This is a genomic window from Saccharopolyspora elongata (genome assembly GCF_004348985.1).
Lineage (GTDB): Bacteria > Actinomycetota > Actinomycetes > Mycobacteriales > Pseudonocardiaceae > Saccharopolyspora > Saccharopolyspora elongata.
Genome location: NZ_SMKW01000060.1, coordinates 1 through 57,671, shown reverse-complemented (window position 1 = coordinate 57,671; position 57,671 = coordinate 1). Strand labels below are relative to the sequence as shown.

General features: G+C 67.6%; 49 protein-coding genes and 3 pseudogenes (1 of these 52 running past the window's edge). 37 read left to right on the top strand and 15 right to left on the bottom strand.

What is annotated here, in order from left to right; genetic code table 11:
- Positions 1 to 1,723, top strand: part of the annotated coding region (locus E1288_RS33285; protein WP_132492337.1) for a cation-translocating P-type ATPase (this coding region is incomplete at its 5' end). Its footprint begins 849 nt before the window's first position; 1,723 of its 2,572 annotated nt are in view.
- Positions 1,724 to 1,802: 79 nt separating this feature from the next.
- Here the strand turns inward: E1288_RS33285 and E1288_RS33280 are convergent.
- Entirely contained in the window at positions 1,803 to 2,054 is a 252-nt protein-coding gene (locus E1288_RS33280; protein WP_132492336.1) for a hypothetical protein, read from the bottom strand.
- 755 nt (positions 2,055 to 2,809) lie between these two features.
- On the opposite strand from E1288_RS33280, the gene E1288_RS33275 reads away from it, so the two are divergent.
- Entirely contained in the window at positions 2,810 to 4,051 is a 1,242-nt protein-coding gene (locus E1288_RS33275; RefSeq protein WP_132492346.1) for an ATP-grasp domain-containing protein, read from the top strand.
- Positions 4,052 to 4,090: 39 nt separating this feature from the next.
- Entirely contained in the window at positions 4,091 to 6,118 is a 2,028-nt protein-coding gene (locus E1288_RS33270) for a hypothetical protein (protein ID WP_132492335.1), read from the top strand.
- Between the two features lie 600 nt (positions 6,119 to 6,718).
- Here E1288_RS33270 and E1288_RS33265 read toward each other — a convergent pair.
- Together E1288_RS33265 and E1288_RS33260 are read right to left on the bottom strand one after the other, a co-directional pair.
- Positions 6,719 to 6,922 carry a cold-shock protein gene (locus tag E1288_RS33265; protein ID WP_132492334.1) on the bottom strand — a complete coding sequence of 68 codons (204 nt, stop codon included), beginning with the start codon at positions 6,920 to 6,922 and terminating at the stop codon, positions 6,719 to 6,721.
- Between the two features lie 617 nt (positions 6,923 to 7,539).
- Entirely contained in the window at positions 7,540 to 8,517 is a 978-nt protein-coding gene (locus E1288_RS33260) for a hypothetical protein (RefSeq protein WP_132492333.1), read from the bottom strand.
- Between the two features lie 123 nt (positions 8,518 to 8,640).
- Here E1288_RS33260 and E1288_RS33255 point away from each other — a divergent pair, with 123 nt between their 5' ends.
- The 5 genes from E1288_RS33255 (at position 8,641) to E1288_RS33235 (ending at position 15,394) form a co-directional block, all read left to right on the top strand.
- A complete protein-coding gene (locus E1288_RS33255) occupies positions 8,641 to 9,108 on the top strand; it encodes a MarR family transcriptional regulator (protein ID WP_207954692.1) in 468 nt (155 codons plus the stop codon).
- Positions 9,109 to 9,843: 735 nt separating this feature from the next.
- On the top strand, positions 9,844 to 10,335 hold the full coding sequence (locus E1288_RS33250; protein WP_132492332.1) for an SseB family protein: 492 nt from the start codon (positions 9,844 to 9,846) through the stop codon (positions 10,333 to 10,335).
- Positions 10,287 to 10,706 (top strand): hypothetical protein, encoded by a 420-nt coding sequence (locus tag E1288_RS33245; protein WP_235883972.1) that lies wholly within the window; start codon positions 10,287 to 10,289, stop codon positions 10,704 to 10,706. Before E1288_RS33250 ends, E1288_RS33245 begins: the two co-directional genes overlap by 49 nt.
- A complete protein-coding gene (locus E1288_RS33240) occupies positions 10,703 to 15,007 on the top strand; it encodes a putative T7SS-secreted protein (protein ID WP_235883971.1) in 4,305 nt (1,434 codons plus the stop codon). Before E1288_RS33245 ends, E1288_RS33240 begins: the two co-directional genes overlap by 4 nt.
- Before the next feature lie 42 nt (positions 15,008 to 15,049).
- Positions 15,050 to 15,394 (top strand): hypothetical protein, encoded by a 345-nt coding sequence (locus E1288_RS33235; protein WP_132492331.1) that lies wholly within the window; start codon positions 15,050 to 15,052, stop codon positions 15,392 to 15,394.
- Here the strand turns inward: E1288_RS33235 and E1288_RS50515 are convergent.
- Together E1288_RS50515 and E1288_RS33225 are read right to left on the bottom strand one after the other, a co-directional pair.
- Entirely contained in the window at positions 15,367 to 15,756 is a 390-nt protein-coding gene (locus E1288_RS50515) for an integrase core domain-containing protein (RefSeq protein ID WP_408014200.1), read from the bottom strand. The two genes, E1288_RS33235 and E1288_RS50515, sit on opposite strands and share 28 nt — an antisense overlap.
- 5 nt (positions 15,757 to 15,761) lie before the next feature.
- Entirely contained in the window at positions 15,762 to 16,133 is a 372-nt protein-coding gene (locus tag E1288_RS33225) for a hypothetical protein (RefSeq protein WP_132492330.1), read from the bottom strand.
- Positions 16,134 to 16,638: 505 nt separating this feature from the next.
- On the opposite strand from E1288_RS33225, the gene E1288_RS49170 reads away from it, so the two are divergent.
- Positions 16,639 to 17,007: a transposase gene (locus E1288_RS49170; protein ID WP_328592520.1), complete on the top strand. Its 369-nt coding sequence runs from the start codon at positions 16,639 to 16,641 to the stop codon at positions 17,005 to 17,007.
- Between the two features lie 5 nt (positions 17,008 to 17,012).
- On the opposite strand, the gene E1288_RS33215 is transcribed toward E1288_RS49170, so the two are convergent.
- From E1288_RS33215 to E1288_RS33205, 3 genes are all read right to left on the bottom strand, one after another.
- Positions 17,013 to 17,681, bottom strand: coding sequence for a hypothetical protein (locus E1288_RS33215; protein ID WP_132492329.1), 669 nt, complete (start codon positions 17,679 to 17,681; stop codon positions 17,013 to 17,015).
- A 241-nt stretch (positions 17,682 to 17,922) separates the two neighbouring features.
- On the bottom strand, positions 17,923 to 19,497 hold the full coding sequence (locus tag E1288_RS33210) for a 4-hydroxyphenylacetate 3-hydroxylase N-terminal domain-containing protein (protein WP_132492328.1): 1,575 nt from the start codon (positions 19,495 to 19,497) through the stop codon (positions 17,923 to 17,925).
- A 38-nt stretch (positions 19,498 to 19,535) separates the two neighbouring features.
- The gene (locus tag E1288_RS33205; protein WP_132492327.1) at positions 19,536 to 20,108 is read right to left on the bottom strand and encodes a flavin reductase family protein; all 573 of its coding nucleotides are present in this window, start codon (positions 20,106 to 20,108) and stop codon (positions 19,536 to 19,538) included.
- Positions 20,109 to 20,572: 464 nt separating this feature from the next.
- Here E1288_RS33205 and E1288_RS33200 point away from each other — a divergent pair, with 464 nt between their 5' ends.
- The 3 genes from E1288_RS33200 (at position 20,573) to E1288_RS33190 (ending at position 25,114) form a co-directional block, all read left to right on the top strand.
- Entirely contained in the window at positions 20,573 to 22,936 is a 2,364-nt protein-coding gene (locus E1288_RS33200) for an ATP-binding protein (protein ID WP_132492325.1), read from the top strand.
- Positions 22,937 to 23,496: 560 nt separating this feature from the next.
- A complete protein-coding gene (locus E1288_RS33195) occupies positions 23,497 to 24,315 on the top strand; it encodes an alpha/beta hydrolase (RefSeq protein ID WP_207954690.1) in 819 nt (272 codons plus the stop codon).
- Between the two features lie 196 nt (positions 24,316 to 24,511).
- On the top strand, positions 24,512 to 25,114 hold the full coding sequence (locus E1288_RS33190) for a GNAT family N-acetyltransferase (RefSeq protein ID WP_132492340.1): 603 nt from the start codon (positions 24,512 to 24,514) through the stop codon (positions 25,112 to 25,114).
- Here the strand turns inward: E1288_RS33190 and E1288_RS49165 are convergent.
- A complete protein-coding gene (locus E1288_RS49165; protein WP_328592519.1) occupies positions 25,047 to 25,241 on the bottom strand; it encodes a hypothetical protein in 195 nt (64 codons plus the stop codon). The two genes, E1288_RS33190 and E1288_RS49165, sit on opposite strands and share 68 nt — an antisense overlap.
- A 461-nt stretch (positions 25,242 to 25,702) precedes the next feature.
- Between E1288_RS49165 and E1288_RS33185 the strand changes: the two genes are divergently transcribed.
- Positions 25,703 to 27,013, top strand: coding sequence for an alpha/beta hydrolase (locus E1288_RS33185; RefSeq protein WP_235883970.1), 1,311 nt, complete (start codon positions 25,703 to 25,705; stop codon positions 27,011 to 27,013).
- Positions 27,014 to 27,136: 123 nt separating this feature from the next.
- On the top strand, positions 27,137 to 27,409 hold the full coding sequence (locus E1288_RS33180) for a hypothetical protein (RefSeq protein ID WP_235883969.1): 273 nt from the start codon (positions 27,137 to 27,139) through the stop codon (positions 27,407 to 27,409).
- A gap of 240 nt (positions 27,410 to 27,649) precedes the next feature.
- On the opposite strand, the gene E1288_RS33175 is transcribed toward E1288_RS33180, so the two are convergent.
- Positions 27,650 to 28,819 (bottom strand): MBL fold metallo-hydrolase, encoded by a 1,170-nt coding sequence (locus E1288_RS33175; protein ID WP_132492322.1) that lies wholly within the window; start codon positions 28,817 to 28,819, stop codon positions 27,650 to 27,652.
- Positions 28,820 to 29,189: 370 nt separating this feature from the next.
- Here E1288_RS33175 and E1288_RS33170 point away from each other — a divergent pair, with 370 nt between their 5' ends.
- The 14 genes and pseudogenes from E1288_RS33170 (at position 29,190) to E1288_RS33105 (ending at position 41,838) form a co-directional block, all read left to right on the top strand.
- Positions 29,190 to 30,206 carry an amidohydrolase family protein gene (locus E1288_RS33170; RefSeq protein ID WP_207954689.1) on the top strand — a complete coding sequence of 339 codons (1,017 nt, stop codon included), beginning with the start codon at positions 29,190 to 29,192 and terminating at the stop codon, positions 30,204 to 30,206.
- A complete protein-coding gene (locus E1288_RS33165; protein ID WP_132492320.1) occupies positions 30,203 to 31,018 on the top strand; it encodes an alpha/beta hydrolase in 816 nt (271 codons plus the stop codon). Before E1288_RS33170 ends, E1288_RS33165 begins: the two co-directional genes overlap by 4 nt.
- 10 nt (positions 31,019 to 31,028) lie before the next feature.
- Positions 31,029 to 31,910, top strand: coding sequence for an alpha/beta hydrolase (locus E1288_RS33160; protein ID WP_132492319.1), 882 nt, complete (start codon positions 31,029 to 31,031; stop codon positions 31,908 to 31,910).
- Positions 31,910 to 32,860 (top strand): LysR substrate-binding domain-containing protein, encoded by a 951-nt coding sequence (locus E1288_RS33155; protein ID WP_132492318.1) that lies wholly within the window; start codon positions 31,910 to 31,912, stop codon positions 32,858 to 32,860. Before E1288_RS33160 ends, E1288_RS33155 begins: the two co-directional genes overlap by 1 nt.
- Positions 32,861 to 33,001: 141 nt before the next feature.
- Positions 33,002 to 34,163 (top strand): annotated as a pseudogene (gene hsaA, locus E1288_RS33150) (3-hydroxy-9,10-secoandrosta-1,3,5(10)-triene-9,17-dione monooxygenase oxygenase subunit).
- Entirely contained in the window at positions 34,163 to 34,750 is a 588-nt protein-coding gene (gene hsaB, locus E1288_RS33145; protein ID WP_132492317.1) for a 3-hydroxy-9,10-secoandrosta-1,3,5(10)-triene-9,17-dione monooxygenase reductase subunit, read from the top strand. The pseudogene hsaA and the gene hsaB overlap by 1 nt, the downstream one beginning before the upstream one ends.
- Complete coding sequence (locus E1288_RS33140) at positions 34,741 to 36,357, top strand: 2-hydroxymuconic semialdehyde dehydrogenase (protein ID WP_235883968.1); 1,617 nt, start codon at positions 34,741 to 34,743, stop codon at positions 36,355 to 36,357. The genes hsaB and E1288_RS33140 overlap by 10 nt, the downstream gene beginning before the upstream one ends.
- Positions 36,354 to 37,166 (top strand): 2-keto-4-pentenoate hydratase, encoded by an 813-nt coding sequence (locus tag E1288_RS33135; RefSeq protein WP_132492316.1) that lies wholly within the window; start codon positions 36,354 to 36,356, stop codon positions 37,164 to 37,166. Before E1288_RS33140 ends, E1288_RS33135 begins: the two co-directional genes overlap by 4 nt.
- The gene (locus E1288_RS33130; RefSeq protein WP_132492315.1) at positions 37,163 to 38,110 is read left to right on the top strand and encodes an acetaldehyde dehydrogenase (acetylating); all 948 of its coding nucleotides are present in this window, start codon (positions 37,163 to 37,165) and stop codon (positions 38,108 to 38,110) included. The genes E1288_RS33135 and E1288_RS33130 overlap by 4 nt, the downstream gene beginning before the upstream one ends.
- Positions 38,107 to 39,129: a 4-hydroxy-2-oxovalerate aldolase gene (dmpG, locus tag E1288_RS33125; RefSeq protein ID WP_132492314.1), complete on the top strand. Its 1,023-nt coding sequence runs from the start codon at positions 38,107 to 38,109 to the stop codon at positions 39,127 to 39,129. The genes E1288_RS33130 and dmpG overlap by 4 nt, the downstream gene beginning before the upstream one ends.
- Positions 39,129 to 39,896, top strand: coding sequence for a 2-keto-4-pentenoate hydratase (locus E1288_RS33120; protein ID WP_132492313.1), 768 nt, complete (start codon positions 39,129 to 39,131; stop codon positions 39,894 to 39,896). Before dmpG ends, E1288_RS33120 begins: the two co-directional genes overlap by 1 nt.
- A complete protein-coding gene (locus E1288_RS33115) occupies positions 39,893 to 40,306 on the top strand; it encodes a RidA family protein (RefSeq protein ID WP_132492312.1) in 414 nt (137 codons plus the stop codon). The genes E1288_RS33120 and E1288_RS33115 overlap by 4 nt, the downstream gene beginning before the upstream one ends.
- A gap of 12 nt (positions 40,307 to 40,318) precedes the next feature.
- On the top strand, positions 40,319 to 40,840 hold the full coding sequence (locus tag E1288_RS33110; protein ID WP_132492311.1) for a 3-hydroxyanthranilate 3,4-dioxygenase: 522 nt from the start codon (positions 40,319 to 40,321) through the stop codon (positions 40,838 to 40,840).
- A 2-nt stretch (positions 40,841 to 40,842) separates the two neighbouring features.
- Entirely contained in the window at positions 40,843 to 41,838 is a 996-nt protein-coding gene (locus E1288_RS33105) for an amidohydrolase family protein (RefSeq protein ID WP_132492310.1), read from the top strand.
- On the opposite strand, the gene E1288_RS33100 is transcribed toward E1288_RS33105, so the two are convergent.
- Positions 41,835 to 42,773 (bottom strand): LysR substrate-binding domain-containing protein, encoded by a 939-nt coding sequence (locus tag E1288_RS33100; protein ID WP_132492309.1) that lies wholly within the window; start codon positions 42,771 to 42,773, stop codon positions 41,835 to 41,837. The genes E1288_RS33105 and E1288_RS33100 overlap by 4 nt on opposite strands.
- A gap of 220 nt (positions 42,774 to 42,993) precedes the next feature.
- A complete protein-coding gene (locus E1288_RS33095; RefSeq protein ID WP_132492308.1) occupies positions 42,994 to 43,584 on the bottom strand; it encodes an isochorismatase family protein in 591 nt (196 codons plus the stop codon).
- Positions 43,585 to 43,819: 235 nt separating this feature from the next.
- Here E1288_RS33095 and E1288_RS47345 point away from each other — a divergent pair.
- The 4 genes and pseudogenes from E1288_RS47345 to E1288_RS48260 form a co-directional block, all read left to right on the top strand.
- A pseudogene (locus E1288_RS47345) lies at positions 43,820 to 43,935 on the top strand (IS5/IS1182 family transposase); the annotation flags it as partial.
- Between the two features lie 109 nt (positions 43,936 to 44,044).
- On the top strand, positions 44,045 to 45,085 hold the full coding sequence (locus E1288_RS33090; RefSeq protein ID WP_132492307.1) for a hypothetical protein: 1,041 nt from the start codon (positions 44,045 to 44,047) through the stop codon (positions 45,083 to 45,085).
- 448 nt (positions 45,086 to 45,533) lie between these two features.
- Entirely contained in the window at positions 45,534 to 46,103 is a 570-nt protein-coding gene (locus E1288_RS33085) for a PadR family transcriptional regulator (RefSeq protein ID WP_165968393.1), read from the top strand.
- A 232-nt stretch (positions 46,104 to 46,335) separates the two neighbouring features.
- A complete protein-coding gene (locus E1288_RS48260) occupies positions 46,336 to 46,527 on the top strand; it encodes an AMP-binding enzyme (protein ID WP_207954688.1) in 192 nt (63 codons plus the stop codon).
- Between the two features lie 113 nt (positions 46,528 to 46,640).
- Here E1288_RS48260 and E1288_RS33075 read toward each other — a convergent pair whose 3' ends face one another.
- Entirely contained in the window at positions 46,641 to 47,297 is a 657-nt protein-coding gene (locus E1288_RS33075; protein WP_132492304.1) for a hypothetical protein, read from the bottom strand.
- Between the two features lie 75 nt (positions 47,298 to 47,372).
- The gene (locus E1288_RS49925) at positions 47,373 to 47,507 is read right to left on the bottom strand and encodes a hypothetical protein (protein ID WP_268951971.1); all 135 of its coding nucleotides are present in this window, start codon (positions 47,505 to 47,507) and stop codon (positions 47,373 to 47,375) included.
- 128 nt (positions 47,508 to 47,635) lie between these two features.
- On the opposite strand from E1288_RS49925, the gene E1288_RS50170 reads away from it, so the two are divergent.
- Positions 47,636 to 47,947 carry a LuxR C-terminal-related transcriptional regulator gene (locus tag E1288_RS50170; protein ID WP_207954687.1) on the top strand — a complete coding sequence of 104 codons (312 nt, stop codon included), beginning with the start codon at positions 47,636 to 47,638 and terminating at the stop codon, positions 47,945 to 47,947.
- Positions 47,948 to 48,182: 235 nt separating this feature from the next.
- On the opposite strand, the pseudogene E1288_RS49155 reads toward E1288_RS50170, so the two are convergent.
- Positions 48,183 to 48,639, bottom strand: a pseudogene (locus E1288_RS49155) (transposase); the annotation flags it as partial.
- A 130-nt stretch (positions 48,640 to 48,769) separates the two neighbouring features.
- Between E1288_RS49155 and E1288_RS33055 the strand changes: the two are divergent.
- The 4 genes from E1288_RS33055 to E1288_RS33040 all read left to right on the top strand — a co-directional run.
- The gene (locus tag E1288_RS33055; RefSeq protein ID WP_132492301.1) at positions 48,770 to 49,069 is read left to right on the top strand and encodes a hypothetical protein; all 300 of its coding nucleotides are present in this window, start codon (positions 48,770 to 48,772) and stop codon (positions 49,067 to 49,069) included.
- A gap of 246 nt (positions 49,070 to 49,315) precedes the next feature.
- Complete coding sequence (locus E1288_RS33050) at positions 49,316 to 50,521, top strand: cytochrome P450 (protein WP_235883967.1); 1,206 nt, start codon at positions 49,316 to 49,318, stop codon at positions 50,519 to 50,521.
- Between the two features lie 58 nt (positions 50,522 to 50,579).
- A complete protein-coding gene (locus tag E1288_RS33045; protein ID WP_165968392.1) occupies positions 50,580 to 55,256 on the top strand; it encodes a non-ribosomal peptide synthetase in 4,677 nt (1,558 codons plus the stop codon).
- Positions 55,235 to 57,671, top strand: a 2,437-nt coding sequence (locus E1288_RS33040) for a non-ribosomal peptide synthetase (RefSeq protein WP_165968391.1), incomplete at its 3' end; no start/stop codon positions are given. The genes E1288_RS33045 and E1288_RS33040, both read left to right, overlap by 22 nt.

The following is a 57,671-nucleotide window of genomic DNA, read 5'->3' as shown; positions in this document are numbered from 1 at the left end:
CGTCCCAGAAGGACTGCCCTTCCTGATCAACGCGGCCCAGCTCGCCGCGGCCCGCCGGCTGGGCAATCGCGGTGCACTGGTGCGCAACCCGCGCACCATCGAGGCGCTGGGGCGCGCTGATGTCCTGTGCTTCGACAAGACCGGCACCCTCACCGAGGGCACCCTGCAACTCGCCGCCGTCAGTGACGGCGGCGGGCTGCTGCCCAGCGACCGACTCGACACCGCGCACAAGGCCATCCTCGCCGCCGCGTTGCGCGCCACGCCAACTGTGCGTCGGGCCGAGCCGATGGCCCATCAGACCGATCAGGCGGTGATGGCTGGCGCCCGCCGAGCGAAGGTCTCTGCGCGTCGCGGCGCTGCAGGCTGGCGGCGCACCTCCGCGTTGCCGTTCGAGCACTCCCGCGCTTATCACGCCACCTCTGGAAGCGCTGCGCGAGGAGATCTGTTGAGCGTGAAGGGCGCCCCGGAAAGCGTGCTGCCGCGCTGTCGGCAGCGGCAGTCGAACGGAAAGCCGGTCCGCATCGGTGCGACCGAGAGGCAGGAACTCAACGCCACCGCCGAGGAGCTCGCAAGCTCCGGACAGCGCGTTCTCGCCGTGGCCGAGCGACCCCTGCAGCCGGACGAGGAGCTCAGTGACGAAGCTGTCGATGACCTGATCTTCCTCGGTTTCGTCTCGCTGGCCGATCTGATGCGCCCCGAAGCCGCCCCGGCCACCGCTCAGCTGCGCGAGGCCGAAGTGCACACCGTGATGCTCACCGGAGACCACCCCGCCACTGCCGCGGCCGTCGCGACCTCCGTCAGCGGCACCCCGGACCTGAACGTGCGCACCGGGGCGGAACTGGACGCCCTCGACGACGCCGAGCTCGAGGAGTTCCTGCCCACTGTGGACGTCGTCGCCCGATGCAGCCCACACCACAAAGTCCGCATCATCCACGCCTTCCAGCGCGCCGGCCGGGTCGTCGCCATGACCGGCGACGGTGCGAACGACGCCCCGGCGATCCGCCTGGCCGACGTGGGGATCGCCCTGGGGCGACGCGGCACCCCCGCAGCGACCGCAGCGGCCGACCTGGTCATTGGCGACGATCGGCTGGATACCATCGTCAAGGCCCTGACCGAAGGCCGGGCGATGTGGGCCTCCGTTCGGACGGCGTTGGCCATCCTCATCGGCGGGAACCTCGGCGAGGTCGCCTTCGGAGTGCTGACCTCCGCGCTGACGGGCAGCACCCCGCTGAACGCCCGCCAGATCATGCTGGTCAACCTGCTGACCGACCTCGCGCCGGCCGTCGCCATCGCGGTGCGCGCACCTGGCGAGGACGCCGAAGAATGGCTGCGGGAAGGCCCGGATCGATCGCTCGGCGTCGCGCTCACCGATGAGATGGTGCTGCGCGGGCTCACCACGACGTTGGGCGCCGGGTTTGCCTGGGGCGCCGCGCGCCTCATCGGCCCGCACCGGCGCGCCAGCACGGTCGGCCTTGCTTCAGTAGTGGGCACCCAGCTGGCGCAGACGCTGGTCAGCGGCGGTCTGGACCGCAACGTGCTGCTCGCTGGCGTCGGATCCGCCGCGCTGCTCGTAGGTATCATCCAGACCCCGGGCCTCAGCCAGTTCTTCGGCAATACCCCGTTGGGCCCGATCGGCTGGAGCATCACCCTCAGCTCGATCACTGCCGCAATGCTGGTCAACGTCGCGCTGCACCCGCTCGCCCGCACCTCCAGAGGTTCGTGAACGGCTCACGACAAGTAGCGGCGACCAGCTATCACTGGGAGTACTCCCACCTGTTCCCTGCTCCTGGACCTCCTCCGGGTCACGAGCTTGCAGTGCGGGGGTTATTCAGGTCTGCGTAGGCATCGGCACACCATTCCGCTCGGCCTGCTCCCTTCTCTGCTGTCGTGCGCCAGCGCTGGACGTGCTGGGCCCTGCCGACGGGGATTGTGCCGATCAAATCCAGTCGCGGCGTTTGAAGGCCGTACAGGCCGAGGTAGGCGACGATCACGAGGGCGAGCGCAAGCGGGTAGCCGAAGATCCAGCGCAGTTCGGGCATGTGCTCGAAATTCATGCCGTCGACGGTGAGCGATGATCGTGGGGCGAACAGGATCGCCGCCCATGCGGAGACCTTCTTGATTTTTGGTCCTGGTCGTAGCCGGCGCGCGAGAGGTGCTTCATTTCCTCGTTTTGGGCTTGGGCGACTAGCGTGGCGTTGACGGTGAGGATGAGTTGTCCAGCATCTGGCGGAATCCGCCGACGCGCTCGGCGACGGTCATGCCACGAGCTCAACATTCAGGTGACGGTGCGCATGTGCCGTGTTGCAGTGGATCGACTTCTGCCGCGGCTCTGGTCACCGGTCGTACGCCTCGGCTTCGGTCATCCTGTTCAGCATCGGCGGCCGACCGGCTGCCCATTCGAGCCAGCCCCGCGGGATCGCGTCCAGGGCCACGTCATCAGTGCCCATACCGTGAATCCGAGAACGACTTCGACGCCGAGGTACCAGGGCCAGTCGCCCATGAGGTCGAGCAGGGTCGGAGTATCCGGCTTGGCGTTCACATTTCATCGCGCGATGGCTCGCGGCACAGCCAAGGCATCGAGAACGGCACAACAGCTTGCCATCTGGCAAGCAAATCATCGTATCGAGCAGGCGGCGCTGTGGCTGGGCCAGCTCGGTCGGCTGCGGCGCTGCAGGCCGCAGGAGTACGAGGTTGGTGGTTGAGCGTCGGGGGATTTTTTGCTTCAGCACGCCGAGGAAACATCATCTCCGGGTACGGTTGTATCCGCGACGCCGTCGCAACTGAATGCGCCGATACGGAGGAGCGGTCCATGCCACAGCCCGAACCGGCCATCAAGAATTCGGACAAGGGATACGTAGCTCTTCTTGGGTGGAGTCTCAATGCAGTGGAGGCTCTCGACCGGTTCGATCGACGGTATGTCGTCGTGGCACCGGACTGGGCCGAGGAGTACTGCTCCGAGCACGACATTCCCTACGTGCCGTGGAATTTCGAGCGGCTCAACGACCGCTCCATGGAGATCGCCGAGACGCTTAAGGAGGAGGGTGTCGACGTTGCGATCCCGCTGTTCGAGGAGACGGTGGAGTGGGCCGGGGCGATCAACTCCGTCCTGCTGGACAACCCGCGCCTGTTCGGCCAGGCCATGCTGTTGCGGGACAAGGCGTTGATGAAGCGCCGCGCGCAGCTCGGCGGGATCCGGGTCGGGATCTTCGAGGAGGCCCACGACCGGGACGACGTGATCCGCTTCCTCAAGCGCGTCAACCAGACGCTGCTCAAGCTCGACGGCGACCCGAACGACCCGATCCACCTCAAGGCGTTCGACAAGGCCGGGTGTCTTGGGCACCGCGTCATCCGCACGCCCGATGAGATCGACACGATTCCGGATGAGGAGTTCCCGGTACTCATGGAATCGCACCTCGACGGCTGGGAGTTCGCCGTCGAGGCGTGGATCCACAACGGGAAGATCAAGTTCCTCAACATCTCCGAGTACGTGACGCTCGGGTACTCGGTGTTCGTTCCGGCGACCCCGGAACTGGAGAGGTACCGGCCGCAGATCACGGCGCAGATCGAGAAGCTCATCAAGACCTTCGACATCGAGTTCGGCTTCGTGCACCCGGAGTACTTCGTCACCAGTGACGGCGAGATGTACTTCGGCGAGGTCGCCTACCGGCCGCCGGGCTTCAAGGTCTTCGAGCTGCTCGAGCGGGCATACGGGTTCAACGCCTACCAGGGGCTGGTGCTGGCCTTCGACCCGAAGACGACCGAGGAGGAGATCGACGCCTTCTTTCCGCGCGAGGTCGTCGACGCGTCCGGGGTCGCGGGCTGCTTCGGTGTCTACCCGCGCCGCCGGGTTGTCGCCGATCTGCAGATCCCGGAGGAGACCGAGGACGACGACTACTATGAGTCGCACGACCTCGCGGCGCCGCTGGAGGAGACGGTCACCAAGAGGACCGCGTTCGGTAACCACTGGGGTCTGGTGTACTTCTTCGGTGACGACCCCTACCGGATGCGCGAACTGTTGAAGAAGCAGGAAGAGCTCGACTTCTACGTCTGACGACTCCGCGGAAGCAGGAGACCTACCCGAGGGAACCCTTTGAAGCCGACCGCCGACGTCACGGGTGAGGTCACGACGCTGGACAAGCGCGTGACCTCGCTCGACGCCGCCATTCAAGCCATGGCCGAGACCCGCGACTTCGGAAAGCACACGAAGCTGCGGCGGGTCCTGGAAGCGTTGCGGCGGGTGTTGCTGCAGCCGGGCGGCGCCGCGGCGGTCCAGGCCCGGGCGCAGGCGTTGGAGGAAGCCGGCCTGTTCGCGGGGACCGACTGGGCCTCCCCGGAGATCCTTCTCCCGTCACTGGTCGGCCCCGGGCTGCGCAGCGGAGACGCGGACACCGTCGTGGTGGAGGCGACCAGCGAGCTGCGGATGCTCGCCGTCGCCCGCGGCGACTTCGCGCACCCGAGCTTCTCCGCCGAGGACGCTCGCCAGTTCCTGTCCCAGGTGCTGGCGATGAACCTGGAGCTGCTGTTCACCCCGCCCAGTGAGGCGGAGCGGACCCGGCAGGGCCGGACCGCGCAGCTGATCCGGGACCTGTTCCGGCACCTCGCCGACGAGATCGGCTACGACAGCGTCCTGGACAAGCTGGTCGACGAGATCTGGCGGATCCTTCGCCAGCGCCCGATCCAGGTCGACCAGGTGCAGTCGCTGATCACCCGGATCGCGATCTACCGCGGCGATCCGGACGTCAACCTGGGCGCGTCGTCCGGGCAGGGCCTCGACCGGCTTATCACCAGCCTGTTCGGGACCACCGAGGCGTGCCGGGACGACCCTGGCCTCGACGCCTTCCGCTCCCGGCTGGAGGCGATGGATGCCGGCGGCCTGCAGTACGAGGCCACCGGGTTCGCCCGGGCGATGCACGACACCGGTCTGGTGTCGCCGTACCACGCGGAGCTGCTGCGGTTCCTGCTGCACGAGAGCGACTACCTCGTCGGCGAGGCACTCGGGTTGTCCGACACCGGCCGGAACTGCCTGCTGCGTTACCGCGACCTGGCGCATCGGCTGATCGAGGAGGCTGTGCACCCGCAGACCGCGCAGTGCATCTACGGGCTTGCGTTGTTGCTCGACCGCGGCATCCTCTACGAGCCGCCGGTGGTGCCCGCGCTGTGGCGCCAGCTGGCTCTGGACCTTTCCCCGGTCGCGCGGGAGCGGTTGGTGACGGTGTTCGGCGACCAGCCGGAGCCGAAGGCGCGGCTGATCGCGGGCGTGCTGTCGATGCTGGGCCAGCCGCTCGGCGTCGGGCAGGGCGATAATCCGACCTGCCAGTCGGCCCGCGCGCTGTCGATGTGGGCCTACAACGACCCGGACTACCTGCTGCAGGTGGTGGTCTGGGCGGCCCGCGACGACGAGATCATCATGCATTTCGAGGGCCAGCCGGTCTCGTCGAAGGACAGCGCGTCCGGGGTCGCGAGCACGCTGCCGATGGACCTGGACCCCGTGTCGTTGCTCGTCGTTCCCCACCTGGACCGGATCTACGCCGAGATGGGGAGGCGCTGCGCCGATCGGCCCGGGGACCCGCACCGGTGGGTCAACCCGGAGTTCCACGGCTGGTGGGCGGCCCGCGGGTTCTGGATCAACGTTGAGGTCGCGACCGGGAAGCTGGTCGGCCTCGACGCGTTCCTGCGGCAGTTCCATGCGAGCTATCACCCGTCCTACAACGGCGGGCAGCCGGTGATTCACCCGCAGCCGGCCGGCGTCGCCGTCACCGACAGCGCGGCACGCTACGTCGGCTGGCACGCGATCACGATCTTGCGGGTCGCGCCGGATCCGCAGGACGTCATGCGGGTGTACTTCTTCAACCCGAACAACGACAGCGGCCAGGACTGGGGCGACGGCGTTGTGGTCTCCACCGCGGGCAACGGTGAGCGGTTCGGTGAGGCCTCGTTGCCGTTCGACCAGTTCGCCTCGCGGCTCTACATCTTCCACGCCGACCCGCTCGAGCGCGGGGAGCCGGAGAGGGTGCCCGCCGAGGACGTCGTGCGGATCATCGGCTATATCGAACGCAGCTGGGGGGCCGACCGGTTGCCGGCGGGAAGGCTGCAGGCCTCGAAGGACCCGCAGTCCTGATCCGCATGCTCCTGGCCGTCGCGGCACGGGAACCGGCAAGAGCGTGGTGGAGAAGGCCAACCATTCCGCGGCGCAACGCTGGTGGGTGGCGCACCCTGAGCGACGACGCCACGATCGCCGCCGCGCAGTCCTCTTTGGACGCCCTGTGCGCACGTCTCGGCCGAGGGCGGCAGCGTGCTGCCGCGATCTCTAGGCCGGGTCGGGGGCGAACGGCATGCGCAATCGGCGCATCCCGGCATCGCTGTGGTCAGCGATTGGGTGTTGCTGCTCGGGGATGGCCCGGGAGTGTTCGGGTTCGGCGAATTGGACCGGACTCACCGTGCTCGGGCCGCGGGTGCACCCGCCGAAGGCCGGTTCCGGGTGGGAGACCCGGTCGGTGACCGGCAGATCGCGGTGCCGTCGGCGTGGGTGGTGAAGTGGTGTTGATGTGGTGATGGCATTCCTTCCTGTCCCGTGGCCGATCCAGTCCACCGCCTGGTGGCGGCAATGCGGATCGATGAGGGCAGTGTGCGTAGGGCGACGAGGCGGGGTGGTGCGCTCGCCGAAAGCTCCGGTGGCTCCCCACCCGGGTGGGGAGCCACCGGAGAACAGAGAGGGTTGTCAGACCACGCGCACGAGGTCGGCCTGCGGGCCCTTGGGGCCCTGGCTGACCTCGTAGGTCACCTGCTGGTCCTCCTCCAGGCTCCGGAACCCGCCGGCATCAATCGCCGAGTAGTGCACGAACACGTCCGGCCCGCCCTCGTTCGGAGCGATGAAGCCGAAGCCCTTTTCCGAGTTGAACCACTTCACGGTTCCGCTAGTCATGCGTGTCTCCTCCTGGGAGCTGGTGTATGACGGGCGACCACATCGTGCGGAGGCCCGGGCCGGGGGATCTCAGACGGCGGCTAACTCCAGCTGCGACCAAAGAAAGAAGCTCGCCCGCATCAACATCCTGCGAGCATGCACAAAACACGAACCCAGAAACAACGACCATCACCGACCCTACACGTTACTCGGCCGCCGTCAACCCAGACGCTGCGACGATCGCCGGCTGTGCGCTCAGGGCCCGGCTTTGGCGTGTTCGGCGAGTGGGTCTTCGAGTCTGGTGATCCGACACGCAGCGGCGCCCGGGGTGCGCTAGTCGACCCGTTGGCAGGCACGCTCTGGCCCGCCGCAGCTGACGGCGAGAAAGCGGCGACGTCCGCCCTCCGAGCGCTGCGGGACGGTGCCAACGGTCGCAGCGCTTCCCTGGCATGCTCAGGGAGCACTGGACGTCTCGGTGCGCGCAAGATCATGAATGCCCCTTGGCTGGGAAGCGGAGGTCGGCTTTGCTGTGCGCGAACGGCACCGCACTTGGAATGGTTGCCAATTGGCAACGAATCCAAGTGAGATCACAGTAGGATGCCTCGGGCGACGCTGGGGGTGTGCCCGAGGCGTTGTTGTCACGGGCGGCTCGTGTGAAGGGTGCCCTGGAAAGCCACGATGCCATGGGAAAGATGGCTGCTTGACCGGATCAGGGCCGCCGCCTTCGCCTCCAGGTCGCGGTGCTTTCGCACGGCAAATGACGTAGCGCGGAGGCCCTGTCCGGCGATATGCGAACCAACGGTGACCAACATCAGGAGATAGGCCTTGCAGTACTGGAGAACCGTGCTCGCCGTCGGGGGTGTCGCCGGCGGGGTAGCGGCTGTGCTGTTCGGCGCGTCGTTGGCGAGGACGGCCTGTGTGGCGAGGTTGGCTCCACTGCGACGGGCGTTGCGCAGCGCTGTGATCGCCAAGGTGGTCAGCATGGCCGCGGTGATGCTTTCTCCCATGCCGTTGGTGACCGCGACGGTCAGCGAATCGACGTCCTGGGCCCAGTCGAAGTTGTCACCGCGGACGGCGTAGGCGGGTTCGAGCTGGCCCGCAAGCCGATAGGCAGCGCATTCCACGGAACGCACTGGTAACAGCTGCCATTGCATCTCGGCGGCGAGCGTCAGTCGTTGCGGGCGCCGTGCTCGCCGATACCGATCGGTCGCCACCTCCGCGAGGATGATGGCGTGCGCGGCGAGCTCGGCTGCTTCCGCCAGTTCCTCACGCATCGCATCGTCGGGCGCATCAGGTAGCCGCAGCCAGAGGACGCCCAGCCGGTCGCCCCGCACGGTCATCGGCAGATGCAGCGCCACTTCCTGATCAAGCGGCTGTTGGACGTGCACCTGGTCGCAGAAAACACGCCCTTCCACGGTCGCCACCAAGGGAATGCCGGGGCCCTCGGGTTCGAGCACCGGCTCCAGAACCGCAAGCCTCAGGTCGACCAGGTAGATCTCCAACCCGGCAACGCCGAAATGGTGCCCCAGCACCGCTTCGAGCACCCCCGGTAACTCGTGCGCGGGAGCGTTCCGCAAGGCTCGCTCGATGGACTCCAGACGTGTGGGGACGGTCACCATTTCTCCGGCTTCACCTAGGCCCGCTCAGCTGCGGGCGATCTTGGATCCTGACGTGACAGAATGCGCCCGGGAGCCCGTACGCGAAGGAACGTGATGCACCCGGCTAGGAGGATTGCTCTGGTGCGCGAACCCGATTCTGTTTCCTCCGAAGCCCTGGACGACCTCGAAGCCAGCGTTGGGGCGCTCATGGTTGTCTGGGCGCGTAGCGCCGAACGCATCAAGCCCAAGGTCTCAGCGCCGCAGCTGCGGGCGCTCGTCGTCGTGGACAGGCACGGCGCCATCAACCTCATGAGCCTCGCCGACGAGCTCGGTTCGATTCCCTCTGTGACGAGCCGGCTGTGCGATCGGCTCCAGGCCGCCGGGTTCCTCGACCGGATCGCCAGCGAAGGTGACCGCCGCGAGGTCATGCTCCAAATGTCCAAGGACGGGCGCCGCCTTCTCCGCCAGTTCAGCCGGGAACGCCAAGCCGACCTCAAACAGGTGCTGGACGCCATGAGCCCCCGAAGCCGCAATGCCCTGCTCGCCGGCATGAGTGCCTTCTACGCGGCCGCGACCGAGCTCGGCCTGCCGGACGAGCTGCTCGCTTGACCTCCTGCCCGGTGTCGTCCGTGGCATACCGGGCCGGCCATTCCTGCCCGCCAGAACGGCGCGGCTGCGAACATGTCTTCGCCCCTCCCGCTTTACTTGTCTGAAGACAAGTAAAGTACCGGTTCTGCGTCAAACGACCACCACCGGGGCAGCGCTTCTCCGGCCCAGGTAGACAGCCTCTTCTGGGGCTGGTTGACGTCGTCCGAAGGCGGTTAAGCCTGTGGGGCTGTGGCGGTCGTTTGAGGTGAGGAGCAGGATGATGAGCGATGCATCGCGGGAACCGAACGTCGAGCAGGTGACTGCGTGGCGAAACGTTTTGGATGCCCTGGGGAAACTAAGTTCTTCCTGGGAGGGCGCGGTTGTCGTGGAGTCAAGTGCCAACCGTGGGCAAGGCACAGGTTCGCTTACTGACGATCTGGTCACGGCCTTCCTGCTCGCGGAGGAGCGTGGCGCTGAAGCGATGGCAGGGTTGTCGTGGTTCAAGCGGTCGGGGCAGTTCTTGAGGTGCTGGCGGTTTCGCAGCCTGTTCCGCGCACGACGAACCAGTCTCGTCGATGAGGTTGCGAGCCTGTACCCACCTCGACCAGGCGTCGCAGTACGCGGCGAGAACCTCCACGCAGGCGGTCCGCTACTAGTAGGACGACGGCATCATCCCGCCTGCTTGCCGTAGCATCCGGCGGAGGTCGAAGGCAGGCCAGCCAGCACGCTGCGGCTCGTTGGTCGGGCGAGTCGCGAGTGGTGGTGTCGATCACTGCGCTGCTGGCCGATGGCGTCGAGTTCCTGACAGTCGCCATGTTCCTGGGTAGGGTCCCGTGCGTGGCGCTTGCAGTGGGGGATGGGGAACCGGATTTGGTGGTTGTCGCGCGAGAGGTCCGTGCAGGTCAGCGCCCGCTTAAGGCGTTCTATGCGGCGTTCGCGCAGGCGGTGGTCTTTGCTCAGCGTCCGGAGAAGCCCGGTGTATTCGTGACTGATATCGGGCGCCGGGGCCGGTGGACGTTGGCGTTTTCAAGTTCGGAGCGGCTTGCCGCTCGTGCAGGTGAGTGCGACTACATGTCGATGCCGGGTGCGGACTTCTTGAAGTTGGTGCCGGCCGGTGTGGGCGTGATGGTGGATCCGGATGATGAGCATCGGTTGCCGTTGCAGCCGCGGGTTGACGATTTTTACGCGCTTGAGCGGGAGTGGAAACGTACGGCGTCGGCGCGGCAGGCAGCCTCGCGCAGGAAATGAACGATTCCTCACGGGTGGGTGCGGTGAGCTTGGACGGCAACGGCTTTCACGTCGAAATCGAGTTGTTGGAAACAGCGGCGAAGAACATGGATGAACTCGTTGCCGGGCAAGACAACTCGGAGTTGAGCGAGTTACCGGGCGATAGCGATTCGTACGGACACTCTGGTCTGCAGGCGGCATTGGCGGAGTTCTGCGACCGTTGGTCGGTCGGTTTGGACGCGTTGTGCGACCGTGCCACTCGGATGAGTTATTCGCTCGGTGAAGCCGCCAAGGCGTATCGGGAAGCTGATCAGGCTGGTGCGGATGCGCTGTCGGTTGATCCGGGGATCGATGTGGTGCAGCCGACGACGATCCCGGGGATGTCTCGATGACAGTCGAGTTGGGGCAGACCACTGAGCCAACGCTGCTGGTGCCCGGAGACCCGGCCGCGATCGAGTCGAACGCGCACTTTATCCGGGAGCGAGCGAGCAAGGCGTCTGAGACCGGACGAGCGCTGCAACGAATCGATGCGGGCGGGTGGAGCGGTGAAGCCGCTGACCTCTGGCACGAGCAGCACCAGACGGATGTTCCCCGCTGGTTTGATGGTGAGGATTCACTGGCAGCTGGGGCTGCCGCGCTCGAGGAGTACGCGCGCGTACTGCGGTGGGCCCAAGGCGAGGCTGCCGAGGCCGTTCGCTCGTGGGAAGAAGGGGAAGCTGCCACTCGGCAGGCGAAAGCGGACCACGAGCGAGCCGTCGCGGACGCACAAGGTGGTGAGGTACCGCCTTTCGCCGATCCTGGCGAGGAAAGGCGGCAGGCCGCCCGGGACATGCTGCGGTTGGCTCGGCAGGAGCTGATCGGAGCGGGCGATCGTGCCGCTTCGGCGCTGAGAGAAGAGGCGGCGGTAGCGCCCCAGGATTCCCAGGCGCAGATCGATGCGAACTTCTACGGGGCTATCTGGGAAGGTTTCGCCGGCACATTCACAGCGATTGCCGACGCGTTCGCCGATCCTGCGGCGACCGTGGCGGCGATGGCCCACGCCGTCACCCATCCCGTCGAAACGCTCAAGGCGATGGTCTCGTGGGACGATTTCGCCAACGGCCGCGGTGAAGTGGGGCTGGGCAGGATCACCGGCGAGGTCTTGGGGGGCATCCTCACCGGTGGGGTCGGCAAGGTCCTCAAGACTCTCACGAAACATCCAGATGCCCCCGAACACCGGGTTCCGGCTTCCGAGAGAACAACGACCGGCGACCCGATCGACGTCGCCACCGGTGGCATGGTGCTCGCACAGACCGATGTCGAACTCGCGGGCGTGCTTCCCCTGGTGCTGAAGCGGCTGCACATCTCGTCTTTCCGGGCGGGACAGCACTTTGGTCCAACGTGGACTTCGACGTTGGACCAGCGATTGGAGGTGGACGAGACCAACGTGTGCTTCGTCGCCGACGACGGCACACTGTCTCTCTTTCCTCAACCGGTGCCGGGCTCGTCTGCCGTCGCAGTGACCGGACCGCAACGGAGATTGGCGAGATCCGAAGACGGCAGTTACACGATCACCGACACGGTGCAAGACAGAACGCTGCACTTCGGTTCTGCAGGCGAAATCCTGCCGTTGATCGCGATCACGGATCGCAACGGTCACCGCATTGACGTCGAGCGCGATGCCGACCGAACGCCCGTCGAGGTGCGGCATTCCGGCGGTTACCGCATCCGTGTCGAATCCGGCGACGGCCTGGTGACCGCGTTGTACCTCTGCGCAGCGGACAACGGCGACGACGTGCAGTTGATGCGTTACGTCTACGAGGATCAACGGCTCACCGAGGTGATCAACACCTCCGGTCTGCCGCTGCGCTTCACCTATGACCAGGCGGGGCGCATCACGAGTTGGACCGACCGCAACGACAAGTGGTACCGCTACACCTATGACGGCCACGGTCGGGCCGTGGCGGTGGAGGGGTCCGGTGGTTTCTTCAGCGGCACGCTGGAGTACGACGACGAGAACCGGATCACCTACTGGACCAACTCCCAAGGCGCCCGCACCACCTACCACCTCAACGAAGCCGGTCAGACGCTCCGTGAGGTCAATGAGCTGGGCGGCGAAACTTTGTCCGAGTGGGACGAGTTCGACCGCTTGCTCTCCCGGACCGATCCGCTCGGCCGCACGGTCCGCTACGAGTACGACGATGACGGCAACCTGGTCGCGATCACGCGCCCGGACGGCAGCCAAGCCCGGTTCGAGTACAACGACCTCCGGCTTCCCACCACGATCATCGCCCCGGACGGAGCGGTGTCGCGGCGCGAGTACGACGAGCGCGGGAACCTCACCCGGGCGGTCGACCCGCTCGGAGCGGTCACCCGCTACGCCCACGACGAGCACGGCCACCTGACGAGCTTCACGGATGCGCTGGGCAGCGTGCGTCGGGTCGAGACCGATGCGGCGGGTTTGCCGGTCGTCCTGACCGATGCGATGGGCAATACCACCCGGTACGTGCGGGATGGGTTCGGCCGCGTCATGGAGGTGGTCGATCCGCTGGGCGGCACCACGCGGTTCGGCTGGACCGTCGAGGGCAAACCGGCGTGGCGAACCCTGCCTGACGGGGCGACCGTGCGTTGGTTGTACGACGGCGAGGGCAACCTCCGGACGTTCGTCGACGCCCTGGGGCAGGAGACCCGCACCGAGGTCACGCACTTCGACCTGCCGTCGGCGGAGATCCGACCAGACGGGACGCGCCTGCAGTTCGACTACGACACCGAACTCCGCCTGACCAGCGTCACCAACGAACAGGGCCTGGTGTGGCGCTACGACTACGACGTCGTGGGCAACCTGGCGCGCGAGATCGACTTCAACGGCCGTGCGGTCACCTACCGGCACGACGCGGCCGGGCAGCTGATCGAGCGCACCAACGGCGCCGGCGAAACCACGTCGTTCGCCCGCGACGTGCTGGGCAACGTGATCGAACGTCGCAACGGATCGATGACGTCGACCTTCACCTACGACCCGCTGGGCCGCCTGGTCGAAGCGATGGACAGCGATACCCAGGTCACCTTCCACCGCGACCCCGCCGGGCGGGTCCTCGCAGAAACCATCAACGGCCGCACCGTCGCCTCGGTTTACGACCCGCTGGGCCGCAGGATCCGGCGCCGCACGCCCTCCGGCGCGGAAAGCGTCTGGGACTACGACCCGAACGGTCGGCCGACCGCGCTGCACACCGCCGGACGCACCCTGCGCTTCGGCTACGACCGCGCAGGTCACGAGGTTCAGCGAGAACTGGGACCCGATGTTGTCCTGGCCCAAGCCTGGAACGCCAACCACCAGCTGCTCTCGCAAACCCTCACCGGCCCGTCCGACCAGCAGATCCAGAGGCGCTCGTACACCTACCGCGCCGACGGATACCTGACTGGGCTCGACGACAAGCTCGCCGGCCCGCGCACGTTCGACCTCGACCGCGCAGGCCGCGTCACCGCGGTCACCGGACCTGGTTGGACGGAACGCTACGCCTACGACACGGCAGGCAACCTCGCCCACGCCTCTTGGCCCACCAACGATGCCGAGGAACTCGGCGACCGCGAGTACAGCGGCACCCTGATCCGCCGAGCGGGCAAGGTCCGCTACGAGCACGACGCCCAAGGCCGCGTGGTGCTCCGCCAGCGAAAGCGCTTGTCCCACAAGCCGGAAACCTGGCGCTACGTCTGGGACGCCGACGACCGCCTGGTCCAAGTCCTCACCCCGGACGGCGCCCGCTGGCACTACCGCTACGACCCGCTGGGCCGCCGCGTCGCCAAACAGCGCCTCACGCCCGACGGTTCCCGCGTCCTGGAGCAGATCGAGTTCATCTGGGATGGAACGGTCCTAGCGGAACAAGCCCACACCGACGGTCTCCCCAACGGCCCCAGCCTGGCGGACGCCCGAGTCACGGTCTGGAACTACGAACCCGGAAACTTCCGCCCCGTCACCCAAGCCGAACGCTCAGCCCTCCGCAACGCTCCCCAACGCTGGATCGACGAACAGTTCCACTCGATCGTCACCGACCTCGTCGGAACCCCAACAGAACTGATCAACGACCAAGGCGCCGTAACCTGGCGCCAACGAACAACGTTGTGGGGCGCGACCACAGACCAACCCCGCACCGCGGCTTACACCCCGCTCCGCTTTCCAGGGCAGTACGCAGACCCCGAAACAGGGTTCAACTACAACTTCCACCGCCACTACGACCCTGTTACAGGGCGGTATGCGACCACCGATCCGCTCGGGCTGCGTGGTGGTCTCAGGCCGCACAACTATGTGCCTAACCCGAATTATTGGTTAGACCCATTGGGGTTGAAATGCGAAGATGGAATTGGTCAAGGTGAGCCCTACCTTTATCGTGGAGTCCCATATGGTCATCCTGGCTATGAGGATGCGCTGAACGGAAGAGCTTTGCCTTGGGGTGGGCACACTGATCCAGGTCTTCATAATGGTGGAGATACCAGAAGTGAATTCACATCATGGACCACAGATCTGGATGGGGTCGCTCGGGATGCCGCCGGTGACGGCAATGGGCCCGGAGTTGTACTGCGCATTCCAAATGCTGATGCGCCGGGCTATACTCGTGTAGAGAGTCAGGATATCTACGGCGAGAGTGAGGTTCTCATTCAGGGGCCTGTCAGTGGGGCGGAAGTCAGCGTCAACGGTGGCCCGTGGCGGCCTGTATATTGAGGGGGATATTTGCCGGTAGAAGAACTAACAAGGACTCGCCTGGTGGCTGCGATCGATGCGGCGATGAGGTCTGACGAGGCTGTTCGGTTGCTGAAGGATGAACTTTTGCTGCCCGGTGCCCCTGATGTATACGCTATGTCCGTCGTTTCGAAGGCGAGCGTCCAGGAAATCTACAAGAAGCGATTCAGGCGCCCGGGATTTCGCCCGGAAAAGGTGATCGGATGGGATCGGTTGCTTTGCGATGTGGATAAATGTCGGGGTGAAATCCTGCGTTTAATCGCATTTTCTGGCCGGTATCACATGTTCAATATCTGGCTCGACGGTGACGCCAGTTCGTTGGTTGCTGTTACGGTTGGGCTTCACAAAGGCAGTATGGCGAGTGAATAGTTGTGCCCTGTGTCGCTCGAAAATACGATTCGGCCCTGTGAACCGGGGCAATGCCGTGCGGTCAGGCAGCGTCGTGGTGGTACTCGTTGATTAGGTTGTCGAGGATGGGTTGTCGCCGGATTCGGTGGACCTGGAGGTCGGTGACGGTGGCCGAGGCTGGTGGTGGTTCGGTGTTGTCCGGGGGTAGTTGGCGCCGGGGCTGGGGGGCGGTGCTGGTTGTAGTGCCGGATGTACTCGGTGAGCGCGTTCGAAGCGTGGGCCTCGTTGTAGATCAGGATCCGGTCGAGGAGCTCGCGGTGTAGGGTGCCCACGACTCGCTCGCAGATCGCGTTCGCTTTCGGTGCCTGCGGTGGGCTGAGCACGATCTTCACGTCGTCGGCTGCGAAGACGGCGTCGAAGGCGTGGGTGTATTTCGCATCCCGGTCCCGGAGCAGGAAGCGCAGCGGACCCGGGCGATCTGGCGGCGCAGCACCGCGTTCTCGTGCCGCAACGCCAACACCTCCGCATCCTTGGCCATGCGGTTGCGAAGTACAACAGCGGGCACCTTGATCAGATTTCGGACCAGCGCGGTGACGATCGACAGCGGCATCGAAGGATCATTCCAGGTGCTGTGGTGGCCGTTGCCCCGCGCGGAGAAGCTGCAGGCCAGACCCAGAATCGTATTTCCGAGCGGGACAGGCTGTTCGGGTCTGTTGAGCTGGTGCTGCGTCCCAGGTGTTGTGTGCTGGCGTTCCAGCACTGCCCTATTGGGTGGTGTTGGATGCGGGGTGCGCAGTGACCGAAGTAGACGGCGGGTCTTCTTACGAGCGCGTGTGCCCTTGATGTCGGTGATGGACAGCCTTTAAGGCGCGGGTTCCGGCCGCTGCCAGGCGATCGAGCCGTCGCGGGGCCTTCGATTTCTCCACCCGTTCCGCGCTGATCCTGTTGGCTGGTTTCCAGACTCCCGACGGCATCCGCGCCGCCAGCCCGGACGGGGTGCGTTCGTACCTGCGGGAACATCAGGCGCACAGTCGAACCGTTCCGTCCATCATGGACAAACCCTGGGCGGCTGCGGGTGAGTAAACCGTTTCCCTGTCTGTAGAAACGATCCTAGTCCCGCTGATCGCCCGGCTGGCCTGCCAGCTGTTGGGCCTGGGTCGGGAGATCAAAGGCCTTGACGAACAACTCCCCGAACGCTTCCAAGCCCATCGAGACGCCGAACGGATCACCAGAATCGACGGCTTCGGTCCGTTCCTGGGGCCTAGCTGCTGGCCGACACCGGCGGCGACCTGCTCGCCACCTTCCGCAACCCCGGCCGCCTGGCCGCCTACGCCGGCCTCGCACCGGTACCCCGCGATTCCGGCCGGGTGCGAGGCAATCTGCACCGCCCGAAGCGCTACCACCGCGGGCTGCGGCGAGTGTTCTACCTGGCCGCACTGTCGAGCATCAAACGGCCCGATATTCCCTCTCGTAGCTTCTACCAGCGCAAACGTGGTGAAGGAAAGGTCCACTCCCAGCCATTGATCGCGCTCGCCCGCCGCCTGGTCGACGTCATCTGGACACTCCTGCGCGACGGCCGCACATTCCAGATCACACTGCCCAACCAGGCTCAAGCGGCTAGACACGATCAATGAAACTCCTAATGCTCCGCGATGTCGTCGATCGCCGGCGCGGAGGTCGCCGTGCGCCACGGGCGTCCCAGCAGCTCTTCGGCGCCCTTGAGGTCACCGGCCGCCAGGCAGCTGCGTATCAGGGTGGAGGAGCAGGCCCGGCCGTCGTGGGCGACGAGCGGCACGGCGTCCAAGGTGAAGCCGAGCCGCCTTCCCGCGCGGCCGAGCAGGGCGGTGTCGCCACCGCCCCCTCGGCCGAAGCGGAAGTTCTCGCCCACCACCACGGCGCGAGCCCGGAGCGCGTGGCCGAGGACTCGATCGGCGAAATCGTCGGCCGCCATGCCGGCCAGCGCCGCGGTGAACGGCAGCACGAGTACGGCGTCGATGCCGAGGCCGTGGGCGAGGCGGACGCGTTCTTCGAGCGACGCCAACTGCCTGGGCGCGCGCTCCGGGCAGGTCACCGTGAGCGGGTGCGGGTCGAAAGTGAGCAACACGGACGGCAGCTCGTGCTGGGCCGCCCGCTCGCGCACGCGCCGGACCAGCGCGGCATGACCACGGTGGAATCCGTCGAAGACGCCCATGGTCACCGCGCCGCCTTGCCAGTCGGAGGGCACGTCGCGCAGGCCCGTCCACGTGGTACCCGAGGACCGGAGTGCCGACGCGAACTCCGGGAGGCTCGGGGACGATTGTGCTGTCACATCCGCATCCTTGGTCTCAGGCCCGTTCGAGGACGAAGTCGTACCGCCGCGCGAGGCCGCCTTCTCCGTCGGCCACGGGGCGCGGGATCAGTTCGGGCTTAGCCGCCCGGGTCACGTCGTGATGCACCGCGCCGAGCAGCGCCCTCACCCGTCGCGGTGAGGGGTGTCGAAGTTCGGGTGATGCTCATCGTGCTGTTCCGAGCTGGGCCGGGGCGGCACCGGACCGTCCCGGCAGCAGCGGTCAGCGGCGGTGGATGCTCACGTCTTCCGGGTTGATCAGGTCAGGCACGGTCCAGCCGTTCAGGTCGTACTCGGCCATGCACTGCTCCGCGAAGCCCTTCATGGCGTCGGCGGTGCCGGAAGCCTGAGCGGTGAAGAGCATCTCCGCGCGTACCTGCTCGTGGTTGCCGGAGTAGTTGCGCTCGTACAGCTCGTGCCGGCCGCCGAACTCGCTGCCGATGGAGTCCCAGATCAGCTTCATCAGCTTGACCCGCTCGACGGAGTCGTAGCCGTTGGACCCGCGCACGTACTTGTCCAGGTAGGGGCGGATCTCCGGGACGGAGAAGTCCTTGGCGTTGGAGTTGAGGTAGATCAGTCCACTGCCCAGGTCCTGCATGATGATTTCCTTGATCCGCGGGTAGCCCAGGGTCATGAACCAGCGGTAGGCCAGGCCGTAGTCGAGTTTCGGCAGGAGGGCGTCGTCCTTCCAGGAGTCCGGGTTGTTCGCCATGGCGTCGGTCAGGCCCCAGAACAGGTTGCGCCAGGCGATGACCTCGCCCACGCGGGTCTGGATGCCGCGGAAGTCCTTGGTGCCGGTGACCTCCACGCCCTTCATCAGCAGTCCGGCGATGAAGTCGAGCTTGACGGCGAGGCGCGTGCAGCCGTGGAAGGTGAAGCGGTGCAGGAAGCCCGAGCCGGGGAAGAACGTGCTGGCCTTCTCGGCGTCACCGTAGATGAAGACGTTCTCCCAGGGGATCTTCACCTTGTCGAGGATGAAGATGGTGTCGTTCTCGTCGAAGCGGCTGGACAGCGGGTAGTCGAACGGGCTGCCCATGACGTCGGCGTTCATCGCGTAGGAGTGCCGGCTGATCAGCTTCATGCCGGGCGTGCCCATCGGGACGGTGCAGACCAGCGCGAACTCCTTCTTCTTGATCGGCAGGCCGTAGTGGGCGATGAAGTTGAAGTGGGTGATGGCCGAGCCGGTGGCCACCACCTTGGCGCCGCTGATGACCAGGCCGTCGTCGCGTTCCTCGTCGACGTGGACGAAGATGTCCTTGACCTCGTCGGGGTTGCGGTCGCGGTCGACCGGCGGGTTGATGATGGCGTGGTTCCAGTAGAGGACCTTCTCCTGGGACTCGGCGTACCAGCGCCGGGCGTTGTCGCCGAAGGGCTGGTAGAAGTCGCTGTTGGCGCCGAGGGTGCCGAGGAAGGCCGCCTTGTAGTCGGGGCTGCGGCCCATCCAGCCGTAGGTCATCCGCGCCCACTCGGCGATCGCGTCGCGGTCGGCGATCAGGTCCTCGCGGCTGCGCGGCGTGCGGAAGAACGGGTGGGTGAAACCGTCGCTGCCGGTGTCGGTCGGCACGGTGAGCACCGACTGCTTGTCCGCGTCGTGCAGGGCGTCGTACAGCCGCGCGGTCATGCGCACCGAGTTGCGGAAGGCGGGGTGCTCGGTGACGTCCTTGACCTTCTCGCCATAGACCCACACCTCCCGTCCGTCGCGAATGGACTCGATGTACTCGTCGCCCGTCAGCGGGCGGGTCTTGCGGACGTTCACCGCGGGTGGGGCGGCCGGAGAGCGGGTGTCTTCCTGAGTCATGTCTTTCCTAGCTGATCTCGAAGGTGTGTGATTGGGAATTACGAGGCGTGCCGCGTGGCGTGCTTCGCGTGCATCGCGGTGAAGGCCGGTGCGCCGGTGAACCATCCGCTCTCGGGGCTGTCCAGGCAGGCGCCCCAGTGGGCGCCCGCGTCCCGCCGGTCCAGGTGGCGGAAGGTCCCGGCGTGGAACAGCAGCGGTTCCAGATCGGTGATGTCGGCCTCGACCACTTCGCCGATGACGATCAGGTGGTCGCCGCCGTCGTAGGTGCGCCACGGGCGGCACGAGATCGTGGCGGCCGCTCCCGTGAGCACGGGGCCGAGAGGACCGTCGGACCACTGGGGTTCCGGCTCCACGGGCCGGCCGGCGAAGTGCCAGGCGGTGTCGGTCTGGTCGGCTGCCAGGATGTTGACCGCGAAGGGCGTGTCCTTCAGATACCGGCACGCCTTGGACCGGCGGGTGAGGGTCACCTGGCACAGGGCCGGTTCCAGGGAGACGGCGGTGAACGCGTTGACCGTGGCGCCGTGGCGTCCGCCGTCGGAGGTGGCGCAGGTGACGACCGTGACGCCGGTGGCGAAGCGGCCGAAGGCGTTCCGGAGGTGGCGCTGGTTCATGTGGCCCACCCCGGAGAGCCGGCGGATGCGAGGCGCACGCTCTTCCCGCATCCGGTGCCGCCAATGGCGGACGCCTGGTCGGCCGCTCTTCCAGGTTCCTTCACCAAGCGGCTCCTCCTCGTATGTGACATTGCCCCGCTCCTGCCTGTGGAGGTATGGCACGCGGACCGGTGCCGTGCCCGCCACTGCACCGGTCCGCGTCGTGGTGATAGAAGACTGAACACGGGCGTGGCCGCGGTCTCGGGTGAGATGACCCCCTTCGGTACCCCCTCTGCCCGTGCGGGTACTCATCACTTCGAACCCGTGATCGCATTGATTCGCGGAAGATATGGGCTCTGGTCGCGGGACTATGAATCGGAGCGCTGGCCGGGGAAAGCCCGTGTTTCTCCGGGCGTGCGTCCTTGGCACGAAGTGTCCTTCGACATAGGGTCAGCGGAACGGCCGAGGCGAGGACATCGGAGACCATGGACGACGACAGTGGACGCGGTTGTCTGGTCGGCGCTGGCGGTCTCACCAGTTTCGTGGGGCGTCGGCAGGAGATCGCCGGCGTGCGCAGGAATCTGTCGGCCTCCCGGCTCGTCACGCTGACCGGTCCCGGCGGCATCGGTAAGACGCGGCTCGCCCTGGTGGTCGCGGACCGGGTTCGCAGGGCGTTCCGGGACGGTATTCAGGTCGTCCAGCTGGCCAGCCTCGGCGATGCGCGCGAGGTGGCCTCCGCGTTCACCTCGGCGCTCGCCGTCCTGGACCAGTCGAACCGGTCCGCGACCCAGCAACTGGTCGATCATCTGGGAACCCAGCAGGTGCTGCTGGTCGTGGACAACTGCGAGCACGTGCTGACGCCCACCGCCGAACTGCTGGCCGAACTTCTCGAAACGGCACCGGGCCTGCGCGTCCTGGCCACCAGTCGCGAACCGCTCGGCATCGCGGGCGAGCTTGTCACGGTGATCCCGCCCCTGTCGGTACCGACGGCCGAGCAGTTGCACGACGCCGCGAGCGTCGACCACAGCGAAGCCGTTCAGCTGCTGGTCGACCGGGCGCGCAGCGTCGCCCCGGACTTCGCCGTCACCGATGCCAACCGCCTTGCCGTCCAACAGCTGTGCGAACGGCTCGACGGGATGCCGCTCGCCATCGAACTCGCCGCCATCCGGCTGCGCACGTTGTCCGTCGGCCAGGTCGTCGAGCGCCTGGACCGCCGATTCGAACTGCTCACCGGCGGCAGTCGCGTGGCTCGGCCGCGACAGCAGACGCTCCGCGCACTGATCGACTGGAGCCACGAGCTGTGCTCCGATGACGAACGCCTGCTGTGGGCGCGGATGTCGGTCTTCCCGGGCGGATGCGACCTGACGGCGGTCGAGGAGGTTTGCGGGTTCGGCGACTTCGCCGCCGAGCGCGTCGTCGACGTCCTCGACCGGCTCGTCGCCAAGTCGATCGTGATAGCCGAGCACATCGGTGAACGGGTTCGCTACCGGCAGCTGATGACCGTGCGCGAATACGGCGCCGAGCGGCTCGACGAACTCGGGGAACTGCCGGTGCTGCGGCGCCGCATGCGCGATCACTATCTGCGCCAGGCCCGCTCCATGGTGGAGCGCTGGTGCGGGCCCGGGCAGCACGAGATGCTCGCCACCATGCGGCGCGACCACGCCAACCTGCTCGCGGCGCTGGAATGGTCCCTCACCACACCCGACGAGCGTCCCGCGGGCGGCCGGCTCGCGTCCTTCCTGCGCTACCACTGGATCGCCGGCGGCTCGCTCAGCGAGGGAAGGCGATGGCTGGACCGCATCCTCGACGTGCTGGACGGCGACACCGTCGAGCGGGGGTCGGTGCTGTGGGTGGCGGCCTGGGCGACGCTCCTGCAGGGGGATCGCGAGGCCGCCGCCGTCCGCCTGGCGGAGCTGGAGCACGTGGCAGTGGTGCTGGACGACCAGGAGCTGGCCGCGCACGCCGCGAACTGGCGGGCCCTGTACCACCTCTTCAGCGGCAGCCTGCCCACGGCGATCGGCCTGTACCACCGGGCTGTGCAGGGGCACCGGGCGCTCGGCAGCACCGGCGCGGTGCTCACCGCGCAGTTCCAGCTCGCCATGGCGCGCAACTTCCAGGAGCCCGCGGGCGACGCCCTGGAGACCTGCCGGGAGGTGCTAGCCGTAAGCGCCCGGCACGGAGAACGCTGGAATCACGCCTACGCCCTGTGGATCAGCGGCCTGCAGCACTGGCGCGCGGGCGACATGGCCGCGGCCAAGCAGGCCGCGACGGCGGCCCTGGAGATCCAGCGCGATTTCACCGACGGCGTCTGCACGGCCCTGGTGCTGGAGCTGATGTCCTGGATCGCCATGTCCAACCAGCAAGCGGACAACGCCGCCATGCTGGGAGCTGCCGCCGGAGCGGTGTGGCACCGGCTCGGCACCTCCATCGATGCGTTCGGACCCCACATCACCGCAGACTCCCTGCGCCTGGCCCAACAGGTCGTCGAAACGGTGGGCGCGGAACGGGTGGCGAAGGTCGCCCAGCGCCTGGCTCATCTGACCAAGGCCGAGGCGATCGAGCTCGCCCTGGAAATCGACGCAGCCGTCAAGCCCACCACCGCGACGTGTGTCGCCCGAAGCTGCCCGCTCACGGACCGGGAACTGGAGGTGGCGCGCCTGATCGCCACGGGACTGAGCAATCGCGCCATCGCCGAGAACCTGGTGATCTCGCCCCGCACCGTGGACGGCCACGTCGAGCGCATGCTAGGCAAGCTCGGCTTCGCCTCCCGCACCCAAGTCGCCTCCTGGATCGCGTCCCTCGACGAATCCGATGACGAAGCCCGCGCACATCGGGCTCCAGCGCCTTGACCCTCCGATGCCGACTGAGATAGGCAGACGAGGGCAAGGTCCTTCGTTGGTTTGGTCATGGCTGGGGATGTTGATGTCGCCCGGTGGGCTGGCGGGGCTGGCCCGCATGAGCGGTTCGTGTCCCGACCGGATCCAGCGGCTGCTGAACACGTGCGACTGGGAGGCCGACGAGGTGCTCGGTGACGTGGGGGTCCGCCCGGGTGACCGGCCTTCGGTAGATGCGGCTTCAGCCGCGCCCGTTCATCATTCGTGAGATCTCCCCGTCCCATGGACATGCCAACGACTCGAACCCGAGACGGTCACATGATCCACCGGACCGGCCCTTAGCGGGGAGCGGCATCAACTTGCCGGTCCGATCAGGACGACAGCGCTGCGGACTTCTCCAACTTCATCACCAGCTGCCTTCGGGCGGTGAAGATCGTCTCGCACGCGAACGTGTTTGCCGTCAACCGGCCTGCTGACACGACGCGGCTCGACCGCCGACCGTATGCGCCGGCGCGCCATGCGCCGGCGGCGCTTCGGTGAACAGTGTGACGGTCACTGGCGGCAGGCAGGCAGGGATGTCGCGCACACTGGGAGGTGTGCTGCGCGTCGTGCTCGTCGTGGTGCTGGTGATCGCCGTAGTCCTGGGGGCAGTCTGGGCGTTCCAACGAAGGCTGATCTACTACCCCTCCGGTCAGACGCCGCCGGTTGCCGCGGTGCTCAGTGGCGCCGAGGAGGTCGTGCTGCGCACGAGCGACGGACTGCAGCTGGGTGCTTGGTATCTGCCTGCCCGCGGCCAGCACCGCGGTGCGGGTGTGCTGGTCGCCAACGGCAACGCGGGAAACCGGTCGCTGCGGGCTCCGCTGGCCGACGCGCTCGCCGAACGCGGACTGGCCGTGCTGTTGTTCGACTACCGCGGTTACGGTGGCAACCCGGGCCGCCCGAGCGAGGAGGGATTAGCGAAGGACGTCCGTGCGGCGCTGCGCTACCTCGTCGAGGAAGCCGGCCTGCGACCGGATCGGTTGGTCTACTACGGCGAAAGCCTCGGTGGGGCCGTTGTCACCGAGCTGGCGACCGAGCACAAACCGGCCGGGCTGGTGCTGCGGTCACCGTTCACCGACCTCGCTTCCGTCGGCCAACGCCACTACCCGTACCTGCCGGTGAGGTTGTTGCTCTGGGACCGGTACCCGCTCGCGATGCACTTGCGCGACGTCCGGTGCCCGGTCGCGGTCGTCTACGGGACTGCCGACTCGATCGTGCCCCCGGAGGAGAGCCGAGCCGTCGCCCGGATACGGCCCGGCACGATCGAACTGGACGTTGCGAACGCGGGCCACAACGATCTCGCCCTGCTTGACGGGCCCGAGGTTGTCGAGTCGGTGGTGCGGCTCGCGAACTGACCGGTCCAGCGGCGAGGGCTGCTGCGGTCTGGGATGCGAGGTGCGCGATGCTCGAGGCAGACGGACGAGACCAAGCAGGGGTGGCCGGGCTGGGCGGTCGCAGGTCGCGGCGTCGGGGGAGTATGTAGGGTGGCATAGGTACCCGGTCAAATGCGTTGCCGAGGGAATGACCTGCTGTCAAGATCGCTTGGTGAACATGCCGCAGCACCAGAACGCCTCTTCCGTGCGTCCCATCACCGACGCCGACATCCCCACTGCGGTCGACACCCTTGCCCGGGCCTTCGCCGACTATCCCTTCACCCGGCACGTGATCGCCGCGGACGGTCACGAGGACCGGATCCGGCGTACCCAGGAGCTGTGCCTGACCCGCATCGGCATGGTGTACGGCCGCGTCTGGGTCGCCGCCGACGGCCGCGCCGTGGCGGTCTGGGCCATTCCTGGCCAGGATCCCTCGCCTGCTTTCGCCGAACTCGGGCCGATCCTCGGCGAACTCAGCGGTGACCGGGCCGCCGCTTCCGCGGCTGCGGACGAGACCATCGCCCCGTACCGGCCCAAGGAGCCGGGATGGTTTCTGGAAACCGTGGGAACCGCTCCCGAGGCCCAGGGGAAGGGCCTCGGCAGTGCGGTGCTGATTCCCGGCATCCAGGAGGCCGAGCGCGCTGGGTATCCGGCGTTCCTGGAGACTTCCAGCGAGGCGAACGTGCGGTTCTACGAGCGCCTCGGCTTCAAGGTCACAGCCGATGTCCAGCTCCCCGACAACGGCCCCCGCACGTGGTGCATGCGCAGGGACCCGCGCTGAGAGCCTGAAATCTCACTTTCGGCCCGGGTAGACCCAGGTGCCCGGCGGCGCGGGCTGCGGTGGCGAGGTAGTAGTCGCACGACGTTGCCACGCAGTCGAATCCCAGCACCGTCTGCAGTTGTTCCAGGTGCTCGAAAAGCGTTGCTGAGTCATTGGTTTCGACGGTCAGGACGTTGTCGGCGCCGAGCAGCGGGTGCGGCCCAGATATGTCGTTGCCGAACGCGGGTGGTGCTGCAGTTGCGGGTAACGGAGCTGAACCGGTGCCCGCTCTCCCGGATGCCCCTCGGCGGGAGCGTGCTCATCGCACCGACCCGGCTCTCCACCAACAACAGGTGACCCACACGGACTTCCTCCACGGTTGTGCACAACGGTCGGTAATGATAATCGTTTTCTATTGGGTGGACAATCCGCCCATCCGGCTACCCCCGAAAGTGACGGCCCGTGACAAGATCGCTCCGAGTTGCGTTCGCTCTCGCCCTCTTGGCTCCGCTGCTCAGCGCCACTCCAGCCGGAGCTGCCCCCTTACGGTTCGGCCCGTGCCCATCTGAGGGCCCGGACGAACCCGGCGTCGAATGCGCCCAGATCGCCGTGCCGCTGGACTACAACGCGCCCGATGGGCGCACGATCTCGATCGCGATCTCACGAGTCCGGGCGTCGGGTTCGCCGGAGGAATACCGAGGTGCGTTGCTGGTCAACCCCGGTGGCCCTGGAGGCGCGGGGCTGAACTACGCCGTGGCCAAGCGCGGAAAGATGCCGGAGTCCGTCCAGCGCGCCTACGACATCATCGGCTTCGACCCCCGCGGAGTCGGTCACAGCAATCCGGTGGACTGTGGGCCGCTCGGTGGCCTGTTCGACCATCCTGGCCCCGAACCCGTTCCGAGCACCGTGCCCCAGGAACGTGACTACCTGAACCGCTTGCGCGCGATGGCCGGCGACTGCCGCGAGCACGCCGGTGCGGTGTCCGTCTTCATCAACACCATGAACACCGCGCGGGATATGGAACGCATTCGGCGGGCGCTGCACGAGCCCGTGCTGAACTTCCTCGGCGTGTCCTACGGCAGCTATCTCGGTGCCGCCTACGCCGCCGAATATCCGGGACACGTCGGGAGAATGGTGCTCGACAGCGTCGTCAGCCCCGACCGCTGGCACGACTTCGACACCCAACAGGCTTTCGCCATGCTGCGCCAGCGCGACGTGCTCTTCCGCTGGATCGCCGACCACCCGAGCCTGGATCTCGGTTCGACCCCCGAAGCCGTCCACGGCCAATACTCGCGCGCCCGCGCCGCCTTGGCAGAAAACCCGCTGCGCGGAACCTTCGGCCCCAGCGAGTTCGACCACCTCGTCTATCGAGTCCTGTCGCGGACCGAACGCTGGGAACCCTTCGCCCGCGCGCTCAGTGCCTACGTCCACACCGGAAACGGCGACGGATTCGCCCCGGAAATGCCGGAATCCGACCAGGAATCTCGCAACTACGAAGCGGCGCTGCGCACTGTCAAGTGCGCCGACAGCACTCGGCCGTCCACTGCTGAGGTGATCGGTGCCGTGCGCGCACTCCGCAGTGTTGATCCTCAGCCGGTGCTCACCGGGTTCGAAGCCGCCACATGCCGATACTGGCCGCAACCGCGCGAGACGGCCCGCCTCGGTCACCCCGCGATGCCGGCGGTCCTGCTCACGCAAGCGTCGCACGACCCGACCACGCCCTACCCGGGAGCCAAGAGGATGCAGGCGGTCTTGCCCGGCTCCCGGATGGTGGTGCTGCGGAACGGCTACTCGCATGGTGTCTTCGCCAGCCAGCAGAACCCCTGCGTCGACCAGACCACCGCCGCATACCTCGTCGCCGGGACGGTTCCACCAAGGGATGTCGACTGCCAGGGCCTGGGGCTCCCCGCGGTCAATTGAGACCGCCGCCTACCTGAAGCAGGAACCCGTTGCATTCGAGTCTTTAGCCTGCAGCGCATTTCATCGACTGGCTCTCGCATCGTCCCGGAGCTGTGTCCTCGTAGGGCGTGGAGGTGTATGCGCATGCGCTGCGAGAGGTCTGGGACCAGCCTCTGGCTGTTCGTCTCCGGTGTGGAAACCGACGTGGCCGACGTCGCCATTGCCCGAGCCATGACCGGCATGGGGCACGCGATGGGGCGCAGCTGCGTCGCCGAAGGCGTCGAGAACATCGGCCAGTTCCTGGTCCTCAGCGACCTCGGAATCGCAGGTAGCTCACTCCCGGCGCGCACGGCGGCCTCGTGGTGGCGAGGGCGTGGCGGCAGTGGGCACAGCGGCAGCCTTGGTCGTAGCGGGTGAGGCTGCCGTGTCCGAGCGGTGAAGTCTTGCTGATGAGAACTCCTCCGATGCCCCGGAGACTGCCGCTGCGGCTGGTGCGGGTCACGGCGACCTGGATGTTGCGCGGTGGTTCTGGGGGTGCAGGTGAGGGTTGGCGGCTGTTGTGACTGTGGCGGCATCGGACCGGGTGGCTGCTGCACGGAAGCCGAGCCCGGTCCGGTTCCGCCGGGGCGTACCGATCGCTCCGTTCCGAATTCCAGGTCAGGACGGGGTGCCGACGCCGGTCTCGTCGAGGTCGTGTCCGATGACGAGCGTTCCGGAGAAGTTGTCACCTGCTCGGCGCCATTCTTCCTCCGGCCACGCCGCTGGCGCGAGGTGCGAGAGGACGAGGGTCGCAACCCCTGCCTCGTCCGCGATCGGCCCGACCTCCTCGACGGTCGTGTGGGAGCTGAGCAGGTGTTGGAAGAGGCCTTCCTGCACGTCGTTTCGCGGTGGTGGGAGGAATGTCTCAAGCCACTTGGCTTCCATCACCTCGTGCACCAGTACGTCGGCTCCGGTTGCCATTTCGATCAGGTTCTCGCTGCGTGCGGTGTCGCCGGCGAGCACCACCGAGCCGTCGTCGGTGTCGAAGCGGAAGGCCAGGGCAGGGAAGACGGGTGCGTGTTTGACCAGCGTCGCCGACACGCGTACCCGGTCGTCCTCGTAGAAAGGCACCGGGCTCATGCGCGGGTGCGGGTTGCCGTTCGGGTCGCCGGTGTACTCGGCTGGGATCGGCACGTCGTGGGCGGTGAACATCTCGGCAGCAGGCGGTTTGCGGTTGTCGAAGGCGCGGTCGTTGTAGTCGGTGGCGAAGGCCCTGGTGAGGAGGTCGACCAGCTCCACCGTCCCAGGTGTCGGGTTCTCCGGTGCGGTCACCGCCGGTGCCGGCGGCGGCCCGAACAGCGGCGGGAGCTGTCCGCGGTTCCCGGGACCCCACACCTGGACCGGTTCGGGGTTGGCCTGCCGTCCGTTCGCGGGCAGCAGCAGGTTGTTCAGGTCGGAGACGTGGTCGCTGTGCAGGTGGGTCAGGAAGATGGCGCGCATGGCATCGAGCGGGCCCTGCTCGTCGTCCTTCCAGTTCCCCAGGCGGGCTTCCCGGATGCGCTGCCCGACGCCGTGTCCCGCGTCGACCACGTAGTAGCGGTCGCCGACCACCACCGCTGTGGAGATACCGCTGCGCTTGGACCCGTTCCACCACGGTGGCCCGCCAGCCGTGCCGAGCAGGACGACCCGGGTCCGGTACTGCTCGGCGACGGCGGATCTGGCGGACGCTCCGGCTTGCGGCGATGCGGCGGCACTGGTGCCGAGGGCAGCGGCGCCGGCGCCGAGTGCGGCCAGCATCGACCGGCGGGAGATCCCGGCGCGTAGCGCCTCCGACACGATGTCACACATTGTGCTTGTCCACCTCGGATCGAGTCGAGAGTTGTTCTGCCACAACGGATCTCCCCGCAGCCTGGGCGATGCGCGCCCGACGGGCGGATAATTCCCGGTCCGCTCAGCGGAGATCGTCGCCTTTCGCGAAGTCGTACGGGCGCGGCGCGCTTCGGTTGTGCGCGAAGCGGGCGAGCCGTCGACCTCGTGAGGTGGCACACAGCATTGCCCGCGCATCCATGAGCGACCAATACCTATCCCGGCGGCGGGCATGCCTTCTCGGCTATGCGTCCTCCGAGCAATAGCAGCGGCGGATAGCCATGCTCCACGGGTATACGTCCATCGGGAACAGGTATTGGTGCGGTTCGGGGCACGTGGCGACGATGGGCGCATGAGGCGAACCGTCATCGCAGGTGGACCGATCATCACCATGGATGCCGAGTACGGCGACCTGCCCGGTGGTGCGGTGCTGGTGGAGGGTGACCGGATCGCGGCCGTCGCGCGCTCCGCCGACGAGTTCGCCGGGGTGGATGCGGAGTTCATCGATGCCGCGGGCGGTTGCGTCCTGCCCGGCCTGATCGACACGCACCGGCACACCTGGATGGCGCTGCTGCGCGGCATTTCCGCAGACCAGTCGCTGCTGGAATTCCTCGCCACGACCTTCTACGGCATCGGCTCGATCATGCAGGCCGACGACCTGGCCGCAGCCGCGACGGTCGGTGCGCTGGAGGCACTCGATTCCGGCGTGACCACGATCCTCGACTGCTGCGACTGCGTAAACAGCCCCGATCACGCACGTGCCGGTGTCGAGGCCCTGCGCGCGGCGGGAATCCGGTCGGTTTACGCCTACGGAATGCAGGAATACGCGGTGCAGCCGCCGGCCTTCACCGCGCACGAGCAGCGGGTTGCGGATGCGTCGGCCCTGCACGCGGAGTACTTCTCGGGTGAGCACCCGCTTTCCCGGATGGGCATGTTGTACAGCGACTTCGGCACCGTTCGGTTCGAGGCGACGGCGACCGAGATCCGCACCGCTCGGGACCTCGGGCTCCTCGGTGCCTCGCACACCGGGGCCGCCACCGGTTCGATCCTGCTGCGCGGTCTGCGCGAGCTCCACGACCGCGATCTCCTGCTGCCCGGGCATCTGCACATCCACTGCCCGGCGCTCAACGACCAGGAGTGGAAGCTGCTCGCGGACACCGGCGGGAAGGTCACCATCGCTCCGGAGACGGAAATGCAGATGGGCATGGGGCACCCGCCGTTCCGGGCCGCTCTCGACCACGGCCTCGCACCCGCCATCAGCACCGACATCGTCTGCGTACGCGAGCAGCTAGCCGCATCGCCATACCCAGCCCTGCCCGGAAACCCCATCCGGCGGGCAATTCTCCGAACCAGAAGGGAAGTTCTGTGACCACGCCCCTCCTCAAGACGCTCGACGTCGACGGGAACGCGATCTCCTACGACGAGCACGGCGAGCGCACGGACCCGACGGTGGTCCTGCTCACCGGGTGGTGCCAGGACCATCGCCTCTTCGACCCGCTCGTGCCGCACCTGACCGCGGACCACCACGTCGTCCGCATCGACTGGCGTGGCCACGGCGCGGACCGCCGACCGGTCGCCGACTTCGGCCCGGCCGAGCAGGCGTCGGATGCGATCGCCGTGCTCGACTCCCTGGGCGTCGACCGGTTCCTGCCGGTGTCGACCTCGCACGGCGGTTGGGCGAACATCGAGCTCGCGGACCGGGTCGGCGCGACTCGGGTGCCGTCGCTGATCGTGATCGACTGGATCATGACCCCGGCGAGCCCCGAGTTCGTGGCGAGCCTCAAGGCCAGCGGCGACCCGGATGGCTGGCGCCAGGACCGCCAGGACCTGTTCGACATCTGGCTCAACGACAGCTCGAACGAGCTGGTGCGCAACCACCTTGACAACGAGATGGCCGCGTTCGACCACGAGATGTGGGACCGTTCGTGCCGGGTGATCGCCGAGGCCTACGAAACGTGGGGGAGCCCGCTGCCGCGCATGGCGGCGATGCGGGAGAACCGCCCCATCAAGCACCTGTTCTCCCAGCCCACCGATCCCTCCTACGAAGCTGCGCAGGCGCACTTCCACGAGGAACACCCGTGGTTCAGCCACCGGAACCTGCGCGGTGAAACGCACTTCCCGACGCTGGATTCACCGCAGCTCGTCGCCGACGAGATCCGCGCCCGCGCGACCGGCCGCTGAGGGCTGAACCGTGTCCGATCCGAACATCGACGCCGCGTACAACGTCCGCAACACGGTTTCGCCCGAAGTGTTCGATCACGTGATCGCCGAGTACCGGAGGCTTTCGCAGGTCGCGGTCGAGGGGCTACGCGGCTTCACCGGCGTGGCCTATGACCCGCTCAGCGAGCAGAAGCTCGACATCTGGGGCGTCGGGCAGCACCCGCGCCCGGTGTTCGTGGTCATCCACGGCGGTTATTGGCGGATGCTGGCGCGCGAGGACACCGCGTTCATGGCGGGTGTTCTCGCCGACGCCGGAGTCGCCACGGTCAGCATCGACTACGGGCTCGCGCCAGGCACCCCGATCGAGGAGATGGTGCGCCAGGTGCGTACGGCGATCGCGCACGTCCATCGCTACGGACACCGGTACGGTCTGGATCCGGAGCGGATCACGGTGGGCGGTAGTTCCGCGGGCGGCCACCTGGCCGCCTGCACGATGGTCGCCGGCTGGCAGCAGCAGCTCGGCCTGCCCGACGACGTGGTCAAGGCCGCGCTGCCAATCAGCGGGCTGTTCGACCTGCGCCCGCTGGTGACCTCGTTCGCCAACGAATGGCTCGGTCTCGACCTGGACCGGGCGGCTGCGGCGAGTCCGATGTGCCACGCGCAGCAGTCCGGTCCTCCGGCGCTGATCGCCGTCGCCGAGCACGACGGCACCGGGTTCTCGGCGCAGAGCGCGCGATTCCACCAGGAGTGGGCCGAGCATTCGCCGAGCGAGCTTTTCGCGGTACCCGGGCGGAACCACTACGACGTCTTCCTCGACCTGGCCGATCCGGACTCGGCGCTCACCGCGAAGCTGCTCGCGCTGATCGAGCAGAGCGGTGCGCGACGACGTTCGCCTCTCCCGCAGGACGTCTGATGGAACTGCCCCGCTTGCTTGACGGCCGGCTCAAGATCCGGCACCTGATTCTCGTGGATGCCCTGACCAAGCAGGGCAGCGTGGTGGGCGCCGCGGCGGCGCTGCACGTGACCCAGCCGGTGGCGACGCGGAGCCTCCACGAGGTCGAGGAGATCCTCGGCGTCACGCTCTACGAGCGCGGCCCGCGCGGCGTGACCCCCACGGTGTTCGGCGAGGCGTTCACCGAGCACGCGCGTGCCGTGCTCGCCCAGCTCGCCCAGGCCGGCCGCCACGTCGATGAGCTGGCCGGCGCGTCGCGCGGCACGACCGTCGTCGGCACGCACCTGGCCGGGTCGAACATGTTGCTGCCCGCGGCCATCGCGCAGCTGAAGGCCAAACGGCCGCTGCTCACGGTCGTCGTGCGCGAAGGCACACCGGAGAGCCTGCTGGTCGAGCTCGAAGCGGGTCGCATCGACATGATCGTCGGCCGGCTGACCGCGCCGAGCAACGAATCGGTGACCCGGACCAGCCTCTACAAGGAGTCGATCTGCCTGGTGGTGCGCGCGGAGCACCCGCTCGCGGCCGCGAACGTGCGCGAATTGTCGGAGCTGGTGGACTATCCGTGGATTCTGCCGGGCGTGGAGACGGTCTTGCGGCGCGAGCTGGAGCAGTTCTTCTCCCGGCACAGCCTTCCCATGCCGGAGAACCGCGTCGAGTGCACCTCGTTCCTCACGGTGCGCCACCTGCTTGTCGAGACCGATGCGATCGCGGCGATGCCGAGCTTGATCTCCCGCGACGACCTGCGGCTGACCGCACTGCCGTTCGCGTTGGAACCGGTTGGCCACAGCGTGGGGCTCACGGTCTCCAAGGGACGCAGGCTGAGCCCCTCCGCGATCGCGCTGGTGGACGAGCTGCGCTCGGTATCGACCCACATGCCCGGAAAACGGGAATCGGCTTCGCTCTCTGAATGAATCGCCAGGAATGCCCAACAGGCATTGGTGGCCGCTCGATAAGCATTTGTCCGATGTGGATCGCGGCGGGAAGCTGGTTCCAGTCGAACCCGGAAACACCGCCCGGGGCCACGAGAAATGCTTAACCTCAAAGGAAGAACAATGGCCGAGCAGGTACTCGACAGCATCCGCGACCTTCTGCCCGCGCTGCGCGAGCGCGCTCCGGAAGCCGAGAAAAATCCGGAAAGTTCCGGCGGAATCCATCGCCGACATCCAGGCGACCGGCTTCTTCCGGATGTTGCAGCCCGCGCGGTACGGCGGCACCGAGACCGACCTCTGCTCCTTCTACACAGCCGTCAAGTTGATCTCCAGTGCGTGCGGTTCCACCGGCTGGGTCAGCTCTGTGCTCGGTGCGCACAACTGGCACCTGGCCACGTTCCCGGCGAAGGCCCAGGAGGACATGTGGGGTGCGGACCCCGACGTCCTGATGTCCTCCGCCTACGCCCCCATGGGGCGGGCCACCGCCACCGCGGGCGGCTACCGGCTGAGCGGCACCTGGAGCTTCTCATCCGGATGCGATCACGCCGGCGGTGCCATCCTCGGCACCTTGATCGTGGGCGAGGACGGCAAGCCGCAGGACTACGTGGCCATGCTCGTGCCCGCCGCCGACTACCGGATCGACGACGTGTGGCACACCGTCGGGCTGCGGGGGACCGGCAGCAACAACATCGTGGTCGACGACGTGTTCGTGCCCGAGCACCGCGTCCTCGGCTTCACGGATTCGTTCCGCTGCGCGTGCCCCGGCCAGGAGGTGAACACGAGTCCGTTGTACCGGGTTCCGCTGTACTCGATGATGACCACGACGATCGCCACGCCGCTCGTCGGGATCGCGGCCGGCGCGTACGAGGCGCACATCGAGCACCAGCGGCAGCGCGTGCGGGTGTTCGCAGGGGAGAAGGTCAAGGACGATCCGTTCGCGAAGGTGCGCGTCGCGGACGCGGCCAGCGAGATCGACGCCGCCTGGCTCCAGCTGACCCGCAACATCGAGGAAGTCGAAGCCGCAGCCCGGAAAGGGGACGTCCCGATCACCCTGCGCGCCCGGCTGCGCCGCGACCAGGTGCGCGCGGCCGAGCGCGCGATCCACGCGGTCGATCGGCTCTTCGAGAATTCCGGTGCCTCGTCGATCTCGACCGACAAGCCGATCCAGCGCTTCTGGCGCGATGCGCACTCGGCCCGGGTGCACGTCGCCAACGACCCCGAGGCGGCGCTCAAGATGTTCGGGGACGTCGAGTTCGGGGCGACGATCGACGGCGGGATGCTCTGATGGCGACGGCCGGGACAACCACCACTGAGTCGACGACCACGCGCGGGGCGGTCGACCCGAATCGGTTCCGGCACGTCCTCGGGCATTTCTGCACAGGCGTCGCCGTCATCGCCACCGTCGAAGGGGACACGCCGGCCGGCTTCGCCTGCCAGTCCTTCTCCGCGCTTTCCTTGGATCCGCCGCTCGTCCTGTTCTGCCCGAGCCGGGCCTCACGGGCGTGGGCGGCCATCGAGCGCGTCGGCAGGTTCACCGTCAACCTGCTGTCCAGCGAGCAGCGCGAGGTGAGTGCGGTGTTCGGACGCCGGGGTGAGAACAAGTTCGCCTGCACCGGCTGGAGCTTGTCGCCGGGGCGTGGACCGGTGCTCGACGGTGTGCTCGCTTGGATCGACTGCGTCGTCGCCGACGTCCTCGACGGCGGCGACCACCACATCGTGGTCGGCCGCGTCACCGACCTCGACACGCCGGGACCGAACCGGCCGCTGCTGTTCTACCGTGGTGCGTATGCGGAGACGGCCGAGCCGCTCGACGACGGCGTCCGCAGATGGGCGGTGGAGCCTTTCTTCGACCGTCCCGACGGATGGTTCTGAAGGCCGTCTTCGCACCCACCTCTTCGCCCGGTACGCGGGCCGGGGCGAACCTCCGGGTATGCGGAAACCGTTATAGCTCGCGCCGAAAAGCGCATTTGATCGGCATGGTCGAGGAGTTCAGATTGGAACGCATGACGGCACAGAACGGGCTCTGGACGCGCAACTTCGTCGACGGGCGGTTCGTCGAACCCGACACCGATCGCGGTTTCGAGCAGATCGATCCGGCGACGGGAAAGCTGATCGCCCGGGTGCACGAGGCGGATGCCGCGCTCGTCGACCGCGCGGTCCAGGCCGCTCGCGGGTCGCTGGCCAACGGATGGGCGGACACCCCGGTGCGCGAGCGTGCGGCGTTGCTGCGCCGCGCCGCGGACCGGATCGAGGAGCGGTTCGAGGAGTTCGTCGCCGCAGAGGTCGCCGACACCGGCAAACCGGTCACCCAGGCGCGCGAACTGGACGTCACGCGGGCGCTGACGAACTTCCGAACCTTCGCCGATGTGGTGGCCGCGGCGGGACTGGAATCCTTCCTCACCGATCTGGCGGATGGCGGGCAGGCGCTCAACTACGCGGTGCGCAAACCGCTCGGTGTGGTCGCCGTGATCGTGCCGTGGAACCTGCCGCTGTTGCTGCTGACTTGGAAAGTCGCGCCAGCACTGGCGTGCGGCAACGCGGTGGTGGTGAAGCCGAGCGAGGAAACCCCTGCCACAGCGACTCTGCTGGCCGAGGTCCTCGCAGAGGTAGGACTGCCACCAGGCGTTTACAACGTGGTGCACGGCTTCGGCGGAGCTTCCGCCGGCGAGCATCTGGTCACGCATCCCGGCATTGACGGAGTGACGTTCACCGGGTCGTCGGCCACCGGCTCGCAGGTGATGAAGATGGTGGCGCCCAAGGTGCGCCCGGTGTCTTTCGAACTCGGTGGGAAGAACGCCGCGATCGTGTTCGACGACGTCGACCTGGACGAGGCGTTGACCGGGTTGACCAAGTCGGTGTTCACCAACACAGGTCAGGTTTGCCTGTGCACCGAACGGGTTTACGTCCAGCGGGGGGTTTTCGACGACATCGCAGCCGGACTCGCCGAGCGCGCACGCGGCCTGCGGCTGGGCTCGCCGGAGGCTCGCTCGACGACCACTGGTCCGTTGATCTCGCAGGCGCACCGCAAGAAGGTGCTCGACTACTTCGCACTGGCCGAACAGGACGGTGCCACCGTGCTCACCGGCGGCGACGTGCCCGAGCTCGGTGCCGAGCTAAGCGGGGGATCGTGGATCGAGCCGACCCTCTGGACCGGGCTGACGAACGCCCACCGAGCCGTGCGGGAGGAGATATTCGGACCGGTGGCCGCGCTGATCCCCTTCGACACCGAGGACGAGGCGATCGCGTTGGCCAACGACACCGACTACGGGCTCGCGGCTTCGGTGTGGACGAACGACCTGCGGCGCGGGCACCGGGTCGCGCAGCGCATGAACGTGGGCATGTCCTGGGTGAACACCTGGTTCCTGCGCGACCTGCGGTCGCCCTTCGGCGGTGTCGGCCTCTCGGGCATCGGCCGCGAGGGCGGCGAATCCTCACTTCACTTCTACACCGAACCGACGAATGTGTGCGTGCAGCTATGACAGTTCTCGATGCAGCGACCGAAACCCGGATCGACTCCGCCGCAACGCGGCTGATCGCCGCGGCCGCAACACGGACCCCGTGTCCACCGGTCCGCGATTTGCTCGGCGACACCGACGTCGACGCGGCTTACCAGGTGCAGCGCCGGGTGGCCGATACCAGGGTCGAGGCCGGTGCCCGGGTTGTGGGGGCCAAGATCGGGCTCACCGCAGCGGCCGTGCAGGCGCAGTTCGGCGTGTTCCAGCCGGATTTCGGCGTGCTGCTGGACGACATGGTGTTCGCCCACGCGCAGCCGTTGCCGAGGAGCCATTTCCTGCAACCCCGAGCGGAGGGCGAGATCGCCTTCGTGCTGGGCAGGGGAATCGAGGTTCCCGGCGCGACCGTTGCGGACGTGCTGCGGGCCACCGAATTCGTGCTTCCCGCGATCGAGATCGTGGACTCGCGGATCGCGGACTGGGATCTGACCATCACCGACACCGTGGCCGACAACGCGTCGAGCGGTGCTGTCGTGCTCGGAACCACGCCTTTTCCGTTGCTGGGCAAGGACCTGTCGCAGGTGGGCATGACGCTGGAGCGCGACGGGGAGCCGGTCTCGTTCGGTGCGGGACACGCCTGTCTCGGGTCACCGGTCGCGGCGGTGGCGTGGCTGGCTCGCGAGCTGGTCCGGCGGGGACAGCCGTTGCGCGAGGGTGATGTGGTCATGTCCGGTGCCCTCGGCCCGGTGGTGCCGATCGGCGGGCCGGGGCGGTTCCGGCTGGCGCTGGACGGGCTGGGCGAGGTCGAGGCAGTGATCGAAGAGGAACGAGCATGAGCACTGGCAGCATCCCGGTGGCCGTCATCGGATCGGGCAACATCGGAACCGATCTGATGTTCAAGGTCATGCGGATTTCGGAGACCTTGCGGATGGGCGCGATGGCGGGGATCGATCCGGACTCGGACGGACTCGCCCGGGCCGCCCGCCTGAAGGTCGCGACCACGCACCGCGGCATCGACGGCCTGGTCGAGCTGCCCGAGTTCGCCGGCATTAAGGTGATCTTCGACGCCACCTCGGCGAAGGCGCACCTGCGCAACGCGGAGATCGCCCGCGAGCACGGGAAGCTGGTGGTCGACCTGACCCCGGCCGCCCACGGGCCGTTCGTGGTGCCCCCAGTGAACCTCGACGAACACCTGGACGCCCCAGACGTCAACATGGTCACCTGCGGCGGCCAGGCCACCATCCCGATCGTCGCGGCGATCGCGCGGGTCGCCCCCGTCGCCTACGGCGAGATCGTCGCATCGATCTCCTCGAAGTCGGCAGGGCCCGGCACCCGCGCCAACATCGACGAGTTCACCGAGACGACCAGCGAGGCCATCCGGCTGGTCGGCGGTGCGGAGGTCGGCAAGGCCATCATCGTGCTGAACCCGGCTGATCCGCCGATCGTCATGCGCGACACGGTGTTCTGCATCGTAGAGGGAGTCGACGCGGAGCTCGACAAGGCCAAGATCGCCGCCTCGGTGCAGCAGATGGTCGAGTCCGTGCGGGAGTACGTGCCCGGGTACCGGCTCAAGCAGGACGTGCAGTTCGACGCGGTCGACGACACCTTCGTGCCCGCGCTCGGGCGCAAGGTCACCGGCGCCAAGGTCTCGGTCTTCCTCGAAGTGCTCGGCGCCGGCCACTACCTACCCGACTACGCCGGGAACCTCGACATCATGACCTCCGCCGCGCTTCGCACCGCAGAGAGGATCGCCGAACTCCGAGGATGGGTGTGCGCATGAAGATCTACGTCCAGGACGTGACCCTGCGCGACGGGATGCACGCCATGGGGCACATGTACACCGTCGAGCAGGTCCGGCAGATCGTCCGCGCGCTGGACGCCGCCGGGGTCGCGGCCATCGAAGTCGCGCACGGCGACGGCCTCGGCGGGTCGAGCGCGAACTACGGTTTCGGCGCCCACCCCGACGAGCAGTGGATCGAGGCGGCGGCCGAGGTCGTCGAGAACGCGACGCTGACCACCCTGCTGCTGCCCGGCATCGGCACGATCGAGCACCTGCGCAGAGCGCACGCGCTGGGTGTCCGGAGCGTTCGGGTGGCGACGCACTGCACCGAGGCCGATGTCAGCGCCCAACACATCGCGTGGGCGCGGGAGCACGGCATGGACGTGTCGGGCTTCTTGATGATGAGCCACCTGAACTCGCCCACCGAGCTCGCCGAGCAGGCATCGCTGATGGAGTCCTACGGCGCGCACTGCGTGTACGTCACCGACTCCGGCGGCCGGCTGACCATGGCCGACGTCGCCGAGCGGATCGACGCGTACCGGCAGGTCCTCGACGACAGCACGGAAATCGGCATCCACGCGCACGAGAACCTCTCCCTCTCCGTGGCCAACAGCGTGACCGCGGTCGAGCACGGCGCCTACCGGGTCGACGTCGCGCTGGCCGGGCAGGGCGCCGGTGCCGGGAACTGCCCGGCGGAGGCGTTCGTGGCGGTCGCCGACCTGCTGGGCTGGGCGCACGGGTGCGACCTGTTCGCGCTGCAGGACGCGGCCGACGACATCATCCGGCCGCTGCGGAACCGACCCGTGCAGGTCGACCGGGAGACGCTCACCTTGGGGTATGCCGGGGTGTACTCGAGCTTCCTGCTGCACGCCGAGCGGGCGGCGCGACGCTACGGGCTCGACGCCAGGGAAATCCTGCTCGAGGTCGGGCGCCGGCACATGGTCGGTGGCCAGGAGGACATGATCGTCGACGTAGCGCTCGACCTCGCCGCTCGGCGCGACGCAGTGGGGAGCAACTGATGATCACCACGGAGAAGATCGAGGCACTGGCCGAGCGGCTGCACGCTGCGGAGGAGAACCGGCAGGACACACCCAGCCTTGCCGACGACCACGAGATCAACGTGGCCGATGCTTACGCGATCCAGGACGCGCTGATCGCCCGCCGCAAGGCCCGAGAGGAAGCAGTGGTCGGGGTGAAGCTCGGCTTCACCAGCAAGGCGAAGATGGCGCAAATGGGAGTCTCCGACGTGATCGTGGGCAGGCTCACCGATGCCATGCGGATCGGTGACGGGGCCGATGTCGACCTCTCCCGCTTCATCCACCCGAAGGTCGAACCCGAAGTCGCCTACCGGCTGAGCTGCGATGTCCACCCGGACGATCCGACCACGAACATCGAGTCCTGCGTGGACGCGCTCGCCCCCGCGCTGGAGATCATCGATTCCCGCTACCGGGATTTCCGGTTCACCTACGCCGACGTCATCGCCGACAACACCTCGGCATCGGCTTACGCGGTGGGACCGTGGCGCCCGGTCGAAGACGTGTCGAACCGCGCGGTGCGGCTGCGGACCGGCGACACCGAGCTGGTGGGTTCGACCGCGGCCATCCTCGGCAACCCCGCCCGCGCTCTGCACGCCTTGCTGGGCATGTGCCGCCGTTACGGGATCCCGCTGCGGGCCGGGCAGGTCGTGCTCGCCGGTGCGGCGACCGCGGCAGCTCCACTGACGGCCGGGGTCGTGGAATGCCGGGTCGCCGGCATCGGATCGGTATCGGTGAAGGGACGAGCATGAACACCGCACGCGTAGTCGAAGGGCGCGCCACGCCACGGGGGCGCTTTCCGCACGTGAAGGCCGTCGGCGATCTGATCTTCGTCTCCGGCACGAGTTCCCGGAGGCCGGACAACACCTTCGTCGGCGTCGAGGTGGACGAGTTCGGCACGACGAACCTGGACATCCGCGAGCAGACGCGAGCGGTGATCGAGAACATCCGCGAGATCCTGCACGACGTCGGGGCCGACCTGTCCGACATCGCGCAGATAACCACGTTCCTGGTCTCGATGAACGACTTCGGCGGATACAACGAGGTCTACGGCGAGTACTTCGACGAGCAGGGCCCCACCCGCACGACGGTGGCCGTGCACCAGTTGCCGCACCCGCACCTGCTGATCGAGATCCAGGCAATCGCGCACCGGAAGCAATAAGGAGGAACTGGCATGACGAACCTGCCGAAGACGATCAACTTCCAAGAGTGGATCAAGGAGCACGAACACCTGCTCAAGCCACCGGTGAACAACCACACGATGGCGCTCGGAAAGGACTTCATCGTTCAGGTCGTCGGTGGCCCGAACCAGCGGACCGACTACCACTTCGACCCGTACGAAGAGTGGTTCTACCAGGTCAAGGGCGACATGCACGTCAACGTCATGACCGAGGGCGGGAAGGAGACGGTGCACATCCGGGAGGGCGAGACCTGGCTGCTCCCCGGCAACGTCCCGCACTCGCCGCAGCGGCCCGACCCCGACTCGATCGGCCTGGTCATCGAACGGGTCCGGGAGGAAGGAACGCTCGAACGCTTCCAGTGGTACTGCCTCGACTGCAACTCGTTGCTGCATGAGATCGAGTTGCAGGTCCGGGACATCGTCGAAGACCTGCCCCCGGTGTTCGCCGAGTTCTACGCCGACGAACAAGCGCGCACCTGCCCGAAGTGCGGCGCGCTGCACCCGGGCAAGGGCTGACCGTGGACGACATCATCGATGTGCACACCCATTACGTGCCGAACGGGTGGCCGGATCTGACGGCCGAAGCCGGACCGGACGCGCCCTGGCTGAAGGTCGAATCCGAGTCCGACGCGATGATCATGAGGGGCACCAAGGAGTTCCGCCGGATCCAGGCCGACTGCTGGGACGCCGGGACGAGACTGCTCGACATGGACGCCGACGGCGTGCAGGCGCAAGTGGTCTCCCCGACCCCGGCGTTCTTCAACTACGGCCGAACCGGCGATCAGGCGGCGAAGATCGCCCGCATCTTCAACGACCTGGCCCTCGACATCGTCGCACCCGCCACCGACCGGCTGATCCCGTTCTGCCAGGTCCCGCTGCAGGACACCGATGCGGCCTGCCGGGAACTGGAGCGCTGCTTGGCCAACGGGCACCGCGGCGTGGAGATCGGCAACCACGTCGGCGATCTCGACCTGGATAGCGTTGGGGTCGTCACCTTCCTGCAGCACTGCGCGTCCCTGGACGTGCCGGTGTTCGTGCACCCCTGGGACATGGCCAGCTCGCCGCGGCTTGACCGCTGGATGGCCCAATGGCTCACGGCGATGCCGGCCGAGACGCACCTGTCCATCCTCGCGATGATCCTCGGAGGAGTATTCGACCGGATCGACGACCGGCTGAAGATCTGCTTCGCGCACGGTGGCGGTTCCTTCGCGTTCTGGCTCGGCCGGATGGAGAACGCCTGGCACGGCCGCTACGACGTCATCGGAACGTCGGAGTTCCCGCCGTCGCACTACCTGGGCCGCTTCTACGTCGATTCGGTGGTGTTCGACGAACGCGCGCTCCGACTGCTGGTCGACACCATCGGTGCTGATCGCGTCATGGTGGGCAGCGACTACCCCTACCCGCTGGGCGAGCGACCGGTCGGCGACGTCGTGCGCAAAAGCGGATTCCTCGACGAAAGGGGGCGAAAGGTGATCGCCAGGGAAAACGCGCAGCGATTCCTCGGAATCCCCTAGTCGGCGCGGCCTTCCCGGTCAATGTCCGAGGAGACCTCGTAGAGCGTTTTCTTCAGGATCTCCGCTGACGGGCTGAGCGTCCTTCGTTTCGAAAAGGTCACCCCGACGCTGTGGCCGACCGGATCCAGCGAAACCGGCAGGCGGACGATCCGCGTGTCCTCGCCGGCGATGAGGCCCGGCAATGCCGCAATGGTGTCGGTCTCCAGCAGCATTTTTCGCACGATCAGGAAGGACGTGGTCTCGACCCGGTTGACCGGCAGCGCCGTGGAGTTGCGGGCGAAGAACTCCTCGAGCTCCCGGCGCAGCGCGGTCTCCGCACTGGGCAGGATCCAGGGGTACTCGGCGAGATCGGAAAGTGCGATGCCGACGCGGTCGGCGAGCGGATGCGACTCGCGGACGACCAGCTCGACAGACTCGTCGTACAGCTTGTGGCGAGAGAACTGCTCATCGGACGGCGCGGTGAGCCGGCCGACGACGAGGTCGATCCGGCCGGCCTCCAGCTCCACCAGCAACGCCTCCGGCGAGCCTTCCCTGACGATGACCGTCAGATGCGGGTGCTCCGCCTTGACGTCGGTTATCGCCAGCGGTAGGAGGACGTTCGACCCGGCGAGATGGGTGCCGACCACGACCGTGCCACGATCGGCATCGGCGAGTTCCGCGACATGACGACCCGCCTGGGTGAGCTGGGCGAGCACGGCGCGGGCATGTTCGGCGAACGCTTCGCCGAACACGGTGGTGGTCACGCCACGGGGACCGCGCTCGAACAGCGGGACACCGAGTATCTCTTCGAGTTCGTGCAGGCACCGCGTCGCGACTGGCTGCGTCACGTGCAGCTCGGCCGCGGCACCGACGACGCTGCCCTGCCGGACGAGAGCGTCGACGAGGACGAGATGCCGCAGCTTCAACTGGCCGTCCAGCAGGCGAGGCGTCTTCACCCGGCGGATTCTATCGACAGCGTCCCTGCCCAGGAAGATCTCCTGCGCAGTGTCCTATGTGACCATTGAGCGTGTTGTTCACTCCTGGGACGACAGATATTTGCACCAGCGACTTCGATCTACCTCGACCAGAAGGTCGCCGGTGAACCGCGCCGCCTGACGGCGGTGCGTTCCGGACCAGTCGTCTGCGCACTGTGCTGCTTTGTGCCCTGACGGCTGGTCAGTCGTTCGGGAGCACCGGGCTGCCGGTGAGCTTCACGCCGGCCTTGCGCAGCTCTTGTACGGCCGCGTCGGTGGTCTTCGCGGCGACGGCCGCAGTCAGGTCGAGCAGGACCTGCACTTCGAAGCCCTCGCGGACCGCGTCCAGGGCCGTGGCCCGCACGCAGTGGTCGGTGGCGATGCCGACGACGTCCACCTGGCGGACGTCGTGCTCGCGCAGCCAGTCGGCCAGCGGGCTGCCGGGCTCGTTCACGCCGTGGAACCCGCTGTAGGCGGCTGCGTGGTGTCCTTTGTGGAAGACCTCGTCGACGGCCCCCGATGCGACGACGGGCGCAAAGTTCGGATGGAACTCGCTGCCTTCGCTCCCCGCAACGCAGTGGCGAGGCCAGGAGTGCACGAAGTCAGGTCGCTCGGAGAAGTGATCGCCCGGATCGATGTGGTAGTCGCGCGTGGCGACGACGAAGTCGTAGCCGATTTGCCGGTCCACGAAATCGGCGATGGCGCCGGCCACATCCGCGCCGCCGGTCACCGGAACGCTGCCGCCCTCACAGAAGTCATTCTGCACATCGATGACGATCAAAGCTCGGCTCACGGGTATCCGCCTTTCATGGCAGGGGACGGGTCGGTGCGGGTTGGACGTGACGGGCACGTCCGCGCGATGCCGGGGCGGGCAACGCTCGGACCACAGCAAACAAATCTAAAGGAAAACTACGTACGGTGCTGAACAAGATGCACTAAGAAGCCCTAACAGAATGATCTTCGATGTGCTTTGATCTTGTGTCGTCGTCGGTTCGTCTGGTGGGGTTGGTGTGGCGCAGCGCAGGCCGTGGGAGTTTCTTCCGCAGGAGCTCGGATACGGCTCGGGCATGGCGTCTGGCGGCGGTTGCGGGACTGGACCGAGGCCGGGGTATGGCAGCAGTTGCACGAGGTGCTGCTGGCAGAACAAGATCAACCATGCTGCTTCAGCATGGGGAGCCGGTCCTGGAGTGCTGCTCGGGATCAGCGGTTTCCGGGCTGGGAGTGTCGAAGAGCGAAGGGTGCGGGGAGTGTCGATGGAGGGTTCTGATGAGGTTTCCGGCAAGCCGAGGCGGCTTCGCCGGTATCTCGTCATCGGTGCGGTGGTCCTCCTGGTGGCCGCTGGTGGATACGGGTTCTGGTTGCAGTACCCGGCGGCCATGGCTGGTAGGGTCTGCGCCGGCATGCTTCCGGTCGATCCGGTGCTGGATCTGTCGGGGAAGAGTCGGCTCAGCTTGCTCGGTTCCGACTTCGCGCTCGAGCGCCGCGGCGAGAAGACCGAGCATGACACCTTGAGCGTGCACTGCCTGGCGGGCAACGCAGACGTCCACATCGAGAACGCGGGCGACGAGTACAGCGGGGATCTAGCGTTCTACAACTTCCATGGGGAGGCGGACTCCTTCCCCGTTCCGCTCGGTGGCGGGTGGAGCGGATTCATCTCCGACCGCGACGGCGCCGCGTCCGTGCTCCTGGAGTGCACGAACTGGAGGCCGAACGACGGCGCCGGAATCCTCGTCACGATCAGCCTCTGGGAGCACGAACCCACGCCGGATACGCGCCGCAAGCTCGTCCGCGCCGTCACCGAGACGGCGCGGAGCGCGGCGGAGCAGACCGGGTGCGCGGGTCGGTTCGGCGATGAGGGGGAGCTGGCGAGTCCGGGTGGTGCGGACCGGATCACGTCCGCTGCCGAAGCGTCCGGGACTTGCGCGGGGATGACCTCAACGCCGACGGTTCGGGAAACTGATGCCGGGACGTCGCCCGTCGAAGAATGCGTGCTGGTCGGCGGTCTGGAACTGATCGCGATGTACGGCCCGTACGAAGGGGCGCACACGGATCCTCACCGCTTCGAGGATCCTTCGGGTGCCAACGCATATTTCATCTGGACCACGGCCGAGTGCGGGGGTCTGCTCGACCGCGCCCTCTACCGGGCGGTTCCAGTCGACGGCATCGACAGGGAGTTCACCACCGAGCCGCTCAACGAGCAGGAGCGTGCCGACCTGCAACACTTCGCCGAACAATCCGCATCCCGCCACGGATGTACCCCGCCGGTCCCGCTCTCCGCGCCGCAGTCGAGCTGATCAGGGGCGTTCTCCGCTGTCGTCGTGTGTCCGGGCCGTGAGCATTTTGCGGCGCTATGACGCCTGAAAAGGCGCACGGTGCTGGTGGCGGCGGGGTCAGGTGGTGGGGGTTCGCAGGCCGGTGAAGGTCAGCTGGTGCCGCACCAACCCCCAACCAGACGAACCGACGACGACACATGATCAAACGCGGGGGCTGGGGTGCCAGCGCCTGCAATGCCAGCGATGCCGACACCGAGCACGGTGAGTGCGATGGCCGAGGCCCCCAGACCAATGAGGACACGTCGTGACGGTGAGGCCCGGCGATTGATCGGCGTCCCGTCGTGGTTGTCCCGCATCGTGCTCGCTTCCCCTCGGTGGCACGCGCCGCCACATCTCGCGGAGTAGGCTGGCCATGTCAATATGAACGTGCGTAACTATGTGCGCGAGAATATATGAAGGTTGGGACCGAGTGCTGGACCACGTCATCCTCGGAATGCTCGCGTTGCGCCCGATCTCCGGATACGACCTGGGCAAATGGATGCGCGGCCCGGGGCGTTTCATCGGCTACCGGGTGCAGTTGCCGCAGATCTACCGGACCCTCGCCAAGCTCGCGGACCAGGGATGGGTCGAGTTCCAGGTCGAGCCCCGCGACGGCAAGCCCGACGCCAAGGTCTACCGGCTGACCGACACCGGAAAACAGGCGCTGCTGGACTGGGCCCACTCGCCCTACGAACCCGCACCCCGCCCCATGGACCCTGACTTCACCCTGCGGTTCCTCATCGCCGGCCAACTCGACCGCGACCTCGCCCTGTCAATCCTGCGCACAGAGCTCGACTACCGTCGTGAACAACAGCGCACGCCGACCCAGATCAAAGAGCTCACCGCCGCGATCGACCCAATCCCCGAGCTCGACCCCGCCTGGGCCACGCAAGTGATCACCCTCGCCCACGAACACGGCCGCCAAGCCGCCCTACAACACATCGATTGGCTCGAGTCCACCATCACCAACCTCGAAAACCAGGCCCCACCGCCAGACTAGTGATCGACCCGACCATTTTGTCCATTGTAGACAGCTAAAAGCGACCGCTCATCGGCGTTTCCTCTACGCAGACGTTGAGCACCTGCCCGACCGACGTCCGCCGCATCGCGCACGTGTCCCGGGCGAACTGATCAACAACGGCGCGGCGGACCGAGCTGCACGGCGAGCTGGGGGTCCGGGGAACTCCCCGGGCGGGGCCTGGGGGCGTACCCCCAGAAAAAATGACACCGCCGTGGTCGAGCTCAAGCCAGGGCGGAGCGCTACAGCTGAGGAGGTCAAGCAGCGCTGCCGCGACGCCTTCGGGCCGGTTCGCGCCCCGAAAGACGTACTCTTCGTCGACCAGCTTCCCCGAAGCGTCAACGGGAAGGTGCTCAAGAAAGACGTACGTGCACAGTTCTGGGCCGACCAGACCCGCGCGATCTAGTGCCGTGACCGCATAGGTTCGCCGGGTTGCCGGTTGGGACGGGTGGCCTGGTGCGCTCTCGCCGCGGTAAGGGCACGATCATCAGCCTGGCCGCGGCTGAAGCCGATCCGCTCCTATGACCGCGGTGTGCTGGCCCAGCGCCACGTGGTGAGACGAGGGTGCCCCGGCAGTTCGGCGCGGCCGGTGGCCCACAACAGGGTGAGCCAGGGATCTGCGCCGTCCGGAGCCTCTGGAAACAGACGGGCGAGCACCCGCGAGCAGAGAGCGGAGGGCGGGGTCCAGGCAAGCCCGAAGCCTTCCGCCAGATCGTGCATGTGTACCAGCGTCTCTACCACCCCCATCGCCGCGAAGCCTTCGGGGTCCGACACCCCGGCGCCGTGGTGGGCGCGGACCTGGGGCGGCGTGGTACGCACCATGGCGACCAGCAGCGCGCCGCACGCCTCCAGCACCTGCACCAGGCCTGCCGGACCCGCATCACGGTCCGCGAAGAGGAATTTCGCGGGTCCGTCCGGCCTCTTCTGGCTCAACACGAAAGGCACATGGGTGTCCAGCGGCGGGCTCTGCGGCCCCAGCTGCACGGCGTAGTAGAACAGGTCGTTGGCGAGGTGCTCGGCGGTCTCCCAGCAGTCCCACTCCAGCGAACCGGCCTTACCGCCCCACCCCTCCGGGGGTGCGTTCCGAAGGATGCCCACGGCGAGCCGCACGGCAAGGTCGACGTCGTCCGCGGTGACGGGAGACAAGACTGATTCGGTTTCGACTGATCGAGACATCGCAGCACCGTATCGCGAGGGAAGAGGGCAACCCCTTCCAGCTAGTGCGCTTTGAGGGTGGGCCGGTTGGGGTGATCAGGCTGCTTGGGCGCGGGGGCGGCCCCAGCGGATGCCCTTCTCGCTGCGGATGCGGGCGCGTTCGCGTCGTTGGGCGGTCAGGACGTCGGGGTGACGGGCGTTCTGGTTGCGCCAGCGCAGGTAGCGGTGCAACTGGCGGGTTTGGACGGTGTGGTTGGGTACTCGCGCAGCCCATCGTCGTCCGGGCGAAGCTCCAACCGCGGGCTCCACAGCATCAGACCAGCAAAGGGCCACGGATCTGGTAGCTCAGCGGGTGGCTCGTGTTGGTGCTGGCGGATCAAGGCACGGTGATACGTGCGGTGGGGGATCTGTTCGTTGATGTGTGGCGTAATGCGCGGCCGGTGGCGAAACCCGTCGACTTCGGCAGTCGGGCGCACACGGAGTTCGCGCAACAGGTGCTGAAGATGCTCTACGCCGGCCACACCGACGAAGTGGCCGCCCAGGAACTGGCGGTGTCGGTGCGCACGTATCGGCGCTACGTCGCGGAAATCGTGGAGTTGTTGGGGGCCAACTCGCGTTTCCAAGCCGGGGTGCGGGCCGCCGAGGTCGGATTGCTGCCCGCATCGCCGTGATCGGGCGGCTCCCCATGGCGTTTCCGGTGGCCTGCGAATGGTCGCTGTCCAGGCGAATGGCAGTTGTTTGCCATCGAGGTTGTCCGGCGGCATGCGAGTGACCGCGCATGGCAGCTTGTGGCCGCAGGTCTTGTTGTTCGAATGGGTCGGCAATAGCGTCTAAAGCCTGTCCCATAATGATCAAATATTGTTGGCGTGCATGGGAAAGCGTGGCTTGCGGCGTGGCGGGTGGTGTTCAGCGGGCCATGGTGAGGTTGCGCATGAGGGCTACGCCGCGTGCGGCGTGCCAGACGCCGTCGCGTTTGCGTCGGCAGTTGCGGAGGATGTTCCAGGACTTCATGTGCCAGGGCATGCTCAACGCGGGCTCGGACGCGCTTGTGAACGGTGTTGAGTTCTTCCTTCCACGGAGGAAGTTCGCTGCCGTCGCCGGGTTTGCGGTACGGCATGACCACTCCGGTAATGCCTTGGTAGCCGCTGTCGGCCATGACGTGTGCACCCGTGCAGTGCTGGTCGACACCGGATTCGGTGTAGGCCCGGCAGCCGTTGCGGTTGCCGGGCAGCGGCTTTCCGACTGCGACCGTCAGGCGGGTGTTGGCGTCGATGACCACCTGCAGGTTGGTCGAGTACCGGTAGTTCTTCGACGACGCACTCACGCTTCGGTCATGGGTGGGTACCAGGGTGCCGTCCACGATCAGCCCCGTGAACGCTGTCGAGCGGTGCCGGTCGCCTCGGGGTGCGGTGTTGCGGGACGTCGGCAGGGCAGTCGATTCCACCGCGCGAAAAGCTTCTCCCATCCAGTGACTCGCTCATGGAGGTGCGTCGATGTCCGGTCAGCAGGCTCGGGCTGATCAGCATCTGTTCGCCGAGCTCGGCCTTCGCACGCGCTTGTTCGCCCAAGGGGCGGTTGCCTGGCTGTTCGGCAGGGGAGGCGATCCGTTCGCCCGCTTGCTGCACTCCCCGTGGCGGGACAACCCGTACCCGCTCTACGCGGGCATGCGCGCGCAGGGGCCGCTGGTCCGCAGCAAGCTCGGGTTGCTGATTTGCACGACCCACGACTTGTGCGACGAAGTGTTGAGAGATAGGCGGTTCGGGGTGCGCAAGAGCGTACGGGTCCTACGGTGACCCCACCGCGGCCGCCGTCGACCTCCACATTTCGCTGCTCGAACTCGATCCGCCGGATCACAGCCGCCGAAGAGCCTGATCGCGCAGCTGGGCGAGTCCTGATCACGTTCCGCCCAACCAGGAAGTCGCGCCCGTCACCAGGAACACCCCAGAGCGGCGAACCCGCGGTAGCGCCGCGGCGGCGCGTGGTGCGGTTCGGTGAGTCGGCTCGCGCCAGCGCGACGAAAACTCGGGAAGGAGCCTGAATTGTCCGACACCATCGGTGTTCCCGTCGGTATTCCGACCGAACGCGACCGGATCTTCGAACTGCCCGTGGAACTGGAGTCGCTGCGGGATCGGAAGCCCATCGGACGGATGGTCTACGGGGACGGCCACCTGGGTTGGTTGGTGACGAGCTACTCGTTGGCCCGCGCGGTACTCGCCGACAGCCGCTTCAGCAGCCGCGCCGATCTCGCCCGCATCCCCGTCGAGCTGCCCGCCGAAGCAGAGCAGGCGCGCAAGGACATCCCGCCGGGCGTGTTCCACCGCATGGACCCGCCGGAGCACACCAGGTACCGCCGGCTGCTAGCCGGTCATTTCGCGGTGCGCCGGACGGATTCGCTGACCGAGACGATCCAGCGGATCGTCGACGAACGCCTGCACGCGATGGACCGTGGGGGCCAACCCGCCGACCTGGTGCGGGACTTCGCGAAACTCGTGCCGCTGAACGTGGTCTCCGAGGTCCTGGGCGTCCCCGAGGACGAGCGCGACCGCTTCGTGCGGCGCGTCTCAGTCCTGTTCGACCAGCACGCCGAGGCCGCCGACGTCGGGGCAGCGACCCAGGCGATCCACACCCAGTTCCAGGAGTTCGTCGACGCGAAGAAGCGGGCCGGGACCAGCGGTGACGTCCTCGGGCACCTGGCGGCTTCGGGCGAGTTGCCAGACGAGGAGATCGCCACCGTCGGAATGGTGCTGCTGACCGCGGGGTACGAATCAACGGCGAACATGCTGGCCCTCGGAACGCTCGCGTTGCTGGAACACCCGGACCAGCGGGCTCGGGCGCTTTCCAACTCGGCCCAGCTCGACAAGGCCGTCGACGAACTGCTGCGCTACCTCAGCGTCACCCACATCGGACCTATCCGCACCGCGCTGCGGGACGTCGAGCTCGGCGGCGAAACCATCAAGGCCGGTGACTCGGTGTCCATAGCCCTGCCGGCGGCCAACCGCGACCCCGAGCACGTCGAGTGCCCGGCCGCACTGGACATCGACAACTCGTCGGCCGGGCACCTCGCGTTCGGCTACGGCGTGCACCAATGCCTTGGCCAACACCTCGCTCGGAACATCCTGCGCACGAGCTATGCCGGGATCTTCCGGGAGTTCCCCGCCCTGCGGCTCGCCGTTCCGGCGGACGAACTCGAAATCTGCACCGAGATGCCCGTGTACGGGGTGTCCCGGCTCCCGGTCGAGTGGTGATGCGGGGACCGCGGTCGCCGTGTCCTGAGGCGCAAGCAGCGTGTCGATGGGTGGGATCATGGACCAACTGGCTGCCGACTCCGCTTTCCCGTTGTCGGACGCCCAACGGGAGATCTGGCTGGCGCAGCGGTTCAACCCGGATAGCCTGCACTTCCGCGTGGGCCAGTACGTCGAGATCGACGGGGCGATCGACGGCGCCGAGTTCGAAGCCGCGGTCCGCAAGACCGTCGCCGAGGTGGATGTGCTGCACTGCCGCGTCCACGAGGTGGACGGCGTTGCGCACCAGACCGTGAACCCCGTCCCCGACTGGGACTTCCCCGTGCTCGACTTCAGCACCGAACCCGATCCGGGTGCGGCGGCGGAGCGCTGGATGTACGAAGACCTCGCCGTCCCGATGGACCTGACCCGCGACCGGCTGTTCTCGTACGCCCTGCTCAAGCTGGCGTCGGACCGCTTCTACTGGTACCAGGGCTACCATCACCTGGTCACCGACGGTGCGGGCAGCATCCTGATCTCGCAACGCGCAGCGCATCTTTACACGACGAGCGTGCAAGGTCTGCCCGCGGAGCCCGCGCCGTTCTCGTCACTGCGGGAACTGGTGGCGGAAGACGCCGAGTACCGGAACTCCGGGGATTTCGAACGGGATCGGAAGTACTGGCTGGAGAGGTTCGCCGACCGGCCCAACGTGGCACGGATTTCCGCCATGACGGAGGATCTGCCGCGGAGCTTCCTTCGGCACACCAGCCATGTTCCGGCCGCAGCCGCGGACCGGATCAAGGCGGCCGCCCGAACCGCCCGCACGCACTGGTCGGTCATGCTGCTCGCGGCGACCGCGGTGTACCTCCACCGGCTCACCGGGGAGGAGGACATCGCGGTCGGTTTCGCAGTGGCTGCTCGCAAGAACGCAACGCTGCGCCGCAACCCGGGCACGCTGGCGAACGTGGTTCCGCTGCGGGTGAAGGTCGATGGTGGGACCACGGTGCACGAGCTCCTCCGGCAGGCCTCGCGGGAGGTTCGCGGGGCCTTGGCGCACCAGCGTTATCGCGCGGAGCAGCTGGCTCGCGATCTCAACCTGACGACCGGCATGCGCCACCTCATGGGCCCCGAGGTGAACGTGATGCCGTTCGACTTCGACCTGAGCTTCGGGCAGTGCGCCGCGCGGCTGCACAACTTGTCCAACGGGTTGGTCGACGATCTGTCCATCATGGCCTACGACCGCCCCGACGGTGGTGCTGTCCGGGTCGACTTCAACGGGAACGCGGACCGCTACAGCAGCGATGCCCTGGGCACCCATCAGGATCGGTTCCTCGCCCTGCTGGACGTGCTGGCCGGCGACTTGGACGCCGAAGTCGGTGAATTGGACGTGCTGACCGCCGCGGAGCGGAACAAGCTGCTGGGGGAGTGGAACGGCGCAGCCGCCGAGCTGACTTCCTCGGTGGTGCCAGAGCTGCTGGACGACCAAGTGGCGCGCAGTCCGGACGAGGTCGCGTTGGTGTGCGGTGGGAAGAGCCTCACCTACGCGGAGCTGCACGCGCGGGCGAATCAGCTCGCTCGCCACCTGGTCGAGCTGGGCGTTGGGCCCGAGCGAGTGGTCGGATTGTTGCTGCCGCGCACGGCGGACATGGTCATCGCGATGCTTGCGGTGCTGAAGGCCGGCGGTGCTTACCTGCCGGTCGACCCCACCTATCCCGCCCATCGCGTCGAATTCATGCTCGCCGACGCGAACCCGGTCCTGCTGCTGGCCACGACGGACACCGCCGGGCGCGTCGCGCAACCGCCCGTCGACATCGTGGTGCTGGACGACCGGCACGTGCGCCGCGCGCTCGCCGAGCAGCCGAGCTCCGAGCTCGGCGACGACGACCGCCGGTCGTCGCTGCGCGGTTCGCATCCCGCCTACGTCATCTACACCTCGGGTTCGACCGGCGTCCCGAAGGGCGTGGTGGTGTCCCAGACCAGTGTGGTGAACCTGGTGTCCTGGGCGGTTCGCGCCCTGGGGGAGCGGCTCGGCCGGGTGCTCGCGTCCACGTCGTTGAGCTTCGACGTATCGGTGTTCGAGCTGTTTGTCCCCTTGGCCTGCGGGGGCTGCGTCGAAGTGGTGCGGGACGGCTCGGCGCTGGCGGAGCGGTTGTCCGCGGGGCCGGCTCCGAGCGCGATCAGCGGCGTTCCGTCGGTGCTGGGCCAGGTGGCCGCAGCGGTGCGGGATTCCGGGTTCTCGGGTGTCGTCGTGTGCGCGGGGGAAGCGCTGCCGACGGGGGTGGTGGCCGCGCTGGAGGCGGCGTTCCCGGGATGCCGGGTGATGAACGCCTACGGGCCGACCGAGGCGACCGTGTACGCAACGGCGGGCTGGTGCGGGTCGGACGCGGACGGCGGTGGAATCGGTGGTCCGGTCGCCAACACCCAGGTCTACGTGCTGGACGACAGGCTGGCATTGGTTCCCCCCGGCGTGGTCGGGGAGTTGTACGTCGGCGGGCTCGGGGTGGCGCGCGGCTATTGGCGCCGGGCGGGGCTGACGGCGGAACGCTTCGTGGCCAATCCCTTCGGCCCGGCCGAGAACCCGGTGGCGGGGAGCGTGTCGGCGGGTGCCGGCGGTCGGTTGTACCGCACCGGAGACCTGGTGCGGTGGAACGACCGTGGCTGGCTGGAGTACGTCGGCCGGGTCGACGACCAGGTCAAGGTGCGAGGTTTCCGGATCGAGCCTGGCGAAATCGAGAACGTCCTGACCGAGCATCCGGGCATCGCCCGCGCCGCGGTCGCCGCCCGCGAGGATCGGCCGGGGGACAAACGCCTCGTCGGGTACGTGGTTCCCGCGCCGTCCGCGGAGCTGGACGTTCGCGAGGTGCGCGAGTTCCTGGGCGGCCGCGTGCCGGATCACCTGGTGCCGGCGGCGATCGTGCCCATGGACGCACTACCGCTGACGGCGAACGGCAAACTGGACCGCCGGGCCTTGCCTGCGCCGGAGTTCACGCGTGCCGCGTCGTCTCGCCCGCCGCGAACCCAGGTCCAGGAAGCGTTGTGCGGGTTCTTCGACCAGCTGCTCGGCGTCCCGGACGTGGGGATCGACGACAGCTTCTTCGACCTCGGCGGGGACAGCATCTCCGCCATCCAGCTGGTCAGCCGGGCACAGGCCGCCGGCATCACCTTCACCCCGCAAGACGTGCTGGTGCACCGGACCGTGGCCGGCATCGCGTCCGCAGCCGGCGTGCACGCGGATGCCGAGCCGGTTGAGGACGACGGCGTGGGCGCCCTCGGCTCGACGCCGATCGTGGATTGGTTCCAGGGTTTGGGTGGGCAGTTCGACGGGCTGTGCCAGGCGATGGTGGTGGCCTTGCCGACGGGGATTGACCGCCCGAACTTGGTGGCCGCCTTGGAAGCGCTGGTGGAGCGGCACGGCGCGTTGCGCTTGTGCGTAGACGACGGTGCCGAGCAGGGCTTGCGAGTAGCGCCCGTCGGGTCGTCGCCCGTGGCGGACCGCGTGACGCATGTGGACGTGCGCGGTCTTTCCGAGGACCAGTTGAACGCGGCCGCGGACGAGTACTTCGCCGCTGCACAGGCTCGTCTGGACCCGAGGTCCGAAACGGTGTGGCAAGCCGTGTTCTTCGATGCCGGAGCCGGAGGGGCGGGCCGATTGCTGCTGGTGATCCACCACCTGGCCGTCGACGGGGTGTCCTGGCGGATCTTGCTGGCGGATCTGGCCACCGCGTGGCAGGCGATAGCGGCTGGGCGAACCCCGTCGCTGCCGCCGCGTGGCACGTCGCTGCGCCGCTGGACGCGAATTCTTGCCGCAGAAGCGCGAAGTCCGGAGCGAATCGCCGAGCTAGACCACTGGAAGCGGACGCTGGCAGACGCCGTGCCCAAGCGCGGGGGAGCAGCCGGGCATCAGGAGTCCGGCGAGCTGACGCTGCGGTTGCCGGTGGCGGACACCGAGCCGCTGTTGAGGCGGGTGCCCGCCGTCTACCACGCGGACACCCACGAGGTGCTGCTCGCCGCGCTGGGAACCGCCGTTGCGCAATGGCGACGGCGGCTGGGGTCGTCGGCCCGGGCAGTGGTGGTCGATGTCGAAGGCCACGGGCGGCACCAAGAACTCGCCGATGGCGTGGACCTGTCGGGCACGGTCGGCTGGTTCACCACGCTGCACCCGGTGCGCCTCACCCCTGACCCCCTGGAACGCGAGGACGTTCGGCGTGGTGGGCCGGAACTCCGGCGCACCATCCAACACCTGAAGGAAGAGATCCGTGCGGTGCCCGACCACGGCCTGGGCTACGGGCTGCTGCGCTACCTCAACCCGGAGACGGCCGAGGAACTCGCAGGTCTGCCCAGACCCGAGATCGGGTTCAACTACCTGGGCCGGTTCTCCGCCGCAGATGACGCCGACGGGGACACCGCGTGGGCACCGCTCGCGGACGGTACGGGCCAACCCCTGAGGGTCGCTACTGCCGCCGGGCCGGGAATGCCCCCGGTCCACCTGCTGGACCTCAACGCGGCGGTGCTGTCCACCGCCGGGCGGCCGCAGCTGGTCGCGACCTGGTCCTGGCAGCCGCCACTCGACCGGGACCAGCTCACGGCGCTCGCGGAGATCTGGTTCGAGGTGCTTCGCGGCGTCACGACAGCAACCGACCAACCCGGCGCGGGCGGCCACACGCCGTCCGATTTCGGGCTGGTCAACCTCACCCAGCAGCAGATCGACCAGCTCGAGTCAGCGTGGAGGAGATCACGATGGAGCAGCCCGGATTCGTAGACGTGTTGCCGCTGTCCCCGCTCCAGGAAGGTCTGCTATTCCACGCCCTGCACCAGGGGAGCGGCCCGGACGAGTACGTCGTCCAGGTCGTCCTGGAGCTCGATGGACCGCTGCGCGCCGCCGAGCTGCGCGGCGCCGCGGAGGCGATCTTGCGACGCCACCCGAACCTGAGTGCCGCCTTCTGGTTCGAGGGGGTGGACAGCCCGGTCCAGGTCATCCCCCGCTCGGTGACCTTGCCGTGGGCGGAGTTCGACCTCCGCGGCCGCACCGTGGACGAGCAGCGCGCCGAGCGCGAGCGCCTGCTGCTCGAGCAGCGGGAGGCCGGCTTCGACCTGTTCGACCCCCCGCTGCTCCGGTTCGCGCTGATCCGGCTCGAACCGCAGCGGCACCTGCTGGTGCTGACCAACCACCACATCCTGCTGGACGGCTGGTCGTATCCGGTCTTGTTTCGCGAGCTGTTCCAGCTCTACCAGAGCGGTGGTGACGACAGCGAGCTGCCGCGGGTCACGCCGTACCGGGAGTACCTGGCCTGGCTCGCCGGGCAGGACCGGCAGGCCGCGGAGGACGCGTGGCGGCGCGCCCTGGCCGGGCTGTCCGAGCCGACCTTGCTCGCGCCGACAGCGGGCCCGGCCGGACCGGGCCGGCGCGCACAGGCGACCCTCGAACTGCCCGCGGAACTGACCGCGGACCTGCGCGTTCTCGGCCGCCGCCGGGAGCTGACCACCGGCACCCTGGTCCAGGGCGCCTGGGCGATCCTGCTCCGGTCGTTGACCGGCCGCTCCGACGTCGTGTTCGGCACCACCGTGGCCGGGCGGCCGCCTCAACTGCCCGGCGTGGAATCGATGGTGGGGTTGTTCATCAACACGGTGCCCGTCCGGGTCCGGCTCGATCCGCACGAACCCCTGGCTGACGCGCTTCGCCGCTTCCGCGACGAGCAGGCCGCCTTGGTCAACCACCAGCACCTCAGCCTCACGGACGCGGGCCGGTTGAGCGGGCACGGAAAGCTCTTCGACTCCCTGGTCGTCTTCGAGAACTACCCGCTGGACACGGCGGGCATCACCCCGGCCGGAAGCGAGCTGCGGGCCGCCGACATCGCCGGTCACGATGGTTCGCACTACCCCCTCAGCCTGATCGTCTTCCCCGGCGAGAAGATCGTCCTCCGGCTGGATTACCGTTCGGACGTGTTCGGACCGTCCACTGTGGAGCAATTGCTCGGGCGATTGGGCCGCCTCCTGGAGGCGTTGTGCGCGAATCCGGACTGCCCCGTGGGCAACGTCGACCTGGTCGGCGACGTCGAGCGGGAACGCCTCCTGGGCTTGAACGACCCGGCAGTGGTGACCCCGTCGGCGGTCGTGCCGGAGTTGTTCGGCCGGCAGGTGGCTCTCCGGCCCGAGGCGATCGCGGTCGTGTCCGGCGAGGCGGAACTGACCTACGCGGAACTCGACGCCCGGTCGAACCAGCTCGCACGCCACCTGGTGGCGTCGGGCGTCGGCCCGGAACGGGTGGTGGGCCTGGCGCTACCCCGCTCGGTCGAAGCGGTGGTCGCCGTCCTGGCCGTGCTGAAGGCCGGTGGGGCGTACCTGCCGATCGATCCGGGCAATCCCGCCGAACGGGTCCGGTCGATACTGCGCGATGCCACGCCTGTGCTGCTGCTGACGACCGCCGCCACCCGGCCTGGCGTCGAGGACGGCGGCACGCCGACCGTCGTGCTCGACTCGCCGGAGGTGCAGCAGCGGCTCGCCGCGCAGCCGACGGCCGAGCTCACCGATGCGGAGCGCGGAGGCGCACTGCACCCCGGGCAAGCGGCTTACGTCATCTACACCTCCGGTTCCTCGGGAATCCCCAAAGGCGTTGCGGCGACGCACGAGGACGTGGTCGAGCTGACCGGGGACCGCGCGTTCGACAGCTATGCGGACGCGCGGGTGCTGGTGCACTCGCCGCTGGCCTTCGACGCGTCGACCTACGAGATCTGGGTTCCGCTGCTCCGTGGCGCGCGGCTCGTGTTGGCCCCCGGGGAAGCGGTCGATCTCGACGCGTGGCATTCGACCATCACGCGGAACCGGGTGACGCACGCCTTCTTGACCACGGCTCTCTTCAACCACCTCGTCGGCGAGCGCATCGAACTGGTTTCGGCACTGCGGGAGGTGTGGACGGGCGGGGAAGTGGTGTCGACGCAGGCATTCCGGCGCGCCGTCGAAACCTGCCCCAACACCAGGTTCGTGCACGTCTACGGACCCACGGAAACAACCACGTTCTGCGCCTACCACGAGGTAAGGACTGCCGATTCGATCGGGAACACGGTTCCGATCGGCCGGGCCATGCGCAATATGCGGGTGTATGTGTTGGATGGGTTTTTGGGTTTGGTTCCTGTGGGTGTGGTGGGGGAGTTGTATGTGTGTCTCTTATACACACCTG

Bases quoted from the DNA above. Each gene is read 5' to 3' on its own strand.
- E1288_RS33280 (WP_132492336.1), bottom strand. From the start codon at position 2,054: ATGAATTTCGAGCACATGCCCGAACTGCGCTGGATCTTCGGCTACCCG.
- E1288_RS33275 (WP_132492346.1), top strand. From the start codon at position 2,810: ATGCCACAGCCCGAACCGGCCATCAAGAATTCGGACAAGGGATACGTA.
- E1288_RS33265 (WP_132492334.1), bottom strand. From the start codon at position 6,922: ATGACTAGCGGAACCGTGAAGTGGTTCAACTCGGAAAAGGGCTTCGGC.
- E1288_RS33240 (WP_235883971.1), top strand. From the start codon at position 10,703: ATGACAGTCGAGTTGGGGCAGACCACTGAGCCAACGCTGCTGGTGCCC.
- E1288_RS33210 (WP_132492328.1), bottom strand. From the start codon at position 19,497: ATGACTCAGGAAGACACCCGCTCTCCGGCCGCCCCACCCGCGGTGAAC.
- E1288_RS33205 (WP_132492327.1), bottom strand. From the start codon at position 20,108: ATGAACCAGCGCCACCTCCGGAACGCCTTCGGCCGCTTCGCCACCGGC.
- E1288_RS33200 (WP_132492325.1), top strand. From the start codon at position 20,573: ATGGACGACGACAGTGGACGCGGTTGTCTGGTCGGCGCTGGCGGTCTC.
- E1288_RS33195 (WP_207954690.1), top strand. From the start codon at position 23,497: ATGTCGCGCACACTGGGAGGTGTGCTGCGCGTCGTGCTCGTCGTGGTG.
- E1288_RS33190 (WP_132492340.1), top strand. From the start codon at position 24,512: ATGCCGCAGCACCAGAACGCCTCTTCCGTGCGTCCCATCACCGACGCC.
- E1288_RS33180 (WP_235883969.1), top strand. From the start codon at position 27,137: ATGCGCTGCGAGAGGTCTGGGACCAGCCTCTGGCTGTTCGTCTCCGGT.
- E1288_RS33175 (WP_132492322.1), bottom strand. From the start codon at position 28,819: ATGTGTGACATCGTGTCGGAGGCGCTACGCGCCGGGATCTCCCGCCGG.
- E1288_RS33170 (WP_207954689.1), top strand. From the start codon at position 29,190: ATGAGGCGAACCGTCATCGCAGGTGGACCGATCATCACCATGGATGCC.
- E1288_RS33155 (WP_132492318.1), top strand. From the start codon at position 31,910: ATGGAACTGCCCCGCTTGCTTGACGGCCGGCTCAAGATCCGGCACCTG.
- hsaB (WP_132492317.1), top strand. From the start codon at position 34,163: ATGGCGACGGCCGGGACAACCACCACTGAGTCGACGACCACGCGCGGG.
- E1288_RS33140 (WP_235883968.1), top strand. From the start codon at position 34,741: ATGGTTCTGAAGGCCGTCTTCGCACCCACCTCTTCGCCCGGTACGCGG.
- E1288_RS33135 (WP_132492316.1), top strand. From the start codon at position 36,354: ATGACAGTTCTCGATGCAGCGACCGAAACCCGGATCGACTCCGCCGCA.
- E1288_RS33130 (WP_132492315.1), top strand. From the start codon at position 37,163: ATGAGCACTGGCAGCATCCCGGTGGCCGTCATCGGATCGGGCAACATC.
- dmpG (WP_132492314.1), top strand. From the start codon at position 38,107: ATGAAGATCTACGTCCAGGACGTGACCCTGCGCGACGGGATGCACGCC.
- E1288_RS33120 (WP_132492313.1), top strand. From the start codon at position 39,129: ATGATCACCACGGAGAAGATCGAGGCACTGGCCGAGCGGCTGCACGCT.
- E1288_RS33115 (WP_132492312.1), top strand. From the start codon at position 39,893: ATGAACACCGCACGCGTAGTCGAAGGGCGCGCCACGCCACGGGGGCGC.
- E1288_RS33110 (WP_132492311.1), top strand. From the start codon at position 40,319: ATGACGAACCTGCCGAAGACGATCAACTTCCAAGAGTGGATCAAGGAG.
- E1288_RS33090 (WP_132492307.1), top strand. From the start codon at position 44,045: ATGGAGGGTTCTGATGAGGTTTCCGGCAAGCCGAGGCGGCTTCGCCGG.
- E1288_RS33075 (WP_132492304.1), bottom strand. From the start codon at position 47,297: ATGTCTCGATCAGTCGAAACCGAATCAGTCTTGTCTCCCGTCACCGCG.
- E1288_RS33055 (WP_132492301.1), top strand. From the start codon at position 48,770: ATGTCCGGTCAGCAGGCTCGGGCTGATCAGCATCTGTTCGCCGAGCTC.
- E1288_RS33045 (WP_165968392.1), top strand. From the start codon at position 50,580: ATGGACCAACTGGCTGCCGACTCCGCTTTCCCGTTGTCGGACGCCCAA.